A 56,373-nucleotide genomic window follows, 5' to 3' on the forward strand; every position below is an offset into this window, starting at 1 on the left:
GCCGGGCCGGTGAGCTCGACCCTGGCTGGCAGATCGCCGAGCTGGTCGGCGCGGAGCATGTCGCCACGTTGCCGACTGCCGAACCCTGGCTGGTGGATCGGTTCGCCGAGCACAGTTCCGGCGAGGCCGATGGCTCCGGTGCGCGGATCGTGGCGCTGCTCGGCGGGCGCGGAGGTGCCGGTGCGAGTGTGCTCGCGGGTGGACTGGCCGTCACCGCGGCGCGGGCACGGCTGCGCACCCTGCTGGTCGACGCCGATCCGCTCGGCGGTGGCCTCGACCTCGTACTCGGTTGGGAGCAGCTTGAGGGGCTGCGCTGGCCGTCACTCACCGGTGCCGACGGGCGGGTCGACGCCCCGGCGCTGGTCCGGGCGTTGCCCAGCCGGGGCGACCTGGTGGTGCTCTCCTGGGATCGCGGCGACCTGCTGGCGTTGCCCGCGTCGGCGATGGCGGCGACCGTCGACGCCGCCCGACGTGGCCGGGACTTCGTGGTCATCGACCTGCCCCGCCAGTTGGACGACGCCGCCGTGGTCGCGTTGCAGGCGGCCGACCAGGCGTACGTCGTCGTGCCGGCGGAGCTGCGCGCCACCGCCGCTGCCGCCCGGGTGGTGGCCGCCGCGGCGCCGCACTGCTCCGCGCTCTCGGTGGTGGTGCGCGGGCCCGCCCCGGGTCGATTGCGTGCCACCGAGGTGGCGCGGGCGCTCGGGCTTCCCCTCGCCGGCACGCTGCGCCCCGAGCCGGGGCTGTGTCGAGGGCTGGAACGGGGCGAGGCGCCGGCCGCCGCCGGGAAGGGTCCGCTGGCGGCGCTCTGCCAACGGATCGTCGCCGATCTCACGGGTGTACCCGCGGTAGGTGCGGCATGACGGGCCGGCCGGAGGACGCCTCCCTGGCCGCCCGGGTGCGGCAGCGCATCGCCGGTGCGACCAGCCCCGTCACGCCGGCGGCGATCGTCTCCGCCGTACGCGCGGAACCCGCCGCCGCCGTGCTCGGCGACACCGCCGTGTTGCGCATCGCTGACCGGGTGCACGACGACCTGGTCGGCGCCGGGCCGCTGGCACCGCTGCTGGCCGACCCGGAGGTGACCGATGTGCTGGTCAACGGCGTACGCGTGTGGGTGGACCGGGGAGCGGGACTGCACCAGGTGCCGGTGCCGGTGGGCACCGTGGAGGACGTCCGCCGGTTGGCGCAGCGGCTGATCGCCAGCGCCGGACGGCGGCTCGACGACGGCTCCCCGTACGCGGACGCGCGGCTCGCCGACGGCACCCGGCTGCACGCCGTACTGCCTCCGGTGGCGACCGAGGGGCCCTACCTGTCGCTGCGCACCTTCCGGCACCGCCCGTTCACCCTGGACGAGTTGGTGCGCCAGGGGACGGTGCCCCGACCGGTGGCTCCCGTGCTCGCCGCCGTGGTCGCCGCCCGGCTGGCGTACCTGGTGACCGGTGGTACCGGCTCGGGGAAGACGACCCTGCTCAACACGCTGCTCGCCCTGGTGCCGGCGACCGAGCGGATCGTGCTGGTGGAGGACGCCGCCGAGCTGCGCCCGGGGCATCCGCACGTGGTGGGGCTCCAGGCGCGTACCGCGAACGTCGAGGGGTCGGGCGTGGTCGGCCTCGGTGACCTGGTCCGGCAGGCGCTGCGGATGCGTCCGGACCGGTTGGTGGTGGGCGAGTGCCGGGGCGGCGAGGTGGTCGACCTGCTGGCCGCGCTCAACACCGGCCACGACGGTGGCGCCGGCACGTTGCACGCCAACGCGCCCTCCGACGTACCGGCGCGGCTGGAGGCGCTCGGCATGCTGGGCGGGCTGCCCCGGGCCGCACTGCACGCACAGGTGGTCGCGGCGTTGCAGGTCCTTTTTCAGGTACGACGGGGCGACCGGGGACGGGTCCTGGAGTCGATCTGTCTGCTGCTTCCGGAGGGGCCGGATCGGCTGGTCACCGTGGTTCCCGCCTGGGTGCGTGGTCGTGGCCTGGGGCAGGCCGCGCGTGCGCTGGGCGCGCTGTTGCGCGAACGGGGCGTGGCGGTGCCACCGATCCTCGGCGAGCCGTGGCCCGGAACGGCGGGTCCGGCATGACCGGCGGATCGATGCTGGCGGTGGTGCTGCTCGTGGGCGCCGCGGTCCTGGTGGCGTGGCCCGTGCGGACCATCCGGGCTCGCCGCCGTCGGGTGCTGGCCGTGGGGGATGGCACCGCCGGCGGTGATCCGGACGACGCCCTCGTGCAGTGGATCAGGGAGCTCGGTCGCGTACCCGGAGAGCCGCCGGCCCCGGGTGGTCCGCCGCAGTCGTCGTCCGGTGCGGGGCCTCGCGGCGGGCAGGCGCTGGCGGCCCGGTCCATCCGGGACACTCCGAGTGGCGCGAGGTGGGCGGGGGCAGGGGGCGGGTCGGCGGGACCGACGCGTCCGCCGGGTCCGGCTCGTCCGCCGACCCGTCGGGATCCCCGGCGTCCGGCTGGTACCACCAGGCCGGGCACGGCGGTCGTGGACGCGGAGCCGTGCTCGGGGGACTCCCCGGCCGTGCCGACGATCGGTGTCCGCGAACCCGAGGTCGATGGTCTCGTCGGCCTGTCGGTCGACGTTGCCAGCAGCCGCACGGCATCCGACGTCGAGGAGCGGAGCCGCAGGTCGGGTGCGATGGCGACGGTCCGGCCCGGCGACGGTCAGACCCCGATCGCCGGCTCGGACGGCCGGGACGGTGGCGGGTCGGCAGGGGCGCGACCGGCGCGCGTACTGCTGCTGGTCTGCCTTTTGGGGGCCCTCGTCGGCGCGGTGGCCGCCGGTCCGGTCGCAGGGGTCGTGATGGGCGGGTACGGCACGCTTGTCGCGCGTGGCCTGTTGCGACGGCGGGCCAGCCGGCGCGCCGAGCGGGTGCGGCGGCGTGGGTTGGACCAGCTCTGTGGCCTCGCGGCGGACCTGCGGGCCGGCCTGCCCGTGCCGTCGGTCATCGAGATCGCCTCGACCGGCGGCTCGGACCGGCTCCGACAGCTGACCACGGCCGCGGTGCGGCTGGCGGACCGGACGGGCGCACCGCTGGCGGAACTGGTCGAGCGGATCGAGGCGGACGCGCGGGCCGCCGACCGAGGGCTGGCCGCCGCCGCGGCGCAGGCGGCCGGGGCCCGGGCGACGGCCTGGTTGTTGGCGGCCCTGCCGGTCGGTGGGATCGGCCTCGGGTACGGCATCGGAGTCGATCCCGTGGCGGTGCTCCTGCACGACACGGTCGGCGGGATCTGCGCGGTCATCGCTGTCGCCCTCCAAGTGGTCGGCCTGCTCTGGGCGGAGCGGCTGGGCGCCACGCCGGGGCAGGTCGCCTGATGTCCCAGCGTGGATCGGCGAGCGGGCCGGCAACGGACTGCGGGTCCCCCAAGCGACGGCCGGACGCCATCCGGCTCGCGGCGGGCCTGGGTGGGCTCGCCGTGGCCGTGGTCGTCGAAGGGTGGTTCGGGCTGCTCGGCGGGGTCGTGGCCGCGTACCTGCTGGACGGGGGGCTGCGCCGGATCGAGCCGCCGGCCGTCCGCAGGCGCCGGCTACGGGAGGCCGCCGACCTGCCGCTCGCCGCCGACCTGTTGGCAGCGGCGATGCGGGCGGGTGCCCCGGTGGACCGTTCGGTGCTGGCCGTCGCGGACGCGTTGGACGGCCCACTCGCCGGCAGGCTGGCCAGGGTCGGTCGCATCCTGCTGCTCGGTGGCGGTCCGGCGGAGGCGTGGTCCGCGCTGGACGGGGTGCCGGGTGCGGAGCGGTTGGCGGCAGCCGCGTTGCGCTCGTCCAACAGCGGCGCTGCCCTGGCCGGCGCACTGACCCGGCTCGCCGACGACCTGCGTGCCGACCGGGGCACCGCCGCTGAGGCGTCGGCCCGTCGGGCGGGCGTACTCATCGTGCTGCCGCTGGGGCTCTGCTTCCTGCCGGCGTTCATTCTCGCCGGCCTGGTGCCGGTGATCGTCGCTGTCCTCGGCGACGTGCTCTGACCCATCGAGAAAGGGAACAGCCATGCGCAAACTCATCGGCCGCCTGCGGGGCGACGCCGGGATGAACACGGCCGAGTACGCCGTCGGCACGCTCGCGGCGGTCGCATTCGCCGGGATCCTGTTGAAGGTGTTGACCTCCGGCAACGTCCAGTCGGCGTTGACCGCCGTCATCGACCGGGCGTTGAAGTGATCGGGCGCCGGCAGGTCGGCCGCGATCCGAGGTCCGGGCCTGCGGCTGGTGGCGGGGTCAGATCCCGCGCTGCGGTACGGGCCGCCGGCGGGGACCGAGGGTCGTTCACCGCCGAACTGGCGGCCGGTCTGCCGGCGCTGCTCCTGCTCCTGCTGGCCGGGCTGACCGCCGTCAACGCGGTCAGTACCCAGGCGAGCTGTCTGCACACCGCCCGGGAGGCGGCGCTGGCCGCCGCCCGAGGCGCGGAAGGCGGGCCTGCGGGACCGTCGGGGGCTGAGGTGTCCGTGACGATCGACGGCGAGCGGGTCCGGGCGACGGTACGCGCACCCGTCCGGACGCTGGGCGGCCGGCTGGGGCGGATCACCGTGTCCGCCACCGCCGTCGCGGCGATGGAACCGGGTGCCGCCGAGGGAGTCGGCAGTGCGACGAACTGATCGTTCGCCACCCCGCTCCGGCCGGCGACGACCTGACAGGTGGTCGCACCGCTCAGGTCTGCGACGGCCTGGCAGATGGTCGCACCGCTTCGGTCTGCGACGACCTGGCAGGTGGTCGCACCGCTTCGGCCTGCGACGGCCTGGCAGATGGTCGCACCGCTTCGGTCGTGAACCGAACGCCGAGCGAGTCGACGGTGGCCCGCTGGAGGCGGAGCGAGGTGGTGCGAGCGTCCTGCTCCTGGCGATCGGTCTGGTCTTCGTGCTGTTCGGGACGTTCGGCGCTGCCGTCGCCGCAACGGGGATGGCGCGTCAGCGGGCGGCGCTGGCAGCCGATCTCGGTGCCCTCGCCGGGGCCGCCCAGGCGCTCGACGGGGACGTGCGGGCCTGCGCGTCCGCCGGTGACATCGCCGGACGCAACGGTGGTCGGCTGATCGACTGTCGCCTCGACGGGCTGGACGTGCTGGTGACCGTCGAGGTGACGTTCACGCCCCTACCCGGGATGTCCCGGGTCACGGCATCCGCGGCCCGGGCCGGCCCGTTGCGCGGCTGAGCGGAAACCCCGGCCGGCGCCCCGCGCCGACGCGCTGCCCGCCCCGCGCGGCCGCGCTGTCCGTCACGCGCCGACGCGCCGCCCGCCGCGGATCAGCGGCGGACGGCGCGTCAGGGCCGTGCTGTCAGCGGGACTGGAGCGCGTCGAGCGCGACGGCCATCGCGATGACGAGGCGGCGGTCGAGCTGCGGGTTCTGCACCTCGACGACGTACTTGTCGCGCAGGCCCCACTTCTTCACCACGGTGAAGGCCGGCTGGCCGTTGGCGGTGAAGTCGAAGTGGTACGGCAGCCAGGACAGCGAGTCGACGAACCGGCGCAGCAGCGCCACCGGCAGGCTGCGCTCCTGACCCGTCACCTGCGGCAGACCGGCCTGCTCGACGTGCCAGGTCGACCGCAGCAGCGACTGGGCGAAGTCCTTGCGGAACAGGCCGATCGCGTTGCCGGCGGCGTCGGTGACGTCGTACGTGGCACCGAGGTCGAGACGCTGACGGGCCTTGAAGCCGAGCAGGGGCTGCTGCTTCGAGTCGTCCGTGTAGATCGTCACCTGCTCCTTGAAGGCGAGCCGCTTCTGCTGCGCGAACGCGAGCAGCTCACCTTCGGTGCCGTCCGGGGAGACCGCCCGGACCTCGTACTGGTTGACCATCATCCGCAGCCGCTGGCGGACGTGGAACTGGTGCTGGCTCTGCAAGTTGTCGAGCTGCATCTGATCTCCTCAGGGAAATGATGCGCCGGAGTCTCGCACAGCCCGGCGACCAGCGCGCCCCCGCTCTCACCGTGGGTGCCGGTGACGGACCGGTGGTCAGCGGCCGTCGGCGGTCGCGGCCCGCAGTGCCCACGTGTTGAGGACCTGGTGGATGCCGCGCAGCCGTTCGTTGATCTGCTCCAGCCGTTCCGCCTGGGCCAGCGCGGCCAGTGCCGAGCCGAGCGCGATCTGCTGGTCGAGGGTGAGTTGTTCCTGGTCGATGGTGTAGAGCAGGTCGACGGTCTCGGCGATGGTGTCGGCCACGGCTCCTCCTCGGGGCGCGGGGGTGAACAGCAGGACAGGCATCGATGGAAGCGCTCCCATGCATTGTGCCCCGCGCCGGGTGGATTCATGCAAGGTCGATCAGGCGGGCAGGTTCGCGAGGACCACGTCGAGCACGCGGACGGCGTCCGGCTTGGAGAGCGGATTGTTGCCGTTGCCGCACTTCGGTGACTGCACACACGAGGGGCAGCCGGCCTCGCAACCGCACTCCGCTATCGCGTCCCGGGTGGCGCGCAGCCACGCCGACGCCGTCCCGTACGCCCGCTCCGCGAAACCCGCGCCGCCCGGGTGCCCGTCGTAGACGAATACGGTCGGCGCCTCCGTGTCCGGGTGCACCGCCGTGGAGAGCCCGCCGATGTCCCAGCGGTCGCAGGTGGCCATCAGCGGCAGCAGGCCGATCGCTGCGTGCTCGGCGGCGTGCAGCGCACCCGGCACGTCGGCCGGCTGGACGCCAGCGGACGCCAACGACTGCGGCGACAGCGTGAACCATACCGCCACCGTGCGCAGCTCCCGGGTGGGCAGGTCCAGCGGCCGGGTGTCGATCACCTCGCCGGTGGCGATCCGCCGCCGCTGGTACGACACCACCTGGCTGGTCACGTCCACCTCGCCGAGGAACATGCCGACCGGGCCGGCGTCCACGTAGGAGCGCACCGACACCACGGACAGGTCCGTGACGTCCCGCGCGTGGGTGGACCAGTCCGGCTCCTCGGCGTGCACCAGCGCGCAGCCGTCGGCGAGGTCGAGGTCGTCCACGACGTACGAGACGCCCTGGTGCAGGTAGACCGCGCCGGGGTGCAGCAGGAAGTGCGACGAGCCGCCGTCGACAGTGCCGAGCAGCCGGCCGGTGGCCGACTCCACCACGCAGACGGGTGCGCCACCCTCGCCGCGCAGGTCCACCTCGGGGCGTTCCCGGTGCCGCCAGTACCAGCCGGTGGGCCGTTGCCGCAGCGCCCCGGCGGCCACCAGCTCGTCGATCGCCTCCTTCGCCCCGTCGCCGAAGAGCGCCAGGTCGGCGGGGGTGAGGGGCGCCTCGACGGCGGCGCAGGCGAGCTGCGGGGCCAGCACGTACGGGTTGGCCGGGTCGAGCACCGTCGCCTCCACCGGCGCACCGAAGATGGCCTCCGGGTGGTGCACCAGGTAGGTGTCGAGCGGGTCGTCCCGGGCCACCAGCACGGCGAGGGCCTCCTGCCCGGACCGCCCGGCGCGGCCCGCCTGCTGCCACAGCGACGCCCGGGTGCCGGGATAGCCGCAGATCAGCACCGCGTCCAGCCCGATCAGGTCGACGCCCAGCTCCAGTGCGTTGGTGGAGGCCAGACCGAGCAGGTCGCCGTGCAGCAGTGCCCGTTCCAGTTCGCGTCGCTCCTCGCGCAGGTAGCCGCCCCGGTAGGCGGCCACGCGGTCACCGAGCCCCGGCACCGCGTCGTCGAGTGCCCGTCGCGCGTTGGCCGCCACCACCTCGGCGCCCTTGCGGGAGCGGACGAACGCGAGTGTGCGTACCCCCTCGGCGACCGTGTCGGCGAGCAGGTCCGCGGTCTCGCGCAGCGCCGACCGGCGGACCTGGTGGAGGTCGTCGTGGTCGCCGGTCGGCTGTGGGGGCACCGGGGGTGCGGAACCCGAGTCGGGTGGCAGCAGCGGCGGCTCCCACAGCGCGAAGGTGACCCCGCCGCGCGGTGAGGCGTCCTCGGTGACGGCCGCCACGGGCAGGCCGGTCAGCCGCCCGGCCGCGGTCGCCGGGTCGCCGGAGGTCGCCGAGGCGAGCACGAACACGGGGGTGGCCCCGAATCGGGCGCACTGCCGACGCAGTCGACGCAGCACGTGGGCCACGTGCGAGCCGAAGACCCCCCGGTAGGTGTGGCACTCGTCGATCACCACGTACGCGAGCCGGCGCAGGAAACCGGACCACTGGGCGTGTCCGGGCAGGATGCCGTGGTGCAGCATGTCCGGATTGGTCAGCACGAACCGGGAGTGCCTGCGGATCCACTCCCGCTCGGCGCGCGGAGTGTCCCCGTCGTAGCAGGCGGGGCGTACCCCCTCCAGCTCCAGCGCGGCGACGGCCCGAAGCTGGTCGGCGGCGAGCGCCTTGGTCGGCGCCAGGTAGAGCGCGGTGGCCCGGGGGTCGGCGAGCAGGGTGGCCAGCGCCGGGAGCTGGTACGCCATCGACTTGCCGGACGCGGTGCCGGTGGCGACCACGACGTGCCCGCCGTCGTACGCCAGGTTGGCCGCCTCGGCCTGGTGCCGCCAGGGCGCGGTCACGCCCCGGCGGGTGAACGCGTCGCGCAGCTCCGGCGGTGTCCACGGCGGCCAGGGTGCGGGCACCCCGGCGCGGGCCGGCACCCGTTCGACATGGGTGACCGGATCGCCGGCGCCTCGGCTGCGCAGCCGACTCAGCAGGTCGGTGGGCGTTGGTCCGGGGGCGGGACCTGCGGATACGGTGGCGCTGGCCGGCGACTCCAGGTCGTGCCGCGGCGACAGACGCGGGGAGCTGAAGTCGTCGGAGGTCACGCCCTGCACTCTCGCACTGGTGTTCGGAGATGAAAAGTCGGGCCGGGGGGTAAGGGGAAGCCTCCGCCGGCGACCGCAGGGCGTCCCGGCGGTAATGGTTAGATGCCCAGAAGAGTTTACGGCCCTGGCGAGGAGGACCGATGGAGCTGTCACTGGCGACCCGCACCGTGGGTGAGCACACGGTGCTCGAGGTCGGCGGTGAGGTGGACGTCTACACCGCGCCCCGGCTCCGCGAACGCCTCCTCGAACTGATCGACGGCGGCGCCCGGCACGTGGTGGTCGACCTCGGTCGGGTGGACTTCCTCGACTCCACCGGGCTGGGTGTGCTGGTCGGCGCGCTCAAGCGGCTGCGTACGGCCGGCGGCTCGTTCGCCCTGGTCTGCGACAAGGAGCCCCTGCTCAAGATCTTCCGGATCACCGCGTTGGACCAGGTGTTCCCGCTGCATCCCACGGTCGATGCCGCGGTCGGCGCGGATGGCGCCAACGCGTGATGGCGACGGTCCGGCTCTCCTTCTCCCCGGCGCCGGTGCACGTGCGCACCGCCCGGCTGGTCGGCGTCGCCGTCGCCCGGCGCGCCGGGGTCCGTGAGGACCTGCTGGACGAGGTGCGGCTGGCCATCGGCGAGGCGTGCACCCGGGCGGTCGCCCTGCACCGGCAGTACGGCCTGCCCGATCCGGTGCTTGTGGAGATGTCCGACGACGGCTCGTACGCGGTGCGGGTGGTCGACCGTGCGCCGATCGAGGCCAGCATCGGGCTGGCGGCGCTGCCGCCGGACGCGCTGGCCAACGAGTCGCTCACCGACGAGGCGTTGACCACCGGCGTCGGCTTCGCGCTGCTCGCCGGCTTCGTCGAGGACCTCCAGGTGCGACCCGTCGACGACGGTGTCGGCACCGAGGTGCGGATGGTGTGGCCGGTCGGCCGCTGACCCACTACTGCTAGCAGGAAGGCCGCATCCCCGTCGGGATGCGGCCTTCCTGTCATGGATCCATCCCTATATCAGATTTCGTTTCATAACACAGCGATGAAGATCATCGAGACACGGTGCCACCTGCGTGTGACCTCCAACACTGTGGAGGGCTACAGTACGCGGGTTGTCAGCAAGTGATCCATCCCGCAGCCAGCGGGTATGGGTGGTCATCGCTGGTCCGCTGGGGTGGGTTGGCGCGCTTGCGATTCCGCATCCAGGCGCTGGTCGGTGCGTCTCCACCCACCGGCGCGAGTGTTCGGTAACAGGAGGACACAGATGTCCGAGACCTTGGCCGCCGACGGCGGCGGGCTTTCCCTTACCGGAAGCAACGTGACGTACGTCGTCATCGCCGCGGTGATCGCGCTGGTGGCGCTCGTCTTCGCCGCCGCCCTCACAAAGGCGGTGCTGGCAGCCGGCAAGGGCACCACCAACATGCAGGAGATCTCGGGGGCGGTCCAGGAGGGCGCCTCCGCCTACCTGCTCCGCCAATTCCGCACACTGGCGATCTTCGTCGTGATCGCCGTGGTGCTGCTCTTCCTGCTGCCGGTGCACGACACCGACGGCAGAGAGACGGCCGTGAAGATCGGCCGCTCGCTCTTCTTCGTGGTGGGCGCACTGTTCAGCGCGTTCATCGGGGGCGCCGGCATGTGGTTGGCCACTCGCGCCAACCTGCGTGTCGCCGCCGCCGCCCGGGAGCGACAGGGTGGCCGCGAAGCCGCCATGAAGATCGCCTTCCGGACCGGCGGCGTGGTCGGCTTCCTCACCGTCGGCCTCGGCCTCTTCGGCGCCGCGCTCGTCGTCCTGCTCTTCCGGGGCGACGCGCCGACCGTGCTGGAGGGCTTCGGCTTCGGCGCCGCGCTGCTCGCGATGTTCATGCGGGTCGGCGGCGGCATCTTCACCAAGGCCGCCGACGTCGGCGCCGACCTGGTGGGCAAGGTCGAGCAGGGCATCCCCGAGGACGACCCCCGCAACGCCGCCACCATCGCCGACAACGTGGGCGACAACGTCGGTGACTGCGCCGGCATGGCCGCCGACCTGTTCGAGTCGTACGCGGTGACGCTTGTCGCCGCGCTCATCCTCGGCCGGGCCGCGTTCGGCGAGGACGGCCTGGTCTTCCCGCTGATCATCTCCACGATCGGTGTGCTCGTCGCGATCGTCGGCGTCTTCATCACCCGCCTGCGTGCGGCGGACCGTAACGCGTTGACCGCGATCAACCGGGCCTTCTACATCTCGGCGGTGCTCTCCGCGGTGCTGGTGGCGGTCGCCGCCTACGCGTACCTGCCGGCGACCTTCGGCGAATTCGACGGTGGGCTCACCGACGCGTCCGGCAACCCGCGGCTGGTGGCCATCGGCGCTGTGGTGATCGGCATCGTGCTGGCCGCCGCGATCCAGGCGCTGACCGGCTACTTCACCGAGACCAACCGCCGCCCGGTGCAGGACATCGGCAAGAGCTCCCAGACCGGTGCGGCCACCGTCATCCTCGCCGGAATCAGCATCGGCCTGGAGTCGGCGGTCTACTCGGCGCTGCTCATCGGTGCCGGCGTGTTCGGCGCGTTCCTGCTGGGCGGCAGCTCGATCACCCTCTCGCTGTTCGCGGTGGCGCTGGCCGGTACCGGCCTGCTCACCACGGTCGGCGTGATCGTCGCCATGGACACCTTCGGGCCGATCTCCGACAACGCCCAGGGCATCGCGGAGATGTCCGGCGACATCGACGAGCACGGCGCCCGGACGCTCACCGAGCTGGACGCGGTCGGCAACACCACCAAGGCGATCACCAAGGGCATCGCGATCGCCACGGCGGTCCTCGCCGCCACTGCGTTGTTCGGCTCGTACACCGACTCGCTGCGCACCGCGTACGCGGACGCCGGGGTGGGCGACGTGGGGTCGGAGATCCTCAACTCGCTGAACGTGGCCAACCCGCGCAACCTGGTCGGTCTCATCATCGGCGCGGCGGTGGTCTTCCTCTTCTCCGGGCTTGCCATCAACGCGGTGTCCCGCTCGGCCGGGGCCGTGGTGATGGAGGTCCGCAGGCAGTTCCGTGAGCTGCCCGGCATCATGGACCGCACCCAGCGCCCCGAGTACGGCAAGGTCGTCGACATCTGCACCCGGGATGCGCAGCGCGAGCTGATGACCCCCGGTCTGCTCGCCATCCTGGCGCCGATCGCGGTCGGCTTCGGTCTCGGGCCCGGCGCGCTGGCGTCGTACCTGGCCGGGGCGATCGGGGCGGGCACCCTGATGGCGGTCTTCCTGGCCAACTCCGGTGGGGCGTGGGACAACGCCAAGAAGCTCGTCGAGGACGGCGCGTACGGCGGCAAGGGTTCCGAGGCGCACGCCGCGACGGTCATCGGCGACACGGTCGGCGACCCGTTCAAGGACACCGCCGGCCCGGCGATCAACCCGCTGATCAAGGTGATGAACCTGGTCTCGCTGCTGATCGCGCCCGCCGTGGTGGCGTGGAGCGTCGGCGACGACCGCAACGTCGGTCTGCGGGTGACCATCGCCCTGGTGGCGACGGCGATCATCGTGGCGTCGGTGATGTTCAGCAAGCGCAAGGGCATCGCGATGGACGACTCCGACGCCGGTGGCAACACCGGCGCGGGCAGCACGGACCACCGCCCGGAGACGGTCAGCGCCTGACCGTCGACGGCACCGGGGTCCCCGGTCGACGTACGCGTCGACCGGGGACCCCGGCCGTCCGGACCGGTGCCACGCCTGGCCAAAGGTCGTACGCTGCAACGCATGCGTACGTGCCGGGCGTCTGCCGCCGGAAAGTTCACGGTGGTCCTGGCCACGATCGTCGTCGTGCTCACCGGCTGCGGAGGAAACCCCAGCCCCCGGGCCTGGGCGGCCACCGTCTGCGGTGCGCTCACCCCGTGGCGCTCCGAGATCGACAAGCTGACCAGCAGCACGGATGAGCAGATGACCGCGCAGACCACCCCGGCGCAGGCCAAGGAGAACCTGGTGCGGCTCTTCGGTGGAGCCGAGCAGGCCAGCGAGACCGCACGCCGCAAGGTGGAGCAGGCCGGCGTGCCGGAGACCGACAACGGTGAGGTGATCTCCGCCGGCTTCCGTGGCTCCCTGGAGAAGATGCGGGACGCCTACGGCCGAGCCCGGGACACCATCGACAAGCTGAGCACCGGCGAACCGACCGCCTTCTACGCCGGTGTGCGGGCCGCCGTCGAGACGCTCAACAAGGAGTACGACGCCAGCGCCCTGGACACCAGCCAGCTCAACTCCGAGGAGCTGAAACAGGCCTTCGACGAGGTGCCGGAGTGTCGCTGAGCGGGCTCGGTGACTCCGGCAAGGCGCAACCGCCGCCGGCGTTGTTCCCCGCGCCCGAGCCCGACGGGCCGGTACCCGCCCGGCGGCGCGGCGTCCCCGCCCACCCCGATCCACCTGCGAGGGCTGACGACGCCGGCCGGCAACTGGTCTTCTTCGGCGCCGACGCGGCCGAACCGTCGGTCGCCGATCTGGCCGGGCTGCTCGCCGGGCCGGGTGAAGTGGTACGGATGGGCGGCACCGCGCGCCTCTCGGTGCGGGTGGACGCCGCCTGGCGGGTGCACGTGCTCGTCGCCGAGTTGCGCCAGCGCGGGCTGGCGGCGAGCTGGGAGCCGACCGGGGACGAGCGACACGCCGTCCGTACGTCGTACACCCGGATTTTGAAACCGCTCGCGGCGGCGTGGCTGCACGGCCCGGCGAAACGCCCACCGGACACCTTCCATCTCACCGGCCGACGGTTGCGGCTGTGGCTCGCCGCCGCCGGGACGCCGGAGCCGCCCGGCGGGTTCCTGCTGCGGCTCGGGGAGGGCGACCAGGAGTGTTGGGAACCGGTGGGAGCGGCGCTCGCCGCGGCCGGGCTGGCCGGCACGTTCATCGGCTCTGACGAGGGCGGACCGGCGTACCGGATCACCGGTCGCCGCCGCCTGGCCCGGCTCGCGGAGCTGGTCGGCGGCCCGCCACCCGCGACGCCTGTCGATGCCTGGCCCGCGCGTCCCTGACCTCCGGGTCGGGCGACGACGGACGGGGACGTGGTGGTGTCCGGTGTAGGACAGTTCGGCGGGCCGATCCAGGCGGAAAACGGGCGGGTCGGACCTCGGCCGAGGGTCGTCCATCGTCACAGTGACCCGCTTCGGGGCCTACCCACGGTGTACGGTGGCGCCGTCCGGCAGTGCCGAGCGCGGCGGGGCGGGAGTTGACCGCCGCGCGGTGGTGGTTTGCCGCCCGCGAAACCCGAAACGCGGACGGCGCGTTACGTTGGACATCCGGACCGCCGGTGCGACGGCGGGGTCGAGAGCGGTCGCTGTCCGGTCGCCGGAGGGCCACGAGCAGGAGTGAGGTCGGGGAGAGACGTGCCAAACGAAGCTGGAACCACCCGTCTGGTCATCGTCGAGTCACCGGCGAAGGCCAAGACGATCTCGGGCTACCTCGGCCCGGGGTACGTCGTGGAGGCCAGCTTCGGTCACGTCCGCGACCTGCCGCGCAACGCCGCCGACGTGCCGGCGAAGTACAAGGGCGAGTCCTGGGCGCGCCTCGGCGTGGACGTGGACAACGGCTTCCACGCCCTCTACGTCGTCTCCGCCGACCGCAGGCAGCAGATCAGCAAGCTGGTGAAGCTGGCCAAGGAGGTCGACGAGATCTTCCTGGCGACGGATGAGGACCGCGAGGGCGAGGCGATCGCCTGGCACCTGGTGGAGACCCTCAAGCCCAAGGTGCCGGTCAAGCGGATGGTCTTCCACGAGATCACCAAGCCGGCGATCCAGGCGGCGGTGGCCAACCCCCGCGAGATCGACCGCGACCTGGTCGACGCCCAGGAGGCCCGGCGGATCCTCGACCGGCTCTACGGCTACGAGGTCTCCCCGGTGCTGTGGAAGAAGGTCATGCCGAGGCTCTCGGCGGGCCGGGTGCAGTCCGTGGCGACCCGGATCGTGGTCGAGCGGGAGCGGCAGCGGATGGCGTTCCGCACCGCCGAGTACTGGGACATCCTGGCCACCCTCGCCGTGGCGAACGCCGGCGAGGGCCCGCGCACCTTCAACGCCACCCTGATCGCGCTGAACGGCGACCGGATCGCCACCGGCAAGGACTTCGAGCCGACCACCGGCCGCGTCCGCGCCGGCGCCGGGGTCGTGCACCTCGACGAGAGCGGCGCCCGTGGGCTGGCGGCCCGCCTCGACGGGCGGCCGTTCACCGTCACCCGGGTCGAGGAGAAGCCCTACCGTCGCCGCCCGTACGCGCCGTTCATCACCTCGACCCTCCAGCAGGAGGCGGCCCGCAAGCTGCGCCTGTCCTCGCAGCAGACGATGCGCACCGCGCAGCGCCTGTACGAGAACGGCTACATCACCTACATGCGTACCGACTCGGTGAACCTGTCGGAGACCGCCATCTCGGCGGCCCGCCGGCAGATCGTCGAGCTGTACGGCGAGCGCAGTGTGCCGCCGGAGCCGCGCCGCTACACCGGCAAGGTGAAGAACGCGCAGGAGGCGCACGAGGCGATCCGCCCGGCGGGGGACAACTTCCGCACCCCGGGCGAGGTGGCCAAGGAGCTGTCCGCCGAGGAGTTCAAGCTCTACGAGCTGATCTGGCGGCGGACCATCGCCTCGCAGATGACCGACGCGGTCGGCTCCAGCGTCTCGGTGCGCATCCGGGCGGTCTCCACCTCCCAGGAGGAGGCCGACTTCGGCGCGACCGGCAAGACGATCACCGACCCGGGCTTCCTGCGCGCGTACGTCGAGTCCTCCGACGACGAGAACGCCGAGGCCGAGGACGCCGAGCGCCGGCTGCCGACCCTGGTCAAGGATCAGCCGCTGACCGCCGACGAGCTGGCGGCGCAGGGCCACCACACCCAGCCGCCGTCGCGCTACACCGAGGCGTCGCTGGTCAAGGCCCTGGAAGAGCTGGGCATCGGCCGCCCGTCGACGTACGCGTCGATCATGCAGACGATCCAGGACCGGGGGTACGTCACCAAGCGCGGCCAGGCGATGATCCCGACCTTCCTGGCCTTCGCGGTGATCGGGTTGATGGAGCGGCACTACCCCCGCCTCATCGACTACGACTTCACCGCCACCATGGAGAACGAGCTGGACGAGATCGCCGGCGGCGACCACGCCGCTGTCGACTTCCTCACCGCGTTCTACTTCGGCAGCTCCAACGGCGCCGGTGACCAGGACATCGCCCGCTCCGGCGGGTTGAAGAAGCTGGTCACCGAGAACCTCAGCGACATCGACGCCCGCAGCGTCAACTCCATCCCGCTCTTCACCGACGACGAGGGCCGCGAGGTCGTCGTCCGGGTCGGCCGGTACGGGCCGTACCTCCAGCGGGAACTGCCCGGCGGCGAGCAGCCGGCACCGGCTGCCGAGGGCGAGGAGGGCGGTTCCCAGGGCGACCGGGCGCCGATCCCCGAGGGCCTGGCCCCGGACGAGCTGACGCCGGAGAAGGTGCACGAGCTGTTCCTCGGTGGCGGCGGTGAGCGCAAGCTCGGCGACGACCCGGCCACCGGCGAGCCGATCGTGCTCAAGTCCGGACGGTTCGGCCCGTACGTGTCCAGCGGCGAGCGCAAGTCGTCGCTGCTGCGGACGCAGACACCGGACTCGCTGACCCTGGACGAGGCGCTCAAGCTGCTCAGCCTTCCCCGGCTGATCGGTGTCGCGCCGGACGGCGTCGAGGTGTTCGCCAACAACGGCCGCTACGGCCCGTACGTCAAGCAGGGTGAGGAGTTCCGTTCGCTGGACTCCGAGGACAAGATGTTCACCGTCACCCTGGACGAGGCGCTGGCCCTGCTGGCCGCCCCGAAGACCCGTGGCCGTCGGGCCGCCGCGCCGCCGCTGCGGGAGATGGGCGTCGACCCGGCGACCGAGAAGCCGCTGGTGATCAAGGATGGCCGGTTCGGTCCGTACGTCACCGACGGGGAGTTCAACGCGTCGCTGCGGCGCGGGCAGACCCCGGAGGCGCTGACCCTGGAGGAAGCCTCCGAGATGCTCGCCGAGAAGCGGGCCAAGGGTCCGGCGCCGCGCAAGAAGGCGGCAGCGAAGAAGGCCCCGGCGAAGAAGGCCCCGGCGAAGAAGGCCACGGCCGCCAAGAAGACGGCCGCCGCCAGCAAGTCGACGGCTGCGAAGAAGACCACCACCGCCAAGGCGACGGCGGCCAGGAAGGAGGCCCCGGCGAAGAAGGCGGCCCCGAAGAAGGCCACCGCCAGTCCTGCCGAGGAGTGACAGCCCAGCAAAACGCCCCTAATGGGTTAAATGTCCAATTAGGTGGCGAGGCTCTGGCGTCGACTGCCTAACGTGAGGGGATGTTCGCAGTCCCTGTCCCGCGCCGCCGCGTGCTCGTCGGTGCCGCGGCGGGTGCGGTGCTGCTCGCCGTGGCCGTGGTCGGCATCCGGACGATGGACGCGGACAACCCCTCGCCGGCCGGCGCCACCGCGTCGCACGCTTCCCCGCAGACCGCCGCCACCGGGTCGTCCATGGGGCCGACCCGGGATCCCGCCAAGCGGCGGACCGTGCGACTCGTCGCCGCGGGTGACGTTCTGATCCATCCGGCGGTGACCGACCAGGCACGCCGGGACGGTGCCCGTGCCGGCGGCATGGACTTCGCCCCGATGTTCGCCGGGGTCGCCCCGGCGGTCCGCGACGCCGACCTGGCGCTGTGCCACCTCGAGACGCCACTGGCCGAACCCGCCGGCCCGTTCGCCGGCTACCCGTCGTTCAACGCGCCCCCGCAGGTGCTCGACGGGCTGCGCGCCACCGGCTTCGACGGCTGCTCGACCGCCTCCAACCACACCCTCGACCAGGGCGCCGACGGGGTGGCCCGGACAATCCGCGCACTCGACGCCGCCGGGCTGGGGCACACCGGCAGCGCCCGCAGCGCCGCCGAAGCGGGCAGGCCCCGGATCTACCAGGTCGGCGACGTCCGCGTCGCCCACCTGGCGTACAGCCTGAACTTCAACGGGCTGAGCCGCCCCCCGGGCCAGCCGTGGCTGGCCAACCTGATCGATCCGCCCGAGATCCTCGCCGCCGCCCACAAGGCGCGCGCCGCCGGCGCCGACATCGTCGTACTCAGCCTGCACTGGGGTACGGAGTATCAGCACCTGCCGGACGCCGACCAGCGGGCCTGGGCCCAGCAGCTGATCTCTTCGCCCGACGTGGACCTCATCCTGGGCCATCACGCCCACGCGGTGCAGCCGTTCCAGCGCTTCGGCGACAAGTGGGTGGTCTTCGGCATGGGCAACGAACTGGCCCGGCACGAGGAGCCCATCAACGACAACCGCGAGGGTGTGATGGCCCGGGCGACCTTCACCGAGACCGCCCCGGGGCGCTGGACGGTGACCCGGATGGAGGCGCTGCCAACCTGGACCGACCTGAAGCCGGCCCTCCGGCTGGTCGACCTGACCGCAGCGCTTGCCGACCCGGGGACCCCGCCAGGTCTGCGGGGCGACTACCGGGCGGCGTACCAGCGGGTGCTCGGCCACGTCCGGGCCCTGGGTGCCGGTGCGGACCAGGTGGTGGCGTCGGGCGGCTGAGCGCCGCCGCCGGGGACGCGGTCGAGGTGGCAAGGGTGCTCTGCACCACACCCGAGGTCGCGCGCCTACACGTTGGATCGGTACCACCGTACCGTACTGCCATGCCGATTGGTCGAACGAGGCGCGCGGGCGGGAAGAAGCGGGATGCCGTTCTCGACGCGGTGATGGACGTGCTCGCATCGCGCGGATACGAGAACACGCGGTTCACGGACGTGTCGGCGGCCGGCGGCGTCGCGATCAGCACCCTCCAGACCTACTTCGGTTCGCGGGAGGACATGATCATCGAGGCCATGCGGGTGTTCACCGACCGGGAGGTCGACGCCCTGCGAGCGGTGTCGGCCGCCGAGGCCGATCCGTGGCGACGACTTGTCGCCCTGACCGACCGGAGCCTGCACAACTCGGAGAGCGCCAGGCGGGTTCTTGTCGAGTTCTGGCGGTCCGCGATGCGCGACGACGAACTACGCGACCACAGCGCCGAGGTGCTGACCCGGTACCGGGCGCCCTTCCTGGCAGCCGTGCGGGAGGGCGTCGAGCGGGGTGCGTTCACGCCTGCCCACGACGCCGACGCGGTGACCGACTTCCTGCTCGCGGCTCTGGCCGGTCTGATCGTCTCGCGCGTCCAGCACCACGCAACGCCGTCACCCGCACAATTCCGCGACGTCCTTCTCGCCCAGCTCGGGCTGATGCTGGGCGTCCGGGCCGCCGATCCCAGTACCCGAACGGACAGAGGATGATGACCACAGTCGAGATCACCCGCTTCCGCGTGGCCGCGGAGCGCGCCGATGCCCTGCTTGCCGCACGGCCGGCAATGCTTGCCGACTTCCAGGCCGACCGTGCCGGTTTCCTCGGCGCGCGACTGATCCGACTCGACGCCGGGGAGTGGCTGGACACTGTCTTCTGGGCCTCGCCCGAGGACTTCGCCGAGTCCCGCCGTCGGGGCGGGAACCGATCCGGCATCCAGGCGTTCTTCTCCCTGATCGACGAGGTGGTCAGCTCCGAGCAGGGCACCACCGCCGATCCGGTGGGTGCGTGATGCGCGCGGCCTGGTACGACCGGCAGGGTCCGGCCCGCGAGGTTCTCCAGGTCGGCGAGCTGCCCGATCCGTCGCCGGGCGACGGCGAGGTCCGGGTCCGGGTGTCGGTCTCCGGGATCCACGTCGGTGACCTGGGTAAACGGCAGGGCTGGTGGGGGTCGACCATGTCGTTCCCCCGGGTCGTGCCGCACGGCGACGGTGCCGGGGTGATCGACGCGGTCGGTCCGGGTGTCGATCCGGCCCGGGTCGGTGAGCGGGTCTGGGTGTACCTCGCCCAGTCGTACCGCCCGTTCGGCACGGCGGCCGAGTACACGGTGGTGCCGGCCGGGCACGCCGTGCCGCTGCCCGACGAGGTGCCGTACGAGCAGGCGGCCGGACTCGGCATCCCGGGGATCACCGCCCACCGGGCGATCTTCGCCGACGGGCCGGTGACCGGCCAACGCGTCCTCGTCACCGGAGCCCTCGGCGCGGTGGGACGGGCCGCGTTGGCGGTGGCCCGCCGGGGCGGAGCCACGGTGATCGCGACGGTCCGCAGGCCGGAGCAGGTCGAGTCGGCGTTGGCGGCGGGCGCGCACCACGCGGTGGACTCGGCCGGTGACGACCTGGCCGCCCGGATCCTCGACGTCACCGGCGGTGAGCCGGTCGACCGGGTGGCCGAACTGGCCTTCGACGCCAACATCGCGACCAACCTGGAGGTCCTCAGGTACGGCGGCGTGGTCGCCGCGTACGCGACCGGGGAGGCCGAGCCGCGTATCCCGTTCTGGCCCCTCGGCTTCAAGAACGTCACGGTCCGGTTCCTCAGCAACGACGACTTCCCGGAGCCGGCGAACCAGGCCGCCGCGGCCGACCTGACGGCCGCGCTCGTCGCCGGCGACCTGCGCTATCCCATCACCGCCCGACTGCCCCTGGCGGAGATCGCGCAGGCACACGAACTGGTCGAGCGGGCTTCGGCCGGAGGCCGGGTCGTGCTGGACGTCGACGGATCGACCGGCGGGTCATGATCTGGGCGGCGGGTTTCCGGACGGCGGTGATCAGTCCCGGCAGCACCCGACCACATCGACCCGTTGCTGGACAGCGGCGACGGCGTGCACCTCGACGACGAGGTCGCTGAGGCCGTGGCCGCCGCCGTCGACCTGGCCGACCTCGCGCGCTAGCCGTCAGGCCCCGAGGACGTGGGTCAGGTGCGGGCTGGCGAACACCCGGTCGGGGTCCAGCCGGTCACGCATGGCCTGGAAGTCGGCGAAGCGGGGGTACGCGGCGGCCAGCGAGGCCGCGTCGCGGTAGTGCAGTTTGCCCCAGTGCGGGCGACCACCCAGCCCGGCGGCCACCTCCTCGAAGGCCCGGAAGTACGGCTCGTACGGCATCCCGACGTACTGGTGCACGGCGATGTACGCGTTGTCCCGGCCGTAGCCGTGCGACAGCCAGATGTCGTCGGCGGCGGTGAAGCGCACCTCGACCGGGAAGAGCACCTTGAACGGCAGCCCCTCCACGATCCGTCGGAGCGCGGCGAGCGCCTCGGGCAGCGCCTCGCGGGGCAGCCCGTACTCCATCTCGACGAAGCGGACCCGGCGCGGGGTGCAGAAGACCCGGTCGGAGCGGCCGGTGTAGAGGCGTTCGCTGAGCGCGCGGGCGGACACGGCGCTGATCCTCGGGGCCAACGCCGGCACGGCCCGCCCGAGGCGGCAGGCGCCGGCGAAGACGGTGTTGGACAGGAAGTCGTCGTCCAGCCAGCCGCGCCAGCGGGGCAGCGGCTGGTCGTCGGTGGGTACCCGGTCGTTGGCCTTGACCTGGACGCGGGACGTGTACGGGAACCAGTAGAACTCGACGTGGTCGTGCCTGCCGATGAGCGCGGGCAGCTCGTCGAGCACGTCGGTCAGGGCGGCGGGGCGTTCGTGGGCGCGCAGCACGAAGGCGTCCACGCAGCGCAGGGTGACCTCGGTCAGGACGCCGAGCGCGCCGAGGGACACCCGGGCGGCGGCGAGGACGTCGGGGTGTTCGTCCGCCGAGCAGCGCAGCACCTCGCCGGTGCCGGTGACCAGGGTGACCGCCTCGACGAAGGTGGACAGGCAGCCGTAGCCGGCGCCGGTGCCGTGGGTGCCGGTGGAGATCGCCCCGGCCACGGTCTGCGCGTCGATGTCACCGAGGTTGGGCAGCGCGAGTTGGTGCCGGGCGAGCAGGCTGTTGAGCGTGTGCAGGGTCATTCCGGCCGGTACGGTCACCAGTCGGCGTTCGACGTCGACGCTGATGGTGGTGGCCAACTCGGCGAGGTCCATCCGCCGGTCGTCGGCCAGCGCGACGGCGGTGAACGAGTGTCCGCTGCCGGCCACCCGGATCCGGTGACCTGTCGACGCCGCATCCCGGACGGCTTCGATGACGTCGTCCGGCGAGGCGGGGCGCAGGATGGCGGTGGCGCTGCCACGCTGGTTGCCGGCCCAGTTGGACCAATGGGCGGTGAGCGGTGCGGTGCCGGCCATGCGCGCTCCTCATTCATGAATATGAACTGACTTCATATCAGGAACGTTGTACCTGGTAAATACCGCAATCGAGCCCCGCTCGTTGTACCGGTAGTCACGGACTCGTGACGTGTAGATATGTTCATCCGTCGAAGGGGGGTGGCGCCGAGTGTCCACACCAGCCGCCACGACCGGGCCGCTGCGCCGCGTACCGGTGCAGGGTCGAAGTGTCGCGCGGGTACAGCGCATGTTGGATGCCTGCGCCGAACTCGTCGACGAGGTGGGGTACGAGGGACTGACCACCACCCTGCTCGCCGAGCGTGCCGAGGTGGCGATCGGGTCGGTCTACCAGTTCTTTCCGGACAAGCGGGCGATCGTGCAGGCGTTGACCCTGCGCACCATGGAGTCCTACCTCCAGCGGCTCGACGAGCGGTTCGCCTCCGACGAGATGACCCACTGGTGGGACGGCGTCGACGCGGGCATCGACGAGTACATCACGATGCACCGCACCGTTCCCGGCTTCCGTACCCTGCACTTCGGCGACGTGGTCGACCTGCACCTGCTCGACGAGCAACGAGACAACAACGGCGTGATCGCCGACCAGTTGGCCCGGGTGCTCATCGAGCGTTTCGGCCTCACCGACGTACCGAAGCTGCGCTTCGTACTGGAGATCGCGGTGGAGGCGGCGGACGCCCTGATCAAGCTCGCCTTCCGCCGCAAGTCCAACGGCGACGAGCGGGTGCTGCTCGAGGCGAAGGCGCTGATCCGGGAGTACCTGCACCGTCAGGTCGACGGCCGGGACAGCAACCGGGCCGCCGACGAGCCGGCCGAGGCGGCGCAACCCGCCTGAGCGGCGCCGGGGTGGCGCCCTCAGAGGAAGGCCCGCCCCTCGCCCCGGTAGGTGGGCACGGTCGCCACGACCGCGTCCCCCTCGATCAGGTGCAGCTCGTTGACGCGTTCGCACAGCTCGCCGGCCTTGGCGTGCCGGAACCACACCCGGTCACCGATGTTCAGGGTGGCCGCCGCCGGACCGGCCAGCGGGGTCTGCACCTCGCCGGCGCCCTCGGTGCCGACGAGCTTCAGGCCGGCCGGCAGCCACGGCCGGGGCAGCCGGCTGTCGGCGGCTGGCCCGGAGGCGATCCAACCGCCGCCGAGCACCGTCGCCAGCTCCGGCGTCGGCCGGCGGACCACCGCGCAGGCGAAGAACGCCGCCGGGGTGGGCCGCCAGGCGCGGTAGGCGTCGAACAGCGTCGGCCCGTACAGGCCCGATCCCGCGGTGACCTCGGTGACCGCGGGATCGGCGCTGGTCGCGGCCACGCTGCCGGTGCCGCCGCCGTTGACGAACTCCAGGTCGGCGTGCTCGCGTACCGCTGCCACCGCCGCTCCCCGGCGGGCCAGCAACTCGCGGTACGACCCGCGCTGGGCCAGCCTGATCGCGCCCGCCAGCAGCGTCTGCCCGGGCGGCGCGTCACCCAGGCCGGCGATCTGCGCCTCGTACGACATGAGCCCGACCAGCCGGAAGCCGGGCCGGTCGGCGACGGTGGCGGCGAGCGCGCCGGCCGCCCGGGCGCTGTGCACCGGTGAGCGGCGTACGCCGACGTGCACCCGGCCGCGCAGCGGTCGCCAGGACGCGTCCAGGTCCAGGCAGAGCCGCAGCTCGGCGCGCTGCCCGGGGGGCGTGACGGCATCGATGAGGTCGAGTTGCCCGGTGCCGTCGATCATCAGGGTGATCGTGGCGGCCAGTGTCGGGTCGGCTGCCAGCTCGGCCAGCGCCGTCCGGTCCGCGCTCGGGTACGCGACGAGCACGTCGTCGCTCACGCCGGCGCGGACCAGCCAGATCGCCTCGGGCAGGGTGAACGCCATCACGCCCCGCCAGCCGCGCCGCGCGAGGGCCCGGCTGATCAACTCTCGGCTGCGGACCGACTTGCTGGCGAGGCGGACCGGCTTCCCCGCGGCGCGCTCGGCCAGCGCGGCCGAGTTGCCGTCGAAGGCGGTGAGGTCGACCACGGCGTACGGCGGGTCGAGGTGGGTGGTCGCCCGGTCCAGGCGCTCGCGAAGTTTGTCGCTTTCGATGGCCACGTGTGCACGCTAACTGTCCGACGATAAATGCGAAACACCCTCGCGTACGTCCGGGCTGCGGTCGGTGCCTCAAGCGGCCTAGGCTCAGCGAGCAGGAGAATGTCGCCGGTGGGGCGGCCCCCCACCGGGACTAGAGTGTTCCACCGGGAATGCCCAGCGATGGGCCGGCACGTGGAGGTACGGCCATCGAAAGCCAGAACAGCGGCGAGTCGCCCGGCGTGTCGCGCCCGGGAGACCAGTCGGGCAACGCCGCCAACCAGACCAACGGTGGCCAGGTCGATCCGTCCGGCTACGCCGCCATCCGCTCGGTGCTGCGCATCAGGCCGTTCCGCCGGCTCTGGATCGTGCTCGGCGCGGCCTCCTTCGGCGACTGGCTCGGCCTGCTGGCCACCGCACTCTTCGCCGCCTCGCAGGTGCAGGGCAGCACCGCCCAGGGCGCCGCGTTCGGTGGGGTCACCGCGATCCGGCTGCTGCCCGCGCTGGTGCTCGGGCCGGTGGCCGGCGTCTTCGCCGACCGGTTCGACAGGCGCTGGACGATGGTCATCTGCGACCTGCTGCGCTTCGTGCTCTTCGCCTCCATCCCGCTCTACGCCCTCAGCGGCGCCGCGGGCGGCCTGGTGGTCGGCTGGGCGCTCATCGCCACCTTCCTGATCGAGTCGCTCACCCTGCTGTGGATCCCGGCCAAGGAGGCCGCGGTCCCCAACCTGATCCCGCGGGCCCGGCTGGAAGCGGCCAACCAGCTCACCCTCATCACCACCTACGGCCTCACCCCGGTCGCCGCGGCCATCGGCCTCGCCGTGCTCGACCGCGGTGTCCGCGGCGCCGTGGGCGGCGACCTGCCCTCCTGGGCGGAGCCGGCCCAGCTCGCCCTCTGGTTCAACGCCTTCTCCCGGCTCGCCACCGCGCTGGTGGTGGCGTTCGGGATCAAGGAGATCAGCGAGGCGCAGCGCGGCGAGGCGGAGCGTGCCGAGCAGAGCATGTTCCGGCAGTTCTCCGAGGGTTGGAAGTACATCGGCCAGACCCCGCTCGTGCGCGGCCTGGTGCTGGGCATCTTCGGCGCGTTCGCCGGCGGCGGCATCGTGGTCGGCACGGCCAAGTTCTTCGCCAACTCGCTCGGTGCCGGTGACGCCGCGTTCTCGCTGCTCTTCGGCGCGATCTTCGTCGGCCTGGCGCTCGGCATCGGGCTCGGCCCGATGGTCGTCAAGGAGATGTCCCGGCGCCGCTGGTTCGGCATGAGCATCGTGCTCGCCAGCGCCGCCGTGATGACCCTCGCCTTCGCCATCCACCTGTCCATGGCGATCGTCGGCGCGGTGCTGGTCGGCGCGGGCGCCGGCATGGCCTTCCTGGCCGGCACCACCCTGCTCGGCGGCGAGGTGGCCGACGAGGTCCGAGGCCGGGTCTTCGCGGTGGTGCAGATCGGCACCCGGCTGGTGCTGATCCTGGCCATCGGGCTGAGCAGCGTGCTGGTCGGCGTCGGTGGCTCCCGCAAGCTGGAGATCGCCGACCTGGGCCTGTCCATCTCGTCGACCCGACTGCTGCTGCTCGCCGCCGGTGCCGCGGGCATCTTCGCCGGGATCAGCGCGTTCGGGCAGATGGACGACAAGAAGGGCGTACCGGTCCTCGCCGACCTGTGGGGCTCCATCCGGGGCCGTCCGCTGATGCCGTCCGAGCCGTTCGTCTCCGCCGGGCTCTTCGTGGTCTTCGAGGGCGGCGAGGGCGCCGGGAAGTCCACCCAGCTCACCGCGCTCGCCGAGCGGCTGCGCGAGCAGGGGTGCGACGTCGTCGTCACCCGCGAGCCCGGGGCCACCGGCGTCGGACAACGGATCCGGTCCCTCGTCCTGGACACCTCCGGCGACGACGCGCCGTCGCCACGCGCCGAGGCGCTGCTCTACGCCGCCGACCGGGCGCACCACGTGGCGACAGTCGTCCGCCCCGCGCTGGTCCGCGGTGGTGTGGTGATCAGCGACCGGTACGTCGACTCGTCCCTGGCGTACCAGGGTGCGGGGCGCACCCTCCCGGTCGACGAGGTCTCCTGGCTCTCCTCCTGGGCCACCGGTGGCCTCAAGCCCGACCTGGTGGTGCTGCTCGACGTCGAGCCGCAGACCGGCCTGTCCCGGGTGGCCTCGCGCAACACCGGCACCGACCGGCTGGAGGCCGAGTCCGTCGCCTTCCACGAGCGCGTCCGGTACGCCTTCCTCGACCTCGCCGCCGCCGACCCGAAGCGCTACCTGGTGCTCGACGCGTCCCGGCCGGTCGACGAGATCACCGGTCAGGTGGTCCGCCGGGTCGAGGAGATGCTCGGCAAGCCGGGCGGCATCGTGCACCCCCGCCCGGCGCAGGGCCCGGACACGTCGGTGCAGCCTGAGTTATCCGACGCGGAGCTGGTGACGATGGAGCACAAGACCTGATGCCCGACGTCTTCGCCGACCTGGTCGGTCAGGACGAGGCGGTCGCCGAACTGCGCCGGGCCGCCGCCGCGGCGGCGGCCGTGCTGCGCGCCGGTGCCGCCGACCGGGAACCCGCGCTGATCGCCGCCGGCCCGGCCAGCGACGCGCCAGTGGCCGCCGGTTCCGGTGGCGTGGACCCGTCCAGCGGGATGACCCACGCCTGGATCTTCACCGGTCCGCCCGGCTCCGGCCGCTCGGTCGCCGCACGGGCCTTCGCCGCCGCCCTCCAGTGCGCGTACGGCACCGGCTGCGGCGAGTGCCCCGGCTGCCACACCACGATGGGCGGCACCCACGCCGACGTGCGGATGGTGGTCCCCGAAGGGCTGTCCATCGGTGTCGGCGAGATGCGTGCGCTGGTCCTGCGTGCAGCCAGCACCCCGTCCGGTGGGCGGTGGCAGGTGGTGGTCATCGAGGACGCCGACCGGCTCACCGAGGCGGCCGGCAACGCGCTGCTCAAGGCGATCGAGGAGCCACCACCGCGTACGGTGTTCCTGCTCTGCGCCCCGTCCACGCACCCGGACGACGTCTCGGTGACCATCCGGTCGCGCTGTCGCGTCGTACCCCTGCGGCAGCCGCCGGCCACGGCGGTGGCCGAGGTGCTGGTCCGTCGGGACGGCATCGCGCCCGACGTGGCGCAGTGGGCGGCGGCGGCCGCGCAGGGGCACGTCGGTCGGGCCCGGCGGCTGGCCCGCGACCCGGAGGCGCGTAAGCGGCGCGAGGCGGTGCTCGCCGTCCCTCGCCGGCTGACCGGGGTCGGTGCGGCGTTCGACGCGGCGTCGGCGCTGATCGAGGCGGCCGAGGCGGAGGCCGAGGCCTCGGTCGCCGAATCGGACACCGCCGAGCGCACGGCACTGGAGACGGCGCTCGGCGCGGGCGGCACCGGGCGAGGCGCCGCCGGCGCGATGCGGGGTGCCGCCGGCCAGCTCAAGGAGTTGGAGAAGCGGCAGAAGTCCCGGGCCACCCGGGCGCAGCGCGACGCGCTGGACCGGGCGCTCGTCGACCTGGCCGGCTTCTACCGGGACGCGCTCACCATGGCGCTGCGCGCCCCCGTCGCCCCGGTGCACACCGACACGGCGGCGCTGGCCGGTGCCGGCGCGCAGAAGTGGGACGCCGAGGGGTCGCTGCGCCGCTTGGAGGCGGTGCTCGCCTGCCGGGCGGCGATCGAGGCGAACGTCAAGCCGCGGATCGCCGTCGAGGCGATGATGCTCGCCCTCTGGAAGGGCTGACCCCCAGCTCTCCGGCCCGTGGTCCCGCCCGGGGGACCGGCCATCCACAGGCATCGACACGCGCGATTGCTGTGCGGTACGGTCCGGTGTGCCGTGGTGACGGTGGCGGCACGCTCAGTAAGGGTCATCCGGGAGGAGTCGGCCGATGCCGCGGCGGGAGATCGACGAAGCCTGGATCGAGGAGGCGGTGCGGCGCTACCGCCGCATCGAGTCTCTCCAGGCCGAGTTCGACCAGGCGGTGTCGACCGTCGAGGTCACCGTCCGGTCGCCGGACGGGCTGGTCGAGGTGGTGGTCACCGCCGGTGGGCGGATCACCGACGTCCGGTTCCTCGGCCCGCTGCACACCCGCAGTCCGCGCGACGTGGCCGGTTCCGTACAGGCCGCCGTCACCGCCGCCGCCGACGCCGCCGAGTGGGCCCGGGAGAAGCTGCACAACGAGACGTTCGCCGCCTACCGACCGCTCGCGGGGGCCTGAGATGGACACGCTGCGCGCGCTCTCCGCCCGGCTGGACGAGGCGAGCGCCACTCTCACCACCCTGTCCCACCGGGTCACTGCCAGCGACCCGCCCCAGGTCGCGTTCGGCGCGGACGCCCCCGGCCGCCCCGGCGAGATCGGCCGGGCGCTGCACCGGCAGTGGGCCGCCGCCACCGACGACCGGGCACGTGAGGCGCGGGCCGCCGCCGTCCGGTTGGCCGCCGCCGCCTCGGCCGTCCGCGAGGCCGCCGACCGTTACGCCGAGGTCGACCGGGCCGCCCGCCGCCGGATCACCGGGGAGCCGTGATGGATCCCCTGGACCGGCTCGCCGAGCCCGGCCTGGACCTGCTGCACCGGGTGGACGCGCTGCTCGCCGCCGGCGTCCCCGAGGGCCACCGGGTCTGGCCGCTGCTGCGCCGCATGCAGGTGCTTCCGGGCGACGCGGTCCGCGGCTTCCTCGACCTTCATCCGGCGCCGCTCACCGGCGCCGGGCACGCCGTGCGCCGACTCGTCCGAGGGTACGACGACGTCTCCGCCGCGCTGACCGACCCGGTGCTGTGGTCCGGTCCGGCCGCCTCCGCGTACGGGCAGGAACGGGCCGCGCTGCTGCGTCACCTCGACGAGGGGCCGGACAGCCTGGTCGGCCGCCTCGAATCCACCGCCGGGTACGCGGACGCGCTCGCCGACTGGGTGGAGGGCAGCCGACTGGCCCTGGCCCGGACACTGGCCGACGTGCTGCGTTCGGCCGAGGCTGTCGCGGTGGTCGCCGCCACCGCCGCGGGTCCGCCGCTGCCGCCCGGGCCGGTCGGGCCGGGGGTGGCCGACGCGGCCGAGATCGCCGCGCGGGTGCTGGCGGTGCTCTGCGTCGCCTACGACGGCGCCGAGACGCTGCTGCGTCAGTGGGCGCCGAGTCTCACCGAGTCCGCCTGGCGACCGCCGGTGGACGGCAGGCCCCGCTACGGGCAGCCCACCCGGGTCGGCTGGTAGCCGCGCCCCGGACAGACCACGGCGCCGCTCGCGGGCGACCGGGTCGAGCCGGCGCCCACGGCGACGCCGTGGTCTTCCCCCTGCACCCCCCGCAGGTCTGCCTCCACTCAACGCCGTCCGGACGCGTTTGTCCCCTGCGCTGGCCGGGATTCAACCGTCTGGGCGAGGAGCAACGGCACGACGGGTCGCCCGGCAATAGGTCGATTCGACGGTCATGGATGGCGTCGGGCCGACGCCGGCCGGCGCGCTCTCGGCGGTGACCCGTCGTAGGGTGGGGGGATGGGCATGCTCTGCGCGGTCAGTTTCAACCGGTACGGGCGCCTCTACTACCTCGATCCGGGCGACCTGCGCCCGCAGGTCGGTGACCGGGTTCTCGTCCCGACCGACGACGGGCCCGAGGTGGCCGAGTGCGTCTGGGCCGCCCAGTGGGTGACCGAGGAGACCGACGGCTTCCCCCGCCTGGTGGGGCTGGCCGGTGACGACGATCTGCGTCGGGACGAGGCGCTACGCCGCCGCAAGGCCGAGGCCAAGGTGGCCGCGAAGCGCCTGATCCGCGCGCACGGCCTGCCGATGAAGGTGGTGGCCGTCGACCACGTGCTCGGTACCCCGGAGGGCGGCGGCGAACGCAGCACCGTCTACTTCACCGCGCCGCACCGGGTGGACTTCCGCTCCCTGGTCCGCGACCTCGGCGCCACCCTGCACTGCCGGGTGGAGCTGCGCCAACTCTCCGCCCGCGACTCGGCGCGGGTGCAGGGCGGCATCGGTTCGTGCGGTCGCGACCTGTGCTGCGCCACGTTCCTCACCGACTTCGAGCCGGTGACCATCCGGATGGCCAAGGACCAGGACCTGCCCCTGAACCCGCTGCGCATCTCCGGGGCGTGCGGGCGGCTGATGTGCTGCCTGAAGTACGAACATCCCCTGTACCAGCGATTCCAGGAGACCGCCCCGGCCGTGGGCAGTCGGGTCTCCACGCCCGAGGGCGACGGCCGGGTGGTCGGCCACAGCGTCCCGCGCGACGCCGTGACGGTCCGTCTGGACGCCGACGGTTCCCGCTGCTCCTGCTCCCGCGCGTCGGTCTGCGCCCCCCGTCAGGCCCACGACCAGCACTACACCCCCTGATCACCCGTACGGTCAGGGGAGGGTGATCGGGGGTTCGGCCAGGCGGGGGGTCAGCGGGGTCCCGGGGGTCAACCAGCTCGCCGTGGGGGACTGGTCGGGGTTGATCTGCCAGTCCCTGGAGACCCGGTCCACCGCGATCGGGTAGATGGTCAGCGTGCCGTCCGGGTCGATGCGCAGCCGCAGGAACGCCTTGGAGTCCTCGATGCCCTGGCCGGCGAAGAGTTCGTTGACGTTCACCCCGAACGCGCTCGCCACCAGCAGGTACGCGGCCACCACCTGACTGGACACCAACCCGATCACCGGGCCGTAGAGCACCGCCGCGGCGACCGCCGGCAGTGGCCACGGCCAGTCGTAGAACGGCAACGCCAACCAGACCCAGGTGCCCCCGGCGGCCAGCGTCACCTGGGCCACGCCGTGGCCGACGCCGAGAATCCAGTGCCGCGCGTGCCGCTTGCCGCTCGCGCTGGGCGGCTTGGCGAACAGGGCCGCCGCCACCACCGTCACGAGCACCATCGCCACCAGCGGAACGCTGAACAGCCGCTGGTTGGTGCTGTCGGCCCAGTTCGCGGTCGCGCCCGCCATGGCCAGCATCAGCAGGGTGTGCAGGGTGCCGAGCAGTGTGGCGAAGCCGGGGTTGCGGAACGGCAGCCGGCCGAAGATGCCCCAGCCGTAGCGGCGGGAGCGGGCCGCGTCCGGGTAGCGGGCGGCCAGGTCGTACGCCTCGGTGCGGCTGGCACGCCGCGTCGGGGTGTCCCGTGGCGGCACCTCGATGCGCTCGGGCAGCTTGTGGGTGGGGTACAGGTACGCGCCGCCGCCACCACAGGTGATCAACTGTCGGTCCGTGCCGGCGTAGCGGGCGTAGTGGTGCAGGTCGCCGGAGAGCAGCAACCGGACCTGCGCCCCCGTCGGGTCGATGATCGTCCGGACGAAGTAGTCGATCGAGTCGTACGCCGTCGGGTTGTCCGCCGCCTTGACCCACGTCGGCGCCGGCGCCGCGATGATCACCTTCGACTCGGGGCCGAGCCGGCGGGCCACCTCGTCGAAGTAGGCCAGCTGCGGGTCGTCCAGGTACGAGCCGGACTGGTCGTCCACACCCAGCAGCCACCAGCCCGCCGGCAGCTCGATCGCGAAGTACGACCGGGACTGCCCGGTACGCCAGCCGGCGAAGTTGCGGTCCCGGGAGCGGACGAACAGCCGCAGGAACGCGGTCAGACCGTCGTACCAGTCGTGGTTGCCGGGCACCGCGAACAGGGTGGGCTGCTCGGGCGGCAGCACGGGCAACGCGGCCTGGTAGGGGCCCTTGCAGCGGTCCTCGTACGAGGCGTACGCCGCCGACGGGTACACCTGGTCGCCGCCCATCACCAGGGTCTGCGCCCGGGGCAGCCGGTGCCCGTCCACAGTCAGCTCGGCCTGCGCCAGCAGGTATGCCACCGAGTAGGTCGCGTTGAAGCCGTCACCCAGGTCGGCGACGTAGTCCAGCCACACCCCGCCGTCCGGCCCGACCTGGCGGAAGACGCCGTCACCGAAAGCGTTCTGCAACTCCCGCTTGTCCAGGTACGCCCCGAAGAGCACCGCCAGCAGCGTACGGATGCCCGTGCTGATCAGCAGGAACGGCGCCAGCCACGGCACCGGCTTGCGCGGCGTGAAGCCCAACTCCAGCGGATCGGTGCTGCGTGGCCGTCGGACGGCCCGCTCGGGGTGGTCGCGTTCGTCGCTCACCCGCCGCAGCGTAGTACCGGACCCGATCATGCGCTGTCCGGTAAACGTCCAGATGGCGGCCGATGTCCGCTTGGTGATACGGGGGCGGGGAGGGGTATCCGGTTCGGCCGGCGGACGGGCGGTGCCGTACACTTGCTGATCGTTGCCGCCTTAGCTCAGTCGGCTAGAGCGACGCACTCGTAATGCGTAGGTCGACGGTTCGATTCCGTCAGGCGGCTCCACAAGGGCAAAGGCCCCGTGACCAGGCGAAACGTCACGGTCACGGGGCCTTTCTCGTTGCCCCGGAGATCAGCGGTCTGCGCGGTCCGTTGCAGCGTCGCGTTGCAGTAGCGCCGCGAGGTTGCCGTCCATGAGCGCGGACACCGCCCGGTCGACCGCCTCCCGCTTCACCTTCTGCGCTACGTCCACGTAGATCTGCGTGGTCGTGATCTGGGTGTGGCCCAGGATCTCCTGGACGATCCGGGTGTCGGTGCCGGAAGCGACCATCATCGTGCCGGCGGTGTGCCGGGCGGCGTGGAGCTTCGCGTCGGCGACGCCGGCCCGCCGGAGTAGCGCCTCCCACGCCCGCTGGTCGGTGCTCGCGTCGATCGCCCGGCCGTCCGGCTGCGCGAACACCAGACCATCGGCCTTCCACTTGAGGCCGAGTAGCTGCCGGTCCCGTTGCTGGCGCTCCCGGTGGGCGCGGAGCAGGTCGACCAGCACCGTCGGCAGCACGAGGGACCGGACGCTCTTCTCCGTCTTCAGCTCTACCTCGACCAGGCCGCCGCCGTGCCGCTTCGGGCAGTGCTGGGCGTGGCCAGTGCAGTCCGGCGGGCACGGTGGCGGGCACGGCCGGACGTGCAGCCGGCAACCGGCGCCCACCCGCCGGGCCGGGCACAGGTGCGGCCGAGGCCGGCACGACGCCTGATCCCGGCAGCCGTGCTCCCACCGGGGCGGGCACGCGGTGCGGTGCCGCTCGGCCACGCAGGCGACCGGGTCGTCGCAGCCGTGCTGCCACGTCCGCCGCTGGATCTGCTTCTCCAGCTCGACGGACGGCTCCTCGCCGCCGGGCGGGTCGAGGTGCACCGCCGTCCAGCGCAGGCCGAGCGTCTCACCCTGGCGGGGGCCGAGCAGCAGACCGAGGAGCCAGCGGGCAGCCAGCTCGTCGTCGGCGGCTGCGCGGATCACGGCTTCGGTCTCGGCGAGGGCCAACGCGTCGACCTTCTTGCCCCGGTAGCGGGGTGGTGGCATCAGGTCGCAGACGTTGCGGGACGCCTTGCCGCGGCGTACGGCGTCGTTGAGCGCCTTGCGGAGCATCCGGTGCGTCTTGTGGACGGTCGCCTCGGACAGGGTGACCGGCCCGCTGGCGGTCCGGCTGCCGCGCACGATGCGCGTCTCGCGCATCACCCGGTACATCGCTTCGACGTGCTCTGGCTCCAGGCGGCGGGTGTGCCCGTCGAGCCGCCACGCGCCGATGTTCGGCACGACGTAGCGGGTGATCAGCGCCCGGTACGCCGTGTAGGTGCCCCACGCCGAGTTCGGCTGGACAATGTTCTCCAGCCAGTGGGTCAGCCACTGCTCGACGGTCTCGATCTTCAGCGGAACGCCGCCGCCGCGCTTTCGACGCTCCAGCAGTTCGTCGACCTTCGCTGACACCTCGGTCGCGGTGCGGCCCTGCCGGTGCCGGCGGTCCAGCTTGCCGTTTCCAGGCCGTCATAGGGGAACCGGCGACGCCCAACGCTGACCATCGATGCTAGGCGTAACAGCAGCTTACAAGGCAGAGGGTCCGCTTTGGTCGACTAGGGCCTGTCCTGTCGATCATGGAAGCCAGATGATGGCGGCGATGAGGACGAGGCTGGCCTGGTAGAGCGATGCGCGTTTGGCGTAGCGGGTGGCTAGGTCACGCCATTGCTTGAGTCGGTTGAAGCAGCGTTCCACGACGTTGCGTTTGCGGTGAACCTGCTTGTCAAAGGCCGGTGGCCTGCCGCCCGCGCTGCCCTTGGCCACACGGCGGGCGACCTGGTCACTGCGTTCGGGGATGACGTGCCGGATACCTCGCTGGCGCAGGGCTCGGCGAGTCGAGTCATGCGCGTAGCCCTTGTCGGCGATTAGCACATCGGGTCGCTTGCGGGGCCGGCCCGGCCCTCGCTCGTTAACCCCGATCGCATCCAGCAACGCCAGGAGTTGGGGGTTATCGCCGGCCTGACCGGGCGTGAGCAGGATCGACAACGGCCGGCCACGTCCGTCGACCGCGAGGTGGATCTTCGTACTCAGTCCGCCTCGAGACCGGCCGATGGCCTCGCCATCCTGCGCACCAGGCGTCGCCGGACTTGAGGGGGAGCCCCCTTTTTGCGGGCACCAGCGGAATGCTGATGCGCCCGCACGACCGACGAGTCGATGCTGATCGTCCACTGCACCGGCGTGCCGTCATCATGGACCTGCGCCGCAGCGAGGATCCGATCCCACGTGCCATCCGCAGTCCACCGCCGCAACCGCTCGTGGCAGGTCTTCCACGGCCCGAAGCGTTCCGGCAAGTCACGCCACGGCGCACCCGTACGCAGCTTCCACAGAACCCCGTTGATGACCTGCCGGTGATCCCGCCACCGCCCCCGCGCACCACCCGACTCAGGCAGCAGCGGCGCGATCACCGCCCACGCCTCGTCAGTCAATTCACCACGACGTACCACCGGCACATCGTCAACGATCAACCACTACAAGATCGGCAGGACACGCCCTAGGCCCCCGCCGTTGATCAATACAACGCCAAGTGGCAGCGAAGGCGAGTAGTCAAGGCGGTGTATCTCGACGGACGTACCCGTACGTCGGCGGGCCGGTTGAACAACGAGGCGAGGTCGGCCAGCCGTCCTGGCAGTGTGGGGCACACAGGGGGCACAAGACACTGTCAAACGTCGTCAACCAGCCACCAACGATGACCATCCGAGACGCCGTGTGAGCAGGTGCCGGAAGGCGTCGCCGCTGGTAGCGGGGTAGCGGCTCATAGTTCCGCTTCAACGTCTGATCTCGAAGGCGTCCGGGCTCCCCGAGCAGCCAAGCGGGCGGCCGGACCTGGGAGCAGGAGCGGACAATTGTGGACCTGGACCTCAGGGCCGCAGCGCGCGGAGGAACGCTATGGCCGTCGTGCGGCGGGTAGGCGTCCTGGCAGCTGCCAGGGCAGCCATGTGCGCGTCGAGGCGCTCGCGCTCGTCGTCGGTCAGCGCGGCGGCGATGGCTTCGCCATACGTCGGGACCAGGGGGTTGGGGGCGACCCGCTTGATTTCGTCCCAGTCGGTGATCGGCTCGGCGGGTACGTCGAGCTGGGCGCGGTAGTCCAGCTCCACCGCCTCGAAGCCTGAGGTCTCTGCCCAGGTCATGAGGTCGCGCTCGTCGAAGTCGACCATGGGCTGTGTGCGCCCCTGGTACACGTTGCGGACCTTGGCGACCAGGTCGTGGACGGGGGAGCCGCCCAAGCCGAACAATTCGTCAGGGCGGTGCTGCAGCTGGAAGCGGTTGATGGGCTCGAAGAGGGAGAGCCTTCCGCCTGGCCGCAGCACTCGGAAGAACTCCGCGAACGCGGTGGCTTTGCGGTCGGAGTAGATGAGTACTGACCGGGTGGAGACGACGTCGACGGAGGCATCCGCAACGCCGGCAAGGTCCTCGGCCGGCGACCGTACGAAGCTGCACCGCTCATCGCCGTCGGCGATCCGCCGGCACTGGTCGAGCAGGTCCTCCGACACGTCGCTGAAGATGACACGGCCGTCCGGGCCCAGACGGTCGAGCGCACCGAACCCGATCAATCCGGTTCCGCATCCGACGTCGAGGAGGACGTCATCGGTTTTCAGATCGGCTCGGTCGAGGACGCCGTCACGGAACCACGCCAGGTCTGAGGCGTACCGGGTGCGCAGGGTGGCGCTTCCGCCGTCTCGGCGCGTCAACAACCACTGTGCCCACCTGTCGGTCGTCATCGGGTCACGATAGTGCCGGCCCGAGCACCGCACTGGCCCGTCGCACAGCGATAGCGGGTCACCTGCCGGCCCGGCGGCTGACCCGCCTGCGCCGCGGAGCGGAACCCCCCCAAGATCCGGAACATGCGCGGAACGATCAGGGATGGTATGTGTCGGGCAACCAGCGCTTCCGCCGCTCAGAGTGCCATTGCAGCTTGCAACGCAACTGCCTTCCTAAACCGTGTGTCGCAGGCGAGCAGCCAACGGAGCAGCCAAGCCGGCGACCAGCGGCGGACAGCGGCGGACCGCAGGCGCAGGTGGACGAGGGCCAGGACCACGCCGACCAGCAGCCCGCGACCGACTCGTAATGCGTAGGTCGACGGTTCGATTCCGTCAGGCGGCTCGGTACGGAAGCCCAGGTCATCGACCTGGGCTTCGCCGTTTCCGGAGGTCGACAACACCGCCGCCGGCCAGTCCGAACCTGGCCCGCATCCCGCTCGGCGACCGCCTCGTCCCGCCGGTCAACATCAACCTGTCGCCCGCCGCGCGGAGGCCAGCCGGAGCCGGTCTACCGGCGGCGGCAGTCGAACGCCGAGCCGACCGAGCCTCCGGTCAGTCGACGCCCTCGATGATGCGGAAGTCGCGCTCGACGCCGTCGGAGAGGGCGACCAGCGCCTCCTGGTAGGCCTCACTCTCGTGTGCCGCGACGGCCTGTTCAAAGCTGTCGAACTCGATCAGGACGGTGCGCTCGGCGATTCCGGCGTCGTGTGCGACGACCCGACCGCCACGGGCGAGGAGCCGCCCGCCCCCGGCTTGCACGGCCGGACCGGCCAGCTTGTTGTAGGCAGCAAGCTTCTCAGGGTCTGAAATGGTGTGGTACGCACTGACCCAGTAGCCCTTGGCCACGGAACCTCCAGCGTTCGAAAGTGCAGATCTGGCGATCTGTCGGGCAGATTCCAGTGAGATCACCCTTTCATCATCCTGAGTTTGCCGTGCCACCCACGTGCCGGTAGCCAGTACCACAGACGGTCACCAACGGGCGCGGCAAGTAGACTGTTGCCGTTCTTCCGGGCGGCGGGAGACGGCAGAGGTGGGAACTTTGACGAACGTACCGATTCCCGGATCGAAGTCCGTCACGGCTCGAGCGCTCTTCCTCGCGGCCATGGCGGAGGGCACCTCGCGACTGACCGGTGCCCTGGATTCCGACGACACGCAAGCGTTCCGATCCGGGCTGCGTGCACTCGGCTACCGGGTCTCCGACACCGACGAGGTCTGGCGCATCGACGGCGACCCGGCCGGTCCGCCCTCCCGTTCCGCCGATGTCTACTGTCGCGACTCCGGCACGACGTCCCGCTTCCTTCCCGCTCTCGCTGCCCTCGGAGACGGCGAGTTCCGGTTCGACGCCTCGCCACAGATGCGCCGACGCCCGGTCGGGCCGATGACCGCCGCGCTGCGGGAGCTCGGCGCCGATCTCCGATTCGAGGACCGCGACGATCATCTGCCCGTCGTCATCGACGCCCGCCGACTGCGCGGTGGCAGGCTCCGCCTCGACGCCTCCATCTCCTCGCAGTTCCTCACCCCGCTCCTGATGGCCGCGCCGGCCATGACGGAGGGCTTGGAAGTGCAGGTCACCGGCATGGTGTCGCGGCCGTACGTGGAGATGACGGTCCGGATGATGCGCGACTTCGGCGTGTCGGTCGAGCGGGCCGACGACACCTTCACGGTGCCCCCGCAGCGGTATGCGGCCCGCGACTACCGCGTCGAGCCGGACGCCTCGACGGCCAGCTACTTCTTCGCGGCCGCGGCCCTGACCGGCGATTCCGTCACCGTTCCGGGCCTCGGCACCGAGGTCGTGCAGGGCGACATCGCATTCGTCGACATCCTTCGCCGGATGGGCGCCGACGTGACAGTCGACAGTGACCGGACCACGGTCACCGGAACCGGCCGGCTCACCGGGCTGACCGTGAACATGCGTGACATCTCCGACACCATGCCGACGCTGGCGGCAATCGCCCCCTACGCCGACGGTCCGGTGCGAATCGAGGACGTCTACAACACTCGCGTGAAGGAATGCGACCGGCTCGACGCCTGCGCCAAGAACCTGGACGCAATGGGCATCGAGGTGGCAACGGGCCGCGACTGGATCGAAATTCGGCCCGGCCGACCCAGGCCCGCGCTGATCGATTGCCATGCGGATCATCGGATCGCCATGGCTTTCAGCGTCACCGGGCTCCGCGCCGATGGCATCGAGCTCGACGATCCGGAATGCGTGAAGAAGACGTTCCCCGAATTCCACCAGGTCTTCGGCGAATTGCGGGAGCAGTGGAGTCGTACCGCCGCCCACCGCGGTTGATCGCAGCGGTATCCGCAGGCTGCGCGTATGGTCGTCGCTTCCGGTTCGCCGACGACCACCGCGCGGTCCGTCCGCTCCCGGCGGGCGGCGCGCTCCCAGGGTCCGAACCCTGCATGATCACGCTCGATCCGGGATCTAGTGGCATTGACGCGGCGGTGAGACCACTACATCCAGGATCGAGCACGATCTTGCCGGGGTGCCGCGCCGCCGGGGTGCCGCGCCGCAGGGTCGGCGCGTTGCCAGGGCACGGGCATCCGGGCGTGAGTTCAGGGCTCCCGGCGGGCGAAGATGATCGCGCCGAGCTTGCTCTCCGGCGATGTGAGGGTCGTCTCCGACTCGACCCGGAATCCGCTCTCCCGCAGTCGGGCGGACACCTGGGCCGGCTGGCGGCGATGCACCCGGATCTTCATGGGGTGGCCGCCGTAGCCCTCCGTCTTGAGGGTCGTTTCGTCGCCCACGTGGAAGCCGAGCAGCAGCGGACCGCCGGGGCGTACCACCCGCCGGAAGTGCGCGAGGACCCCGCCGAGTTGGTCGTCGGGGATGTGGATGAGCGAGTACCAGGCGATCAGGCCGGCCACGGAGCCGTCGGTCAGAGCGAGGTCGGTCATCGAGCCGACCGTGAACCCGAGGTCCGGGTGGTCGCGGCGGGCCACGGCGATCATCCCGGGCGACAGGTCGATCCCGAAGGCGTCGACGCCGAGTGTGTGCAGGTGGGCGGTGATGCGCCCCGGCCCGCAGCCGACGTCGGCGACAGGTCCACCTCCGGCGGTGGCCACCAGTTCGGCGAACAGCGCCAGGGCGGCTCGTTCGTACGGTGCGTCCGCCAGGAAGTCGCGCACCAGGTGCGTGTAGTCGACGGCGACCGTGTCGTAGGAGGTGCGGGTGTCTGCCAACCAGTCGTCTACGGTCACCACGGCCACGCTAGTTCAGCGAATACTGGTGCGGTGACCGTGCCCGTCCACGTTTCTGGAGGCGCCCGACAATGACCTTCGCGCCGGTGACCGTCTGCCTGCCCATCGCCGACCGTCCCACCTCGTACCGCTTCTACCGGGACGGCCTCGGCCTCGACGCGGTGGGCGAGCTGGCCGACGACGGCCTTCCGGAGCCGTTGCAGTTCGTGGTCAACGACGGGCTGCGGCTGATGCTGATCCCGACCGGCGGCTTCGGCTGGGTGATCGGTGCGAACGAGGTCGCCGTGCGGGGGCAGAGCGAGTGCGTGCTGAGCCTCGGCGTCGCCTCGACCGCCGATGTGGACGCGACAGTCGAGCGGGCACGCGCCGCCGGTGCAGAGGTGGTCACCGAGCCGACCGCGCAACCCTGGGGGTACGAGGGCACCGTGGCCGACCCGGACGGTCACCTGTGGACGGTGTCGGCCGTCCCGGAGTGAGCGGTGCGGGTGGTCCCGGTCAGGCGTAGATGGTCTTCGCGTACTCCGGGCCGTAGTGCCGTTCCAGGTCTTCCAGGCTCTCCGCCGGCGCCTCGACCTCCTTGATCAGTCGGGCGCGGGTCGGCAGCGCGTCCGGCTGCCAGGTCTCCGGCCGCCACAGCTCGGAGCGCAGGAACGCCTTCGCGCAGTGGTAGAAGATCTGCTCGATCTCCACCACGACGGCGAGGATCGGCCGGTGCCCCTTGACCACCATGTCGTCGAACCAGGGCGCGTCGCGCACGAGCCGGGCGCGCCCGTTGATCCGTAGCGTGTCGGTGCGGCCGGGGATCATGAAGAGCAGCCCCACGTGCGGGTTGTCGAGGATGTTGCGGTAGCCGTCGGCCCGCTTGTTGCCCGGCCGCTCGGGGAGCGCGATGGTGGTGTCGTCGAGCACCAGGGCGAACCCGGCCGGGTCACCCTTGGGCGACACGTCGCAGGTGCCGTCCGCCCCGGCCGTGGCCACGAGGCAGAACGGCGAGGCGGCCAGCCAGTCGCGGTCGCGCTCGTGCAGTCGGGGGCGGTCCTTGTTGGCGGCTCTCGGGTGCGGCACGCCGAGCAGGTCGCGCAGTTCCTCGTGTGAGGTGATCTCCACCGTCACGTCGATCCTCCTCGACCGTTGAGTCGGTGGCGGGTACCACCATTCGCCAGCCTATGCCGCCGTGACCAGCGCGAGGTTTGCGCCGGGTCTTCGGGGGTACGGCCGCCGTAGGAGACCGTCGCGCAGTGCAGCCGACACGTGGAGGCCCGGAGATGGAGAGCCGACTCAAGGTGCTGGGTCACCCAGTCCATCCGATGCTTGTCATGTTTCCGGTCGCGCTGCTGGTCACCGCCGTGTTGTTCGACGTGGTGGACACGGTCGGCGGTCCCGACTTCCTCGGCGAGGTCGCGTACTGGAACATCACTGTCGGTCTGATCGGCGGCCTGCTCGCGGCGGCGGCCGGCTCCTTCGATCTGCTGGCGATCCCGACCGGCACCCGCGCCAAGCGGGTGGGTCTGCTGCACGCGGGGGCGAACGTCGCGGTGATCCTGCTCTTCGCGGCTGTCTGGGCGGTCCGGCTCAACGCGGACTCCCGGGCCGCAGGTGGCGCCCTTGTCGCGATCGAGATCGTCGCCGTGGCGATCCTGGGTATCAGTGCCTGGCTCGGCGGCGAGCTGGTCGACCGGCTCGGCGTGGGCGTCGACAGGGACGCCGGCCTGGACGCGCCCAGCTCCCTGCGGCCGACCACGGCCCCTCAGCGGATCGGAGAGGTGAGATGAGCGAGCAGCAGAGCGGCGGTTTCAGTCGGGGGTGGCGAGGCCGCCAGCAGGGCTGGGACCCGATGGGAGAGTTGCAGTCGTTGCGCGCCGAGCTGAGTCGCCTGGTGGGTGGCCGGTCCGCGTCGTCAGACGTCGAGCTGACCGAGACCTCCGACGGTTGGGAGGTAATCGTCCGGCTGCCCGGCGTGGCGCCGGAGGAGGTGGCGGTCGAGCTGGACGACCGGGAGCTGTGCGTGCGGGCCCGCTCCGAGGCGGAGGTCAACGCCGACCAGGGCATCCCTGGCGGCTTCGAGACGCGGGGCTTCGAGTACCGGATCGACCTGCCGTCCCGGGTCGACCCCGACGGCATCGACGCCGTCATGGACCACGGGCTGCTGCGCGTCCGGGTGCCCCGTGCGACGCGGCCCACGCCGCGCACCATCACCGTCGGCCGCACCGGGCCGCGTTCCGGCAACCTCTCCGGGGGTACGCCGTTGCCCGCCGATCCTGCTGCGGACCGGGAGCTGCACCACCCGGACACCGCCGGCGAGATCGACAGGCCGTAGCGGCCGCGTGGCCACCCCGTCCCTGCTCGGTCCGACGGCTGGGCGCGTCCCCGACGTGCGGCGGATCGCCGTGCTGCGCGCGAACGCGCTCGGTGACTTCGTGTTCGCGTTGCCGGCGCTCGACGCGCTGCGTGCCGCGTACCCCTCGGCGGAGATCGTGTTGCTGGGTGCGCCGTGGCACGTGAAGCTGTGGCGGAACCGGCCCGGTCCGGTGGACCGGGTGCTGGTGGTGCCGCCCGCGCCCGGCATCCGTACGCCGGAGCCGGGTGAGCCGGAGTCGTCGATCGACGACTTCGTGGCCGCCGCCGTCGGTGCGGACTTCGACGTGGCGGTGCAGATCCACGGCGGTGGCGCGAACTCGAATCCGTTGGTCAGTCGGCTTGGCGCCCGGCTGACCGTCGGCCTGCGCGCCGACGACGCACCGCCGCTGGACCGGTGCCTGCCGTACATCTACTACCAGCACGAGGTGATCCGCTACCTGGAGGTGGTCGGGTTGGTGGGCGCCCCGGCGACCACCATCGTGCCGACGCTGGCCGTCACCGGCGACGACCGGGCCGAGGCGGCCCGGGTGCTCGGGCCGGCCGACCGGCCCCGGGTGGCGCTGCACCCGGGAGCCACCGACACCCGCCGCCGCTGGCCCGCCGAGCGTTTCGCCGAGGTGGCCCGTGCGCTGCACGACGACGGGTACGAGGTGCTGGTGACCGGTACGCCCGCCGAGCAGGAGGTGGTGGACCGGGTCGTGGCGGCGGCCGGGGTGCCGGTCCGACCGCAGGTGGGCACGTTGAGCCTCGGCGGGCTGGTCGGTTGCTACGCCGACTGCGCCCTCGTCGTCTCCAACGACACCGGCCCGGTGCACCTGGCCGCCGCGGTGGGTACGCCGACGGTGGGCATCTTCTGGGTCGGCAACCTGATCACCACGGCGAATCCGCTGCGTGGCCGGCACCGGCCGATCAGCTCCTGGATGGTGCACTGCCCGGTCTGCGGGGTGGACTGCACGCCGGGCATCTACCCGCACCGGCCCGGCGACGGTGACTGCCCGCACCGCGACTCGTTCGTCACCGACGTGCCGGTGATCGAGGTGCTGGAGGCCGCTCGGGACCTGCTCGGCGGGTGACGGCGCTCAGGCCGGCTGCGGGGTGTCCTCGTCGGCGAGGACGACCTCCCACGCCTCCACGTCCCGTTCTGTGACCGTGGTGGGGGACTCCAGGTGGTAGGCGCCGCTGGGCAGGATGCCCGCCCCACCGTGCCGGGCCAGCACGGCGAGCTGGGCGGCGACGTCCTCGCCCTGGTGCTTCTCGTGCACCCGGCGCCAGAAGTCGAACCCGCCGGAGTCGACGAGCTTCGCCCGGTCGTAGAGCACGCACCCGCCGATCCAGGAGACCTTGTACGCGCGCCACGCCCCGGGTGGCAGTGCCACCTGTGCCGTGACGTGCAGCAGGTTGGCCGCCGAGTGAATCCGCGCGCGGTCCCACTGCGGGGTGCCGGGCCGGATCCGCTCCGGGGTGGGTGGCCCGGTCCACTCCTCGTAGTGCCCGTGCGTCTCCGGTCGGACGTCGTCGACGTACGACAGGCCGTGCACGCCGTTGCCGACGAACCCGCAGCCCAGCTCCTCGATCGCGACGACCAGTCGGTGCAGAGCCCCCGGTTCCAGCCAGACGTCGTCGTCGAGGGTGAGGACGTACCGGGCCGCCGAGGCGGCGAGCAGGTACGCGCGGTGTTCGGCCAGCCCGCGCCGGGGCAGCCGGCGGGTCAGCAGCACCGGGTGGCCCCGATGCCGGAGCGCCCGGACCATGGTGGCCGCCGCCGGGTGGGCGTACGCGGGGTCGCCGTCGGACTGGTCGCTGACCACCACCCCGAACCCGGGCACCTCGTCCTGGGCGGCGAGCCCGGCCAGGGTCACCGCCAGTTCGGCCGGCCGGTTGCGGGTGGGGATCAGCACATCGACCAGCCGCCCGGTACGGAAGTCCGCAGGCGTGTCGAGGTCCAGGGGGCGGTTCACGACGCGCGGGTGCGGGTGTCCACCGGCGGGTCGGTTTCCCGGGCCGGCTCGGGTTCCCGGTCCTGGCTGTGCGCCCGGATCCGCTCGATGATCGCGGATGTGGACCGGTCCGGCACGTACCCCAGGGTGCGCACCTGACCGCCCAGCCGGCGCACCAGCGGCGCCTCGGGCACCAGCTCCGGTGGGTAGTCGCCGCCCTTGACGTACACGTCGGGGCGGACGGCCTCGATCAGCTCGGCGGGTGAGTCTTCCTCGAAGACCACCACGTGGTCCACGCAGGACAGCGCGGCGAGCAGGGCGCCACGGTCCTCGACCGGGTTGACCGGCCGGTCCGGGCCCTTCAGGCGGCGGACGCTGCCGTCGGAGTTGACCGCGACGATGAGCAGGTCGCCCAGGGCGCGGGCCTGTTCCAGGTAGCGGACGTGTCCCCGGTGCAGCACGTCGAAGCAGCCGTTGGTGAACACCACCGACCGTCCCGCCTCGCGGTGCTCGGCGACGAGCGCCTCCAACTCGTCGGTGCCGACCAGCGAGGGATGCCCGGCGGCGTCCGGCGGCAGGTCGAGCGCGGTCAGCAGGTCCTCGCGCCGGCACACGCAGGTGCCGGTGTCGGAGACCGTGATGGTGGCGGCCAGCTGAGCGAGCTGCGCGGCGGTGGGCAGCGGCGCGTCGGCGGCCAGCGCCAGCGTCATCGCCGCCAGGTACGCGTCGCCGGCGCCCACGGCGTGGCTCGCCGGAACGGGCGTGCTGTGGCTGCGCCGCCGCTCCCCGTCGGCGCCGCCGACCACCGCGCCCTCGGTGTCCAGGGTCACCGCGACCACGTCCGCCCCGGTGTGCGCGCGTAGTTCGGCGAGGCGTGACTCGGCCAGTACGGCCCGGTCGACTCCCGCCCCGGCCTCGGTGTTCACGGTGACGCCGGTGCCGGTGACGCTGAGCCCGTCACCGGTCAGGGCGACCCGGCCCTCGCCCGGTGTGGGCTCACCGACCGGCCCGGGGCGGTCGTCGCCGTCGTCGGCGCGGGCTCCGCCCGGTGCGGCGCCGACGCTCAACTCGGACGGGCCGTCGGCCGGGTCGTGGTCGGGGTGTTCCAGGTGCAGGCCGGTCGCCGGTCGCGTCGCACCGCCGGCGCGGGCCAGCAGTCGGGTCGCCTCGGCGAAGCTGGGGGTGACCACGGTGGGCGCGAGGCCCCGCCAGTCGGCCAGGTCGTGGGCGTCCAGCGCGACGGTGGCGTACCGCTCCCGCTGCTCGACCAGCCAGGCGCGCACCGGCGCGGGCAGCGCACCGAGACCGTAGTCGCAGACCACCAGGGTCGGGGCCTCCCCGCCAGCGGCGGCCCGCAGCTCCTCGGTGGCGCAGTCCAGGGCGGTGAGCAGCCGGCTCACGCCCTCCGGGTCGAGGGCGTCGTCCGGGTCGCCGGAGTCCTCCCGGAGCAGGATCTGGTTGCCGGCCAGCATCCGCCGCTTCACCGGGGTGGGCCGGCCCGGCTGGTTGACCGTACGGTCCCAGACGCCGGCGCGGTCCAGGCAGTCGTGCAGTTCGTCGCCGGCGACGTCCGCGCCCACGGGTGCGACCAGCACGGCCCGGCCGCCCAGGGTGGCCACGTTGACCGCGGTGTTCGCGGCCCCGCCGGCGGCGGAGATCCGCCGACGCAGGGTGAGGACCGGGGCGGGTGCCTCCCGGCACAGCCGGTCGGACTCGGCGAACCGCCACTCGTCCAACATGGCGTCGCCGACGACGAGGACCGGGCGTCCGAGCCAGCTCTCCACGACGGTGGCGAGCCGGCGCTGCTCCGCTGCTGCTCCTGCCATGCCGCCCCGGGTCCCCAGCGGCCTGCCGGACAAACCTGCGCGGCGACGGGTCGTGCCCTTCCTTACCGGCTGGGGCTGTTTCGGGCGTTGCGGGCCGGGAAGGGAACTGTGGTACCCCTCGGAAAGGAGATGTACCGAGATGGCAGCGACACTTCAGGGCAAGCGGATCGCCTTCCTGGCCGCCGACGGCGTGGAGGAGGTCGAGTACGTCCAGCCGCGCGAGGCGGTCGAGAAGGCCGGCGCGACGGCCGAGCTGGTCTCGCTCAAGCCCGGTTCCATCCAGGCGTTCAACCACCTGGACAAGTCCAGGACGTACGACGTGGACGTCACCGCGGACAAGGCGGACGCGGGCGGCTACGACGCGCTGGTGCTGCCCGGCGGGGTGGCGAACCCGGACTTCCTGCGCGGCGACCCGGACGCGGTGCGGTTCGTCAAGGCGTTCTTCGACGCGGGCAAGCCGGTCGGGGTGATCTGCCACGGCCCGTGGACGCTGATCGAGGCCGACGTGGTGCGGGGCAGGCGGATCACCTCGTGGCCGACCCTGCGGACCGACCTGACGAACGCCGGCGCCACATGGGTCGACGAGGAGTGTGTGACGGACGGCAACCTGACCAGCAGCCGCAACCCCGACGACCTCCCCGCCTTCTGCGCCCAGATCACCAAAACCTTCGCCTGACCCTCCCCGGCCCGTCCCGGGCCCCGGCCCGGCCACCGTTGATCAAGAGGTTTGCGTCACGACGCGCGAGTCGGATGACGCAAACCTCTTGATCATTGTGCTGTACGGGGTTGCGAGGTTTTTGTGGCGCGGGGGCATGTTCCCTGTTGGTCGGGAAAGAGGGCTTGATGACCACCGAAGCCTCCGCCGCGCCGGTGCTGAACCGTCAGCAGATCCGGCTGCTCATGATCGGTCTGATGACCGGGATGCTGCTGGCCGCACTCGACCAGACAATCGTCGGTACGGCCCTGCCGACAATCGTCGGTGAGCTGGGCGGCATCAACCACTACTCGTGGGTGGTGACCGCGTACCTGCTCGCCTCGACGGCGTCGACGCCGCTCTACGGCAAGATGGCCGACCTGTACGGGCGCCGCCCGGTGTTCCTGTTCTCGATCGGCACGTTCCTGGTCGGGTCGCTGCTGGCGGGGCTGTCCCAGAACATGACCCAGTTGATCGTCACCCGGGGCATCCAGGGTCTGGGCGCCGGTGGTCTGCTGACGTTGGCGTTCACCATCATCTCGGACGTCGTGTCACCCCGGGAGCGTGGCCGCTACCAGGGATTGTTCGGCGCGGTCTTCGGGATCTCGTCGGTGGCCGGGCCGCTGGTCGGCGGTTACTTCGCCGAGACCGACTGGCGGTGGATCTTCTACATCAACGTGCCGCTGGCGATCCTGGCGATCGTGGTCTGCTACCACGTGATGCGGTTGATCCCGTTCCAGCGCCGCGACCACGCGATCGACTGGCTCGGCGCCGGTCTGCTCGTCGCCGGGGTGAGCTGCCTGCTGTTGGCGTTGAGCTGGGGCGGCAGCGAGTACGCGTGGGGCTCCGGGGTGATCATCGGGTTGTTCGTCGCGGGTGCCGTGCTCGCCGCGCTCTTCCTGCTTCAGGAGGCCCGGGTCGCCGAACCCATCCTGCCGCTGCGCCTGTTCCGCAGCGCCACGTTCGCGCTCGCCAACGCGGCCGGGTTCGTGCTCGGTCTGGTGATGTTCGGGTCGATCATCTTCATCCCGCTGTACCTCCAGATCGTCAAGGGCGCCTCGCCGACCCGCAGCGGTCTGCTGATGCTGCCGATGATGACCGGCATCATCGTCACCTCCATCCTCACCGGGCGGGCGATGAGCCGGATCGGCCGGTACAAGTGGTTCCCGGTCGCCGGGTCGGTGACCCTGCTGGTCGGCATGTTCCTGTTCACCCAGTTGAAGGTGGGCACCTCGCTCTGGCTCGCGTTCGCCTTCATGGTGGTGATCGGCGTCGGCCTGGGGCTCTGCATGCAGTCCCTGGTTCTCGCGGTGCAGAACGCGGTCGCCGTACGCGACCTGGGCGCCGGCACCTCGTCGGCGACGTTCTTCCGGTCACTTGGCGGTTCGTTCGGGGTGGCGATCCTCGGCGCGGTGCTCTCCACGAGGCTCGCCGGGGGGTTGTCCGACCGGCTGCCCGGCGCGATCGCCCAGCTCCCGCCGCAGCAGCAGGCGCAGGTGGCGGCGAGCGGCGGCACGAACATCTCGATCAACGACCCGGCGACCATCATGGCCCTGCCCGGGCCGGTGCGGGCGGCGATCCAGAACGCCTTCGTCGACGCGCTCGACATGGTCTTCCTGACCGCCGGCCTGATCGCGATCGTGGCCGTGGTGGTCACCCTGGCGCTGCCCAACAAGGAACTGCGCGGCGCCGGTCCGCAGGGCGCCAAGGGCGGTGCCGACCCGCTCGGCGGCGAGGCTCCGGCACCGGGTGGCAAGCCGCTGACCCGCGAGTCCAAGGAGGAGGCGGCCGCCGACATGGAGGCCAAGTCCCAGACGATGATCTGACCTCGCCGCCAGCGGTGGCGGTCTACGGCGAACGTACCACCAGGTCGCGGTCCGCTCCGGGCATCGTCCACGATGGCCCGATCATGTAACGGAATCATGGTTGTCGACGTCCTACAGGGGGAACCGCTGAGCGCGGTTCCCCGGCCGGCCCGCACGGGGCGTACCGGCCGGTGCCGCCCGCGACCGGCTCGCCGGCCGCGCGCGGTCTCCTACCAATCGGGGGACGTGCATGTCTCAACATCTCGGGCGCCGCCTGCTCGGCGCCGGCCTCGCGCTGCTCACCGCAGCCGCAGCGGTCGCGGCGACTCCGGTCGCAGCCTCCGCAGCCGGCCGGGCCGACCTGCGGCTCGACCTGACCACCGTCAGCTCCTCGGCCCTGATCCGACCGGATCACGCGGAGGTGGTCGTACGGGCCACCGTCGACAACATCGGCGCGGCGGGCGTGAACGACGTCAAGGTCTCCTTCAGGCTGCCCGCCGGCAGCTCGATCGTCGGCGGCCCGGCCTGGCGGTGCGACCACACCACGTTCGAGTGCGTCCACATCTACGGTCCGGTGCCGGCCGGCGGCTCGGCCGAGCCGCTGCAGATCTACCTCGGCCTGCCGCTCGGCCCGGCCGGGACGGTCGCCACGATCGGGGCGACGGTCTCGACCACCGCCCGCGAGGTGACCAGGACCAACAACACCGACCAGGTCCGGGTGACCTACGCGCACAACGCGGACCTGGATCTGCTGCCCGGCCCGGACACCGGTGTGTGGGGCGAGACGGACGTACCGCTCGAGGGCGGCCCGATCGAGCCGATGTTCACAGTCAAGAACGTCGGGACGGCGACCGCGCGGGACCTCCGGCTGGTCATCGACCGGCCGGCCGGTGTCACGCTCGACGGTGCGCCGTCCGGCGCTGGCTGGGCCTGCGACCTGGCGTCGACGCCGCTGGTCTGCACCGCAGGTCCGCTGGCCCCGGACACCACCACCGCCCTCACCGTCCCGATGCGGGCCGCGGCCGGCACCGACGGCGAACGTTTCGGCGTGCGCGGTCGGGTCACCACGTCCAGCACGGAGTGGCTGACCGACTCGAACAACGAGACGGACGTGCTGTACCGCTACGTCGGACCCGGCCCGGTGGACGCCACCGACATCGCGGTCACCAACGTGGTGCTCCTCGACGACCAGGTGGTCGCGGGTGACACCGTGCCGGTCGGTGTGGTGGTGGAGAACCTGTCCGACCAGCCGGCCGAGAACGTCCGGGTCCGCCTGACGCTCGCCCCCACGGTGCGGCCGACGGCCGGCGGCGGCGCCGGCAATCCGGACTGGGCCTGTGCTCCGGGGCAGGAGGCCGGGACCGGCGTCTGGTACTGGGAGTGCCAGCGGGACGCCGTGTACCGGGGGGAGTACCACTACCTTCCGCTCGACGTCACGGTCGGCGCCGGTACGCCTGCCGGTCAGCTGACCTTCACCGCCGGGGTGATCTCCACGAACCCGGACACCGACCAGGCCAACAACAGCCGTTCCGCGACGACCAGTTACCTGCCGCAGGGCAGCGTTCGCGGCACCGGCTGGTACGACGAGGACCGCGACGGCCAGCGGGACGCCGGTGAGCCGCTGATCGGCTACGAGCCGCCGGTGAACAGGTTGACGTTCATCCCCGAGGGCGAGTCCCCGATCGAGGCACCCACGTCCGGATTCTCGATCTACGGCGGCTACGACCGGGCGCTGCCGCCGGGACGGTACGTGGTCCGGGCCGGGCTGACCTACGGCTGGCTGCCCACCACCCCGGACGTCGGGGACGACGCCACCGACTCGGACGTCACCCTGGTGCCGGAGTCGCCGTACAACGCCCCCTACGGCGACAGCGCGGTGATCGAGGTGGTGGACGGCGGTGTGGTGACGATCGACGTCGGTGTGGTGCCGGCGACCTGATCCGACAAGGTGAGGCCCCGGAGTCAACCGGCTCCGGGGCCTTCCTACTTGAGGATCAGGCGGTTGGTCTGCTCGAAGACGTCCAGGTCGGCAAGTGTTTCCAGGACCGAGGAGGAGAGCGGTGCGGGGAACCGGTCCCGGGGGAAGAAGCCGGCGTCGGTGGTCTCGTCGGTGGTCCGGCTGAGCTGCCCGTCCCACTCCTCGACCTTGAACGCCGTGGTGAAGACCTGGTAGGTGTGCCCGTACATGTTGGTGCTGGTCCGGTCCGGGCCGGTGTAGAGGGCGAACGCGCACACCCGCAGCGCCCGCAGCCCGGTCTCCTCGCGGACCTCCCGCACCGCGCAGTCGGCGATCGACTCGCCGAGTTCCATCGCCCCGGCGGGCATGGCCCACTGGCCGTTGTCGGAACGCTGGATCAGCAGGATGCGTCCGGCGTTGTCGCTGACCACGGCACGGGCGCCGACGAACATCAGCGTCCGGTCCCCGGCGAGCGCGCGTAACTGTCCCACGTACGAATCGGCCCAGGAGATGCTCACCTGCGACAATTTACGGGGGTTCCCAAGGTGTGACCGGCGACACTAGCTTGTTACCCATGCGTAGCACGATGATGGACGCCCCCCTTCAGGTCTCCCGGATCCTCGACCACGGCGCCACCGTGCACGGCGCGGCGGAGGTGGTCACCTGGACCGGCGCCGAACCCCGCCGGATGACGTACGCCGAGGTGGGCAGGACGGCCGCCCGGCTGGCACACGCGCTGCGCGACGAGTGCGGGGTGACCGGCGACGAGCGGGTCGCCACCTTCATGTGGAACAACAACGAGCACCTGGTCGCCTACTTCGCGGTGCCGAGCATGGGCGCGGTGCTGCACACCCTCAACATCCGGCTCTTTCCCGACCAGGTCGTCTACATCGCCAACCACGCCGAGGACCGGGTGGTGCTGGTGGACAGCACCCTCATTCCGCTGCTGGCCCGGGTGATCGGCGAGCTGACCACGGTGCGGCACGTGGTGGTGGTCGGCGGCGGCGATCCGGCTCCGCTGGTCGCGGCGTCCGGCGACCGGATCACCGTGCACCACTGGGACGCGCTCCTCGCCGACCGTCCCGACGTGTACGACTGGCCCGAGGTGGACGAGCGCGACGCGGCGGCGCTCTGCTACACCTCCGGCACCACCGGCAACCCGAAGGGTGTGGCGTACTCGCACCGGTCGATCTACCTGCACTCGTTGCAGGTCTGCATGCCGGAGGGCTTCGGTCTCGGGCCGACCCACCGGGAGTTGGCCATCGTGCCGATGTTCCACGCCATGTCGTGGGGCCTGCCGTACGCGGCGTTCCTCTCCGGCGCGTCGATGATCATGCCGGACCGGTTCCTCCAGGCCGCGCCGATCGCCGAGATGATCGCCGCCGAGCGGCCCACCCTGGCCGGCGCGGTGCCGACGATCTGGACCGACCTGCTGGCGTACCTGGACGACCACGACGTGGACACCTCCTCGCTCACCGAGGTGATCGTGGGCGGGTCGGCGTGTCCGCCGGCGTTGATGCACGCGTTCGACGAGCGGCACGGGGTCGACGTCATCCACGCCTGGGGGATGACCGAGATGTCCCCGCTGGGGTCGGTCTCCCGCCCGCCCGCCGGGGCGAGCGGTGAGCAGGTGTGGCAGTACCGCTACACACAGGGACGGGTGCCGGCAGGCGTGCAGGCGCGCATCGTCGGCCCGCTGGGCGAGCCGATGCCCGCCGACGGCACCGCCGTGGGGGAGCTGGAGGTCCGGGGGCCGTGGGTGACCGCGCGGTACGTCGGCGACGACGTCCCGGACCCCGAGAAGTTCCGGGACGGCTGGCTGCGTACGGGGGATGTGGGCACGCTCTCGCCGGACGGGTACATCACGTTGACCGACCGCGCCAAGGACGTGATCAAGTCCGGTGGTGAGTGGATCTCGTCGGTGGAGTTGGAGAACGCGCTGATGGCGCACCCGGCGGTGCTGGAGGCGTGCGTGGTGGGCGTGCCCGACGAGCGGTGGGACGAGCGGCCGCTGGCGACGGTGGTGGTCCGCGAGGGCGCCTCGGTGACCGCCGAGGAGCTGCGTGACTTCCTGGCCGGGTCGGTGGCCCGTTGGCAGTTGCCCGAGCGGTGGGCGTTCATCGACGCGGTGCCGAAGACGAGCGTCGGCAAGTTCGACAAGAAGGTCGTCCGTTCGCAGTACGCCGGGGGCGAGCTGAGTGTCCGGGAGCTGACAGCCCCGTAACGTTTTTCCAGGCACCGTCGCCTGGTGGGTGAGGGATTACTCCTGACATTCCTCCCCAGGGGGCGGCCCCGGCGTTCGCACCGCGCCGGGGCCGCCCTTTCCACGCGGGGCGACCCGCACTGTCATTGTTGCGAAACTTGTTCGCCTTTGTCCCGATGACGGGGAAATCGGATGCCGAGCGACCCGATCAGGCGTCGCTGGTGCTGATCAGCACCTTGCCCACCGCCGCGTCCTCCACCGCCTGGTGTGCGGCGGCCGCCTCCGCCAGCGCATAGCGGTGCAGCGGCAGGCCCGCCTCCGCGCCGACCCGGATACCGCCCTGGTTGGCCGCCGCCGCCACGTCGACCACCCCCTGCGCCTTGGCCGCCTTCGGCTCCGTGTACACCAGCACGAACTGCCACCGGGCGTTCGGCACCATCATCGGCCGGATCGGGATGGTCACCTCGCCCCCGCCGTCGTCGGCGTACATGCAGACCGCGCCGCCGTGCCGCAACACCTGTACGTCGATGGCGGCGTTCCGGGCCGGCGAGACCTCCACGATCGTGTGCACCCCGTCGGGGGCGATCCGACGGACCTCCTCGACCACGTCCTGCTCCCGGTAATTGATCACGTGGGAGGCGCCGGCCGCCGCCGCGAGCTGCGCCTTCTCCGCGCTGCTTACCGTGGCGATCACCGTCGCGTCGGCCCAGCGGGCCAACTGGATCGCCGCGTTGCCGACCGCACCCGCCCCGCCCTGCACCAGCACCGTGTGATCGGCAAGCGCGCCGGCGCGCAGCGCGTCAGGCATGAACTCACCAGCGGTCAGACAGCGGTGCGCGGTGAGGAACGGGATGCCCAGGGCGGCCCCCACCTCGAACGAGGCGTCACCCAGGCGTACGACCTGCCGGACCGGCACCAGCGTGTACTCCGCGGCGGTGCCCCACGGCCGCTGCCAGGCCGCCTCCCAGATCCAGACCCGCTCACCGATCAGCTCACCGCCGACCCCCTCGCCGACCGCCTCCACCACACCCGCGCCGTCCTGCCCGGGGATCTGCCACCCCTGCGGCGCGGCGGAGCGGCGGGACTTCCAGTCCGTCGGATTCACCCCCGAGACGGCCACCCGGACCAGGACCTCGCCCGCACCCGGCTCCGGCACCGGCCGGTCGACCAGCTCCAGCACCGAAGGATCGCCGGTGCGCTCGTACACGATGGCTTTCATCCGTGGTCTCCTCACCCTGCACGGCATCCGCGCCGAGCACCGCGGCTGCGGTACCCGGCTCAGCCTCGATCAACCCAGGTCGTCCACCAGCTCCGGGGTCAACTCGCCGATCGCGGCGAGCGACACCACGGCCAGCCCCGCCGCGTCCGGGTCGAGAGGGTACGACCCGTGCGGCACCGCCACCACCCGCATTCCCGCCGCCGCGGCGGACCGGACCCCGTTCGACGAGTCCTCCACGGCCACGCAACGAGCCGGGTCCACGCCGAGGTGCCGCGCCACGCTCAGGTACACGTCCGGCGCCGGCTTACCGCGTTCGGTCTCCTCGGTGGACAGGGTCGTCACGAACGCGTCGGTGAGGCCGGTGGCGGCCAGTGCCGCCGCGATCAGCCGGGTCGGCGACGAACTCGCCAGCCCCAGCGGCCACCGCGCGGCCAACCGACGCACCACCTCGTCGGCACCGTCGATCAGGGGTACGTGATCCCGGTAGCGCCGGGTCATCTCCTCGACCACCTCGTCGGCGACCTGCCCGGCGGTGCGGTCCACCCCCAGCTCGCCGCTGAGGTAGTGCGCCCACTCGCCGGTGCTCATGCCCATCAACCGGCGCTGCGTGTCCGGTTGCCAGGTGCCGCCGTGCGCCGCCACGTACGCCCGCCGGACCTCCTCCCACACCGGCTCGGAATCCACGATCACGCCGTCCAGGTCGAAGACCACCGCATCCGCCACGGACCCATCCTGCCCGACGGGCGGGTGTCGGGTCAGCCGGGCAGCGCGGGCAGCCCGATCGGACTGCCCTCTGGGATCAGCGTGTGGCAGGACCGGGCGATCGGTTCCAACAGCTCCCGCAGCCGGTCCGTGTCGTCGGGGCCGAGGGCCTCCCACGGGTGGGCGGCAGCCCGGTCAGTGGCGTCCTCGACCGCCTGGAAGCCGGCACGGCCGTGGTCGGTGGCGGTGCCGTCGGGAGTCAGCCAGCCCCGCCGCGCCAGCCGCTCACGGGCGGCCTGCCACTGCTCCTCGGACCAGCCACGGCCGAGCAGGTTCACCGGCGACATGTCCACGGCGACCCGGTACGCCAGCGTCTCCACCGGGTCCAGGCCCGCGGCCACCAGCGCCGCCACGTGCCCGTCCCCCCGGTGCTCGCGCAGCGTGGTCGCGGCCTGCCACATCCGCGCCAGCGGGTACTCCCCGATCGGCAGTGCCGCGTTGACCGCGCCGAGCACCCGACCGGCCGTCTGCGCCGACCCGGCGGCCCGCTCCAACAGGTCGGCGGTCTCCGCCAGATGCGTCTCCGGCAGCTCGTACGTCAGCTCGGCGAGGGCCTGCACCGCACCGGTCAGCCGGGCCCGCAGCGCCTCCTGCGGGGTGGCCAACCGCCACACCGCCGGCAGGGCCCGGGCCACCATCGGCGGCGCGAAGGTGAAGAACGCGGAGATCACCGGGGCCGCCTCGGTGGCGCCCAGCGGAGCGGACCGACCGGCGAAGTAACCCCGCCAGTATCCGCGCAGCCCGACCGCCTCGTACGCGGCCCGCGCCCGCGGGTGGAAGTAGGTGACCGCGTGCACCGGTTCGAAGTGCGTCCACATCAACCGGGCGGTCCGCCCAGGCTCATCCGTCACGTGCACCTCCGCGTCCGGTCCGCATGGTCGCCCCGGACGGCGGGCCGCCCGGGGTGACGCCGAACCTACTGCCGGAGGGTGACGGGCCGGAAGCCCCATGTGAACAACTCCATCGCGTCCCGGCGACAAGCGGGACGATCCGGGCAGGTCACTGGGCGGCGAGCACATCCACCACGAAACGCAGCGGCCCGGTCGGGCGCCCACCGGCGGCGGCCTCGTCGTTGCCGTACGCCAGCTCGCCCGGAATGTCGAGCTGCACCCGGCTGCCCACGGTCACGCCGACCAGGCCCTGGTCCCAGCCGGGGATGACCTGACCGACGCCGATCGGGAAGGAGGCCGGCTGGCCGGCTTTCCAGGACGAGTCGAACTCCTTGCCGTCCTTGTAGAAGACGCCCACGTAGTTGGTCGTGATGGTCTGCCCCTGCTTCACCGCCGGGCCGGTCCCCTTGATCACGGGGGTGACCGTGAGCTTCTTCAGCTCGCCCTTGCCCGCCGTCACCTTCGGCTTGGTGCCCAGCGCCGGGTCGGCGTCCTTCGGCAACTGCGGAGCCGGGGGCGCGGTGGGGGCGTCGTCCGCGGCCGGGGCGGAGGCGGTGGGGGTCGCGGCGGCCTGGTTCGCGGACTTGTCGTCGTCGCCCCGCGTCTTGTCGACCCACACGAAACCACCGATCAGCAGCGCCATCACGGCGATGCCGGCGAGACCGCCCGCCCACGCGTTGCGGCGGCGCTTCGCCTCGGCGGCCTTCTGCTCCGCCAGCTGGGCGGCCAACCGCCGCCCCGCCTTCGTCGCCGGGCTCTGGCCCTCCGACCGGTTCTGCTGCGTCCGCTCGCTCACGTCGTCGACTCCCTGCTGCGAAGGTGTGGCCGGCACCCGGTGCCGGGGGGAAAGCCGACGCACACGGTACCCGCCCGGCGGCCTGCCGTGCCCGCCGCGGACGGCACGGATCGCCCAGGGGCGCCCTCGGAGGCGGTTATCCCGGGACGACCATGAAGTCGGTCACGAACGAGGTGACCCGCCCGTCGGCGGTACGGCCGATCCAGGTGCCGTAGCAACCGTCACCCCAGCCGGTGGTGACGGTGACGACGTTCGCGCCGGTGGCCTCGTCCAGCACGGCGGCGATCAAGCCGGGGACCGGCGACGACGGCAGCTCGGCCGGGATGAAGACCTCCTCGACGCGTTCCTCGTCCCAGCCCTCCAGGGCGGCCAGAGCGGTCGGGTCGGCGAGGGTGCCGATGCCCGCGTCCACGCCGTACCCGAAGTAGTCGTCGGCGCCGAGCTTGGCGACGTCCTGGTCGCCCGCGACGGCCGGCTCCCACCGGCTGGCCGGCTCCTCGGCGACGACCAGCTCGAACGCGGCCACCCGCCGGTCCACCTCGGCGTCCTCCCGCAGCACCACGGCCACCCAGGCGCGGGCGGAATACCGCCCCGGCGGCACCGCGACGGTGAACGGCTCGGCATCGGGGCAGACCAGCGGATCGCACCCGACCACCTGGCCGGTCGGCAGCACGATGTCGCCCGCCGGGTGGACCTCGACCACGTAGGAGCCGTGCTGGTCGGTGAAACGGGCGCCGGGCGTCAACAACCGACCCAGATCAGGGGTGTACGGCATGGGGGCTCCTCCGGTGGCCACTGGCCGGCGGAGCGTACCCGGTGCGGCGGACACCGCCGGTGCGGCGTACGGTCAGGCGCTCTTGCGGGGTGCGGTCTTGCGGGCGGCTGTCTTCTTCGCCGGTTCCGCCTTCTTCGCTGGTGTCTTCTTCGCCGCGGTCTTCTTCGCCGGCTCGGTGGTCTTCTTCTCCGCCGTCTTCTTCGCGGCGGCCTTCTTCGCGGGCGCCTTGGTCGCCTTCTTCTCGGCCGTCTTCTGCGCCGAACGCGCCGACGAGATGGGCGTCGGCTCGCCGCCTCC

53 protein-coding genes, 1 tRNA gene and 1 pseudogene (2 of these 55 only partly in view) are annotated in these 56,373 nt (G+C 72.3%); 34 read left to right on the top strand and 21 right to left on the bottom strand.

Annotated elements, in window-relative coordinates:
- From ssd to ABZS77_RS03070, 7 genes and pseudogenes are all read left to right on the top strand, one after another.
- A protein-coding gene (gene ssd, locus ABZS77_RS03040) for a septum site-determining protein Ssd (protein WP_354816211.1) crosses the window boundary here: on the top strand, nt 1–860 show its 3' portion. 247 nt of this gene lie to the left of the window's left edge; the window shows 860 of its 1,107 coding nt (coding positions 248–1,107); the start codon falls outside the window, past its left edge; it ends in the stop codon at nt 858–860.
- Nucleotides 857–2,068 carry a TadA family conjugal transfer-associated ATPase gene (locus ABZS77_RS03045; protein ID WP_354816214.1) on the top strand — a complete coding sequence of 404 codons (1,212 nt, stop codon included), beginning with the start codon at nt 857–859 and terminating at the stop codon, nt 2,066–2,068. Before ssd ends, ABZS77_RS03045 begins: the two co-directional genes overlap by 4 nt.
- A 641-nt stretch (nt 2,069–2,709) precedes the next feature.
- Nucleotides 2,710–3,303 (top strand): annotated as a pseudogene (locus tag ABZS77_RS03050) (hypothetical protein); the annotation flags it as partial.
- Entirely contained in the window at nt 3,303–3,953 is a 651-nt protein-coding gene (locus ABZS77_RS03055; protein ID WP_354816217.1) for a type II secretion system F family protein, read from the top strand. The pseudogene ABZS77_RS03050 and the gene ABZS77_RS03055, both read left to right, overlap by 1 nt.
- 22 nt (nt 3,954–3,975) lie before the next feature.
- Nucleotides 3,976–4,143 carry a DUF4244 domain-containing protein gene (locus tag ABZS77_RS03060; RefSeq protein ID WP_151492073.1) on the top strand — a complete coding sequence of 56 codons (168 nt, stop codon included), beginning with the start codon at nt 3,976–3,978 and terminating at the stop codon, nt 4,141–4,143.
- A 116-nt stretch (nt 4,144–4,259) separates the two neighbouring features.
- Nucleotides 4,260–4,577: a TadE family type IV pilus minor pilin gene (locus tag ABZS77_RS03065; protein WP_354817139.1), complete on the top strand. Its 318-nt coding sequence runs from the start codon at nt 4,260–4,262 to the stop codon at nt 4,575–4,577.
- Nucleotides 4,578–4,779: 202 nt separating this feature from the next.
- Nucleotides 4,780–5,127 (top strand): Rv3654c family TadE-like protein, encoded by a 348-nt coding sequence (locus ABZS77_RS03070; protein ID WP_354817142.1) that lies wholly within the window; start codon nt 4,780–4,782, stop codon nt 5,125–5,127.
- A gap of 124 nt (nt 5,128–5,251) precedes the next feature.
- Here ABZS77_RS03070 and ABZS77_RS03075 read toward each other — a convergent pair whose 3' ends face one another.
- The 3 genes from ABZS77_RS03075 to ABZS77_RS03085 form a co-directional block, all read right to left on the bottom strand.
- Complete coding sequence (locus ABZS77_RS03075; RefSeq protein WP_354816220.1) at nt 5,252–5,830, bottom strand: hypothetical protein; 579 nt, start codon at nt 5,828–5,830, stop codon at nt 5,252–5,254.
- A gap of 96 nt (nt 5,831–5,926) precedes the next feature.
- Entirely contained in the window at nt 5,927–6,133 is a 207-nt protein-coding gene (locus ABZS77_RS03080; protein WP_354816223.1) for a hypothetical protein, read from the bottom strand.
- A 99-nt stretch (nt 6,134–6,232) separates the two neighbouring features.
- Entirely contained in the window at nt 6,233–8,605 is a 2,373-nt protein-coding gene (locus ABZS77_RS03085) for a DEAD/DEAH box helicase (protein WP_354817145.1), read from the bottom strand.
- Nucleotides 8,606–8,793: 188 nt separating this feature from the next.
- On the opposite strand from ABZS77_RS03085, the gene ABZS77_RS03090 reads away from it, so the two are divergent.
- The 10 genes from ABZS77_RS03090 to ABZS77_RS03135 all read left to right on the top strand — a co-directional run bounded on the left by ABZS77_RS03090 (nt 8,794) and on the right by ABZS77_RS03135 (nt 20,166).
- Nucleotides 8,794–9,144 carry an STAS domain-containing protein gene (locus tag ABZS77_RS03090; RefSeq protein WP_354816226.1) on the top strand — a complete coding sequence of 117 codons (351 nt, stop codon included), beginning with the start codon at nt 8,794–8,796 and terminating at the stop codon, nt 9,142–9,144.
- Nucleotides 9,141–9,578 carry an ATP-binding protein gene (locus tag ABZS77_RS03095; protein ID WP_354816229.1) on the top strand — a complete coding sequence of 146 codons (438 nt, stop codon included), beginning with the start codon at nt 9,141–9,143 and terminating at the stop codon, nt 9,576–9,578. Before ABZS77_RS03090 ends, ABZS77_RS03095 begins: the two co-directional genes overlap by 4 nt.
- Nucleotides 9,579–9,896: 318 nt before the next feature.
- The gene (locus ABZS77_RS03100; protein ID WP_354816232.1) at nt 9,897–12,257 is read left to right on the top strand and encodes a sodium-translocating pyrophosphatase; all 2,361 of its coding nucleotides are present in this window, start codon (nt 9,897–9,899) and stop codon (nt 12,255–12,257) included.
- A gap of 102 nt (nt 12,258–12,359) precedes the next feature.
- Nucleotides 12,360–12,902, top strand: a complete 543-nt coding sequence (locus ABZS77_RS03105) for a hypothetical protein (RefSeq protein WP_354816235.1) — start codon at nt 12,360–12,362, stop codon at nt 12,900–12,902.
- Nucleotides 12,903–13,045: 143 nt separating this feature from the next.
- Nucleotides 13,046–13,618 carry a hypothetical protein gene (locus ABZS77_RS03110; protein ID WP_354817148.1) on the top strand — a complete coding sequence of 191 codons (573 nt, stop codon included), beginning with the start codon at nt 13,046–13,048 and terminating at the stop codon, nt 13,616–13,618.
- A gap of 351 nt (nt 13,619–13,969) precedes the next feature.
- Nucleotides 13,970–16,825 (top strand): type I DNA topoisomerase, encoded by a 2,856-nt coding sequence (topA, locus tag ABZS77_RS03115; protein ID WP_354816238.1) that lies wholly within the window; start codon nt 13,970–13,972, stop codon nt 16,823–16,825.
- A gap of 80 nt (nt 16,826–16,905) precedes the next feature.
- A complete protein-coding gene (locus ABZS77_RS03120; RefSeq protein WP_354816241.1) occupies nt 16,906–18,132 on the top strand; it encodes a CapA family protein in 1,227 nt (408 codons plus the stop codon).
- A 101-nt stretch (nt 18,133–18,233) separates the two neighbouring features.
- Nucleotides 18,234–18,866 (top strand): TetR/AcrR family transcriptional regulator, encoded by a 633-nt coding sequence (locus ABZS77_RS03125; RefSeq protein ID WP_354816244.1) that lies wholly within the window; start codon nt 18,234–18,236, stop codon nt 18,864–18,866.
- Nucleotides 18,863–19,165, top strand: a complete 303-nt coding sequence (locus ABZS77_RS03130) for an antibiotic biosynthesis monooxygenase (RefSeq protein WP_354816247.1) — start codon at nt 18,863–18,865, stop codon at nt 19,163–19,165. Before ABZS77_RS03125 ends, ABZS77_RS03130 begins: the two co-directional genes overlap by 4 nt.
- A complete protein-coding gene (locus ABZS77_RS03135) occupies nt 19,165–20,166 on the top strand; it encodes an NADPH:quinone reductase (protein WP_354817151.1) in 1,002 nt (333 codons plus the stop codon). The genes ABZS77_RS03130 and ABZS77_RS03135 overlap by 1 nt, the downstream gene beginning before the upstream one ends.
- A gap of 156 nt (nt 20,167–20,322) precedes the next feature.
- Here ABZS77_RS03135 and ABZS77_RS03140 read toward each other — a convergent pair whose 3' ends face one another.
- Nucleotides 20,323–21,639: a D-arabinono-1,4-lactone oxidase gene (locus ABZS77_RS03140; RefSeq protein WP_354816251.1), complete on the bottom strand. Its 1,317-nt coding sequence runs from the start codon at nt 21,637–21,639 to the stop codon at nt 20,323–20,325.
- Nucleotides 21,640–21,865: 226 nt separating this feature from the next.
- Here ABZS77_RS03140 and ABZS77_RS03145 point away from each other — a divergent pair, with 226 nt between their 5' ends.
- Nucleotides 21,866–22,468 carry a TetR/AcrR family transcriptional regulator gene (locus ABZS77_RS03145; protein ID WP_354817154.1) on the top strand — a complete coding sequence of 201 codons (603 nt, stop codon included), beginning with the start codon at nt 21,866–21,868 and terminating at the stop codon, nt 22,466–22,468.
- Between the two features lie 20 nt (nt 22,469–22,488).
- Here ABZS77_RS03145 and ABZS77_RS03150 read toward each other — a convergent pair whose 3' ends face one another.
- Nucleotides 22,489–23,697, bottom strand: coding sequence for an amino acid deaminase/aldolase (locus ABZS77_RS03150; RefSeq protein ID WP_354816254.1), 1,209 nt, complete (start codon nt 23,695–23,697; stop codon nt 22,489–22,491).
- 149 nt (nt 23,698–23,846) lie between these two features.
- On the opposite strand from ABZS77_RS03150, the gene tmk reads away from it, so the two are divergent.
- The 6 genes from tmk (at nt 23,847) to ricT (ending at nt 29,951) form a co-directional block, all read left to right on the top strand.
- Nucleotides 23,847–26,105 carry a dTMP kinase gene (gene tmk, locus ABZS77_RS03155; protein ID WP_354816257.1) on the top strand — a complete coding sequence of 753 codons (2,259 nt, stop codon included), beginning with the start codon at nt 23,847–23,849 and terminating at the stop codon, nt 26,103–26,105.
- On the top strand, nt 26,105–27,370 hold the full coding sequence (locus ABZS77_RS03160; RefSeq protein WP_354816260.1) for a DNA polymerase III subunit delta': 1,266 nt from the start codon (nt 26,105–26,107) through the stop codon (nt 27,368–27,370). Before tmk ends, ABZS77_RS03160 begins: the two co-directional genes overlap by 1 nt.
- A gap of 145 nt (nt 27,371–27,515) precedes the next feature.
- Complete coding sequence (locus tag ABZS77_RS03165; protein WP_354816263.1) at nt 27,516–27,845, top strand: YbaB/EbfC family nucleoid-associated protein; 330 nt, start codon at nt 27,516–27,518, stop codon at nt 27,843–27,845.
- A 1-nt stretch (nt 27,846) separates the two neighbouring features.
- A complete protein-coding gene (locus ABZS77_RS03170) occupies nt 27,847–28,152 on the top strand; it encodes a hypothetical protein (protein WP_354816266.1) in 306 nt (101 codons plus the stop codon).
- Complete coding sequence (locus ABZS77_RS03175; RefSeq protein WP_354816269.1) at nt 28,152–28,832, top strand: hypothetical protein; 681 nt, start codon at nt 28,152–28,154, stop codon at nt 28,830–28,832. Before ABZS77_RS03170 ends, ABZS77_RS03175 begins: the two co-directional genes overlap by 1 nt.
- Before the next feature lie 279 nt (nt 28,833–29,111).
- Nucleotides 29,112–29,951: a regulatory iron-sulfur-containing complex subunit RicT gene (ricT, locus tag ABZS77_RS03180; protein ID WP_354816272.1), complete on the top strand. Its 840-nt coding sequence runs from the start codon at nt 29,112–29,114 to the stop codon at nt 29,949–29,951.
- Between the two features lie 12 nt (nt 29,952–29,963).
- On the opposite strand, the gene ABZS77_RS03185 is transcribed toward ricT, so the two are convergent.
- Entirely contained in the window at nt 29,964–31,670 is a 1,707-nt protein-coding gene (locus ABZS77_RS03185; RefSeq protein ID WP_354816275.1) for a metallophosphoesterase, read from the bottom strand.
- A 144-nt stretch (nt 31,671–31,814) separates the two neighbouring features.
- Here ABZS77_RS03185 and ABZS77_RS03190 point away from each other — a divergent pair.
- A tRNA-Thr gene (locus ABZS77_RS03190) sits at nt 31,815–31,891 on the top strand.
- Nucleotides 31,892–31,958: 67 nt separating this feature from the next.
- On the opposite strand, the gene ABZS77_RS03195 is transcribed toward ABZS77_RS03190, so the two are convergent.
- The 4 genes from ABZS77_RS03195 to ABZS77_RS03210 all read right to left on the bottom strand — a co-directional run bounded on the left by ABZS77_RS03195 (nt 31,959) and on the right by ABZS77_RS03210 (nt 36,496).
- Nucleotides 31,959–33,305, bottom strand: a complete 1,347-nt coding sequence (locus ABZS77_RS03195; protein WP_354816278.1) for a tyrosine-type recombinase/integrase — start codon at nt 33,303–33,305, stop codon at nt 31,959–31,961.
- A 162-nt stretch (nt 33,306–33,467) separates the two neighbouring features.
- Nucleotides 33,468–34,336, bottom strand: a protein-coding gene (locus ABZS77_RS03200) for an IS5 family transposase (protein ID WP_354817157.1) whose coding sequence is annotated in 2 segments (ribosomal slippage) — nt 33,468–34,000 and nt 34,000–34,336 — 870 coding nt in all. Because the reading frame shifts where the segments join, the coding sequence is not laid out codon by codon here.
- Nucleotides 34,337–34,750: 414 nt separating this feature from the next.
- On the bottom strand, nt 34,751–35,611 hold the full coding sequence (locus ABZS77_RS03205; protein WP_354816280.1) for a class I SAM-dependent methyltransferase: 861 nt from the start codon (nt 35,609–35,611) through the stop codon (nt 34,751–34,753).
- A gap of 591 nt (nt 35,612–36,202) precedes the next feature.
- Nucleotides 36,203–36,496, bottom strand: coding sequence for a DUF1330 domain-containing protein (locus ABZS77_RS03210; protein ID WP_354816282.1), 294 nt, complete (start codon nt 36,494–36,496; stop codon nt 36,203–36,205).
- A 193-nt stretch (nt 36,497–36,689) separates the two neighbouring features.
- Here ABZS77_RS03210 and aroA point away from each other — a divergent pair, with 193 nt between their 5' ends.
- The gene (aroA, locus tag ABZS77_RS03215; protein ID WP_354816285.1) at nt 36,690–37,943 is read left to right on the top strand and encodes a 3-phosphoshikimate 1-carboxyvinyltransferase; all 1,254 of its coding nucleotides are present in this window, start codon (nt 36,690–36,692) and stop codon (nt 37,941–37,943) included.
- A gap of 266 nt (nt 37,944–38,209) precedes the next feature.
- Here aroA and ABZS77_RS03220 read toward each other — a convergent pair whose 3' ends face one another.
- Nucleotides 38,210–38,854, bottom strand: coding sequence for a class I SAM-dependent methyltransferase (locus ABZS77_RS03220; protein WP_354816288.1), 645 nt, complete (start codon nt 38,852–38,854; stop codon nt 38,210–38,212).
- Nucleotides 38,855–38,925: 71 nt separating this feature from the next.
- Here ABZS77_RS03220 and ABZS77_RS03225 point away from each other — a divergent pair, with 71 nt between their 5' ends.
- A complete protein-coding gene (locus ABZS77_RS03225; protein ID WP_354816291.1) occupies nt 38,926–39,330 on the top strand; it encodes a VOC family protein in 405 nt (134 codons plus the stop codon).
- Nucleotides 39,331–39,349: 19 nt separating this feature from the next.
- Here ABZS77_RS03225 and ABZS77_RS03230 read toward each other — a convergent pair whose 3' ends face one another.
- Complete coding sequence (locus ABZS77_RS03230) at nt 39,350–39,967, bottom strand: pyridoxamine 5'-phosphate oxidase family protein (protein ID WP_354816294.1); 618 nt, start codon at nt 39,965–39,967, stop codon at nt 39,350–39,352.
- A gap of 152 nt (nt 39,968–40,119) precedes the next feature.
- Between ABZS77_RS03230 and ABZS77_RS03235 the strand changes: the two genes are divergently transcribed.
- The 3 genes from ABZS77_RS03235 to ABZS77_RS03245 are packed head-to-tail and all read left to right on the top strand — an operon-like array spanning nt 40,120 to nt 42,285.
- Nucleotides 40,120–40,626, top strand: coding sequence for a DUF2231 domain-containing protein (locus ABZS77_RS03235; RefSeq protein WP_354816297.1), 507 nt, complete (start codon nt 40,120–40,122; stop codon nt 40,624–40,626).
- Nucleotides 40,623–41,171 carry an Hsp20/alpha crystallin family protein gene (locus tag ABZS77_RS03240; RefSeq protein WP_354816300.1) on the top strand — a complete coding sequence of 183 codons (549 nt, stop codon included), beginning with the start codon at nt 40,623–40,625 and terminating at the stop codon, nt 41,169–41,171. The genes ABZS77_RS03235 and ABZS77_RS03240 overlap by 4 nt, the downstream gene beginning before the upstream one ends.
- A 7-nt stretch (nt 41,172–41,178) precedes the next feature.
- On the top strand, nt 41,179–42,285 hold the full coding sequence (locus ABZS77_RS03245) for a glycosyltransferase family 9 protein (protein WP_354816303.1): 1,107 nt from the start codon (nt 41,179–41,181) through the stop codon (nt 42,283–42,285).
- A gap of 6 nt (nt 42,286–42,291) precedes the next feature.
- Here ABZS77_RS03245 and ABZS77_RS03250 read toward each other — a convergent pair whose 3' ends face one another.
- Both ABZS77_RS03250 and rfaE2 read right to left on the bottom strand, forming a co-directional pair.
- Nucleotides 42,292–43,170, bottom strand: a complete 879-nt coding sequence (locus ABZS77_RS03250; RefSeq protein WP_354816306.1) for a glycosyltransferase family A protein — start codon at nt 43,168–43,170, stop codon at nt 42,292–42,294.
- Nucleotides 43,167–44,975: a D-glycero-beta-D-manno-heptose 1-phosphate adenylyltransferase gene (gene rfaE2, locus ABZS77_RS03255; RefSeq protein ID WP_354816309.1), complete on the bottom strand. Its 1,809-nt coding sequence runs from the start codon at nt 44,973–44,975 to the stop codon at nt 43,167–43,169. The genes ABZS77_RS03250 and rfaE2 overlap by 4 nt, the downstream gene beginning before the upstream one ends.
- A gap of 139 nt (nt 44,976–45,114) precedes the next feature.
- Here rfaE2 and ABZS77_RS03260 point away from each other — a divergent pair, with 139 nt between their 5' ends.
- From ABZS77_RS03260 to ABZS77_RS03270, 3 genes are all read left to right on the top strand, one after another.
- Nucleotides 45,115–45,651 carry a type 1 glutamine amidotransferase domain-containing protein gene (locus ABZS77_RS03260; RefSeq protein ID WP_354816312.1) on the top strand — a complete coding sequence of 179 codons (537 nt, stop codon included), beginning with the start codon at nt 45,115–45,117 and terminating at the stop codon, nt 45,649–45,651.
- Nucleotides 45,652–45,818: 167 nt separating this feature from the next.
- Nucleotides 45,819–47,495, top strand: coding sequence for an MDR family MFS transporter (locus ABZS77_RS03265; RefSeq protein WP_354816315.1), 1,677 nt, complete (start codon nt 45,819–45,821; stop codon nt 47,493–47,495).
- Between the two features lie 229 nt (nt 47,496–47,724).
- On the top strand, nt 47,725–49,413 hold the full coding sequence (locus tag ABZS77_RS03270; protein ID WP_354816318.1) for a hypothetical protein: 1,689 nt from the start codon (nt 47,725–47,727) through the stop codon (nt 49,411–49,413).
- Nucleotides 49,414–49,457: 44 nt separating this feature from the next.
- Here ABZS77_RS03270 and ABZS77_RS03275 read toward each other — a convergent pair whose 3' ends face one another.
- Nucleotides 49,458–49,949 (bottom strand): NUDIX domain-containing protein, encoded by a 492-nt coding sequence (locus ABZS77_RS03275; protein ID WP_354816320.1) that lies wholly within the window; start codon nt 49,947–49,949, stop codon nt 49,458–49,460.
- Between the two features lie 71 nt (nt 49,950–50,020).
- Between ABZS77_RS03275 and ABZS77_RS03280 the strand changes: the two genes are divergently transcribed.
- Entirely contained in the window at nt 50,021–51,655 is a 1,635-nt protein-coding gene (locus ABZS77_RS03280; protein ID WP_354817160.1) for a fatty acid--CoA ligase, read from the top strand.
- A gap of 187 nt (nt 51,656–51,842) precedes the next feature.
- Here ABZS77_RS03280 and ABZS77_RS03285 read toward each other — a convergent pair whose 3' ends face one another.
- The 6 genes from ABZS77_RS03285 to ABZS77_RS03310 form a co-directional block, all read right to left on the bottom strand.
- Nucleotides 51,843–52,853 (bottom strand): NADPH:quinone reductase, encoded by a 1,011-nt coding sequence (locus ABZS77_RS03285; protein ID WP_354816322.1) that lies wholly within the window; start codon nt 52,851–52,853, stop codon nt 51,843–51,845.
- 69 nt (nt 52,854–52,922) lie between these two features.
- Nucleotides 52,923–53,576, bottom strand: coding sequence for an HAD family phosphatase (locus ABZS77_RS03290; RefSeq protein ID WP_354816325.1), 654 nt, complete (start codon nt 53,574–53,576; stop codon nt 52,923–52,925).
- A gap of 32 nt (nt 53,577–53,608) precedes the next feature.
- Nucleotides 53,609–54,466 carry a hypothetical protein gene (locus ABZS77_RS03295; RefSeq protein ID WP_354816328.1) on the bottom strand — a complete coding sequence of 286 codons (858 nt, stop codon included), beginning with the start codon at nt 54,464–54,466 and terminating at the stop codon, nt 53,609–53,611.
- Nucleotides 54,467–54,614: 148 nt separating this feature from the next.
- The gene (locus ABZS77_RS03300) at nt 54,615–55,337 is read right to left on the bottom strand and encodes an FKBP-type peptidyl-prolyl cis-trans isomerase (RefSeq protein ID WP_354817163.1); all 723 of its coding nucleotides are present in this window, start codon (nt 55,335–55,337) and stop codon (nt 54,615–54,617) included.
- 100 nt (nt 55,338–55,437) lie between these two features.
- Nucleotides 55,438–56,076, bottom strand: a complete 639-nt coding sequence (locus ABZS77_RS03305; RefSeq protein ID WP_354816331.1) for a DUF4241 domain-containing protein — start codon at nt 56,074–56,076, stop codon at nt 55,438–55,440.
- A 72-nt stretch (nt 56,077–56,148) separates the two neighbouring features.
- On the bottom strand, nt 56,149–56,373 hold the end of the coding sequence (locus ABZS77_RS03310) for a Ku protein (RefSeq protein ID WP_354816334.1). Its footprint extends 801 nt past the window's final position; the window shows 225 of its 1,026 coding nt (coding positions 802–1,026); its start codon lies beyond the right edge, outside the window — the gene reads right to left on this strand; the stop codon is at nt 56,149–56,151.

Origin of the sequence: Micromonospora sp. NPDC005298 (assembly GCF_040607375.1) — a bacterium.
Classification (GTDB): Bacteria; Actinomycetota; Actinomycetes; order Mycobacteriales; family Micromonosporaceae; genus Micromonospora.

Coding starts and splice junctions, on each gene's coding strand:
- ABZS77_RS03045 (WP_354816214.1), top strand. CDS start 857: ATGACGGGCCGGCCGGAGGACGCCTCCCTGGCCGCCCGGGTGCGGCAG.
- ABZS77_RS03055 (WP_354816217.1), top strand. CDS start 3,303: ATGTCCCAGCGTGGATCGGCGAGCGGGCCGGCAACGGACTGCGGGTCC.
- ABZS77_RS03060 (WP_151492073.1), top strand. CDS start 3,976: ATGCGCAAACTCATCGGCCGCCTGCGGGGCGACGCCGGGATGAACACG.
- ABZS77_RS03075 (WP_354816220.1), bottom strand. CDS start 5,830: ATGCAGCTCGACAACTTGCAGAGCCAGCACCAGTTCCACGTCCGCCAG.
- ABZS77_RS03090 (WP_354816226.1), top strand. CDS start 8,794: ATGGAGCTGTCACTGGCGACCCGCACCGTGGGTGAGCACACGGTGCTC.
- ABZS77_RS03100 (WP_354816232.1), top strand. CDS start 9,897: ATGTCCGAGACCTTGGCCGCCGACGGCGGCGGGCTTTCCCTTACCGGA.
- ABZS77_RS03105 (WP_354816235.1), top strand. CDS start 12,360: ATGCGTACGTGCCGGGCGTCTGCCGCCGGAAAGTTCACGGTGGTCCTG.
- ABZS77_RS03120 (WP_354816241.1), top strand. CDS start 16,906: ATGTTCGCAGTCCCTGTCCCGCGCCGCCGCGTGCTCGTCGGTGCCGCG.
- ABZS77_RS03125 (WP_354816244.1), top strand. CDS start 18,234: ATGCCGATTGGTCGAACGAGGCGCGCGGGCGGGAAGAAGCGGGATGCC.
- ABZS77_RS03130 (WP_354816247.1), top strand. CDS start 18,863: ATGATGACCACAGTCGAGATCACCCGCTTCCGCGTGGCCGCGGAGCGC.
- ABZS77_RS03135 (WP_354817151.1), top strand. CDS start 19,165: ATGCGCGCGGCCTGGTACGACCGGCAGGGTCCGGCCCGCGAGGTTCTC.
- ABZS77_RS03140 (WP_354816251.1), bottom strand. CDS start 21,639: ATGGCCGGCACCGCACCGCTCACCGCCCATTGGTCCAACTGGGCCGGC.
- ABZS77_RS03145 (WP_354817154.1), top strand. CDS start 21,866: ATGTTGGATGCCTGCGCCGAACTCGTCGACGAGGTGGGGTACGAGGGA.
- tmk (WP_354816257.1), top strand. CDS start 23,847: ATGCCCAGCGATGGGCCGGCACGTGGAGGTACGGCCATCGAAAGCCAG.
- ABZS77_RS03160 (WP_354816260.1), top strand. CDS start 26,105: ATGCCCGACGTCTTCGCCGACCTGGTCGGTCAGGACGAGGCGGTCGCC.
- ABZS77_RS03165 (WP_354816263.1), top strand. CDS start 27,516: ATGCCGCGGCGGGAGATCGACGAAGCCTGGATCGAGGAGGCGGTGCGG.
- ABZS77_RS03170 (WP_354816266.1), top strand. CDS start 27,847: ATGGACACGCTGCGCGCGCTCTCCGCCCGGCTGGACGAGGCGAGCGCC.
- ABZS77_RS03175 (WP_354816269.1), top strand. CDS start 28,152: ATGGATCCCCTGGACCGGCTCGCCGAGCCCGGCCTGGACCTGCTGCAC.
- ricT (WP_354816272.1), top strand. CDS start 29,112: ATGGGCATGCTCTGCGCGGTCAGTTTCAACCGGTACGGGCGCCTCTAC.
- ABZS77_RS03205 (WP_354816280.1), bottom strand. CDS start 35,611: ATGACGACCGACAGGTGGGCACAGTGGTTGTTGACGCGCCGAGACGGC.
- ABZS77_RS03225 (WP_354816291.1), top strand. CDS start 38,926: ATGACCTTCGCGCCGGTGACCGTCTGCCTGCCCATCGCCGACCGTCCC.
- ABZS77_RS03235 (WP_354816297.1), top strand. CDS start 40,120: ATGGAGAGCCGACTCAAGGTGCTGGGTCACCCAGTCCATCCGATGCTT.
- ABZS77_RS03240 (WP_354816300.1), top strand. CDS start 40,623: ATGAGCGAGCAGCAGAGCGGCGGTTTCAGTCGGGGGTGGCGAGGCCGC.
- rfaE2 (WP_354816309.1), bottom strand. CDS start 44,975: ATGGCAGGAGCAGCAGCGGAGCAGCGCCGGCTCGCCACCGTCGTGGAG.
- ABZS77_RS03260 (WP_354816312.1), top strand. CDS start 45,115: ATGGCAGCGACACTTCAGGGCAAGCGGATCGCCTTCCTGGCCGCCGAC.
- ABZS77_RS03265 (WP_354816315.1), top strand. CDS start 45,819: ATGACCACCGAAGCCTCCGCCGCGCCGGTGCTGAACCGTCAGCAGATC.
- ABZS77_RS03270 (WP_354816318.1), top strand. CDS start 47,725: ATGTCTCAACATCTCGGGCGCCGCCTGCTCGGCGCCGGCCTCGCGCTG.
- ABZS77_RS03280 (WP_354817160.1), top strand. CDS start 50,021: ATGGACGCCCCCCTTCAGGTCTCCCGGATCCTCGACCACGGCGCCACC.
- ABZS77_RS03285 (WP_354816322.1), bottom strand. CDS start 52,853: ATGAAAGCCATCGTGTACGAGCGCACCGGCGATCCTTCGGTGCTGGAG.
- ABZS77_RS03305 (WP_354816331.1), bottom strand. CDS start 56,076: ATGCCGTACACCCCTGATCTGGGTCGGTTGTTGACGCCCGGCGCCCGT.